The organism is Thermoanaerobaculia bacterium (assembly GCA_018057705.1).
GTDB lineage: Bacteria > Acidobacteriota > Thermoanaerobaculia > Multivoradales > JAGPDF01 > JAGPDF01.
Genome location: JAGPDF010000007.1, coordinates 1 through 56937, shown reverse-complemented (window position 1 = coordinate 56937; position 56937 = coordinate 1). Strand labels below are relative to the sequence as shown.

Annotated in this window: 52 protein-coding genes (1 of these 52 only partly in view); 23 read left to right on the top strand and 29 right to left on the bottom strand. The window is 69.2% G+C overall.

The window, feature by feature from the left end; all coding sequences use genetic code 11:
* On the top strand, nt 1–805 hold the 3' end of the coding sequence (locus tag KBI44_03745; GenBank protein MBP9143574.1) for an ABC transporter permease. 1790 nt of this gene lie to the left of the window's left edge; 805 of the gene's 2595 nt are visible here — the last part of the coding sequence; its start codon lies off the left edge, out of view; the stop codon is at nt 803–805.
* A 29-nt stretch (nt 806–834) separates the two neighbouring features.
* Here the strand turns inward: KBI44_03745 and KBI44_03740 are convergent, their stop codons facing one another.
* The 4 genes from KBI44_03740 to KBI44_03725 all read right to left on the bottom strand — a co-directional run bounded on the left by KBI44_03740 (nt 835) and on the right by KBI44_03725 (nt 6721).
* A complete protein-coding gene (locus tag KBI44_03740) occupies nt 835–1509 on the bottom strand; it encodes a divergent polysaccharide deacetylase family protein (protein ID MBP9143573.1) in 675 nt (224 codons plus the stop codon).
* A gap of 424 nt (nt 1510–1933) precedes the next feature.
* Nucleotides 1934–3169, bottom strand: a complete 1236-nt coding sequence (locus KBI44_03735) for a PDZ domain-containing protein (GenBank protein MBP9143572.1) — start codon at nt 3167–3169, stop codon at nt 1934–1936.
* Between the two features lie 67 nt (nt 3170–3236).
* Nucleotides 3237–4358, bottom strand: coding sequence for a peptidoglycan DD-metalloendopeptidase family protein (locus tag KBI44_03730; GenBank protein MBP9143571.1), 1122 nt, complete (start codon nt 4356–4358; stop codon nt 3237–3239).
* 41 nt (nt 4359–4399) lie between these two features.
* The gene (locus tag KBI44_03725) at nt 4400–6721 is read right to left on the bottom strand and encodes an alkaline phosphatase family protein (protein ID MBP9143570.1); all 2322 of its coding nucleotides are present in this window, start codon (nt 6719–6721) and stop codon (nt 4400–4402) included.
* Between KBI44_03725 and KBI44_03720 the strand changes: the two genes are divergently transcribed.
* From KBI44_03720 to KBI44_03700, 5 genes are all read left to right on the top strand, one after another.
* The gene (locus KBI44_03720) at nt 6678–7838 is read left to right on the top strand and encodes a phospholipase A (GenBank protein ID MBP9143569.1); all 1161 of its coding nucleotides are present in this window, start codon (nt 6678–6680) and stop codon (nt 7836–7838) included. The two genes, KBI44_03725 and KBI44_03720, sit on opposite strands and share 44 nt — an antisense overlap.
* Nucleotides 7829–9430: an ABC transporter substrate-binding protein gene (locus KBI44_03715; protein MBP9143568.1), complete on the top strand. Its 1602-nt coding sequence runs from the start codon at nt 7829–7831 to the stop codon at nt 9428–9430. The genes KBI44_03720 and KBI44_03715 overlap by 10 nt, the downstream gene beginning before the upstream one ends.
* A 104-nt stretch (nt 9431–9534) precedes the next feature.
* A complete protein-coding gene (locus KBI44_03710) occupies nt 9535–10692 on the top strand; it encodes an MFS transporter (protein MBP9143567.1) in 1158 nt (385 codons plus the stop codon).
* On the top strand, nt 10689–11807 hold the full coding sequence (locus tag KBI44_03705; GenBank protein ID MBP9143566.1) for a hypothetical protein: 1119 nt from the start codon (nt 10689–10691) through the stop codon (nt 11805–11807). The genes KBI44_03710 and KBI44_03705 overlap by 4 nt, the downstream gene beginning before the upstream one ends.
* Nucleotides 11808–11870: 63 nt before the next feature.
* The gene (locus KBI44_03700) at nt 11871–12428 is read left to right on the top strand and encodes a hypothetical protein (GenBank protein MBP9143565.1); all 558 of its coding nucleotides are present in this window, start codon (nt 11871–11873) and stop codon (nt 12426–12428) included.
* 98 nt (nt 12429–12526) lie between these two features.
* Here KBI44_03700 and KBI44_03695 read toward each other — a convergent pair whose 3' ends face one another.
* From KBI44_03695 to KBI44_03670, 6 genes are all read right to left on the bottom strand, one after another.
* Complete coding sequence (locus KBI44_03695) at nt 12527–14365, bottom strand: alkaline phosphatase family protein (GenBank protein ID MBP9143564.1); 1839 nt, start codon at nt 14363–14365, stop codon at nt 12527–12529.
* Nucleotides 14358–15197, bottom strand: coding sequence for a polyprenyl synthetase family protein (locus KBI44_03690; GenBank protein ID MBP9143563.1), 840 nt, complete (start codon nt 15195–15197; stop codon nt 14358–14360). The genes KBI44_03695 and KBI44_03690 overlap by 8 nt, the downstream gene beginning before the upstream one ends.
* 133 nt (nt 15198–15330) lie before the next feature.
* Nucleotides 15331–15666 carry an STAS domain-containing protein gene (locus KBI44_03685; protein MBP9143562.1) on the bottom strand — a complete coding sequence of 112 codons (336 nt, stop codon included), beginning with the start codon at nt 15664–15666 and terminating at the stop codon, nt 15331–15333.
* A gap of 17 nt (nt 15667–15683) precedes the next feature.
* Complete coding sequence (locus tag KBI44_03680) at nt 15684–16160, bottom strand: ATP-binding protein (GenBank protein MBP9143561.1); 477 nt, start codon at nt 16158–16160, stop codon at nt 15684–15686.
* Between the two features lie 80 nt (nt 16161–16240).
* The gene (locus tag KBI44_03675) at nt 16241–17134 is read right to left on the bottom strand and encodes a CPBP family intramembrane metalloprotease (protein MBP9143560.1); all 894 of its coding nucleotides are present in this window, start codon (nt 17132–17134) and stop codon (nt 16241–16243) included.
* An 8-nt stretch (nt 17135–17142) separates the two neighbouring features.
* Nucleotides 17143–17400: a hypothetical protein gene (locus KBI44_03670; protein ID MBP9143559.1), complete on the bottom strand. Its 258-nt coding sequence runs from the start codon at nt 17398–17400 to the stop codon at nt 17143–17145.
* Between the two features lie 160 nt (nt 17401–17560).
* Here KBI44_03670 and KBI44_03665 point away from each other — a divergent pair, with 160 nt between their 5' ends.
* The 5 genes from KBI44_03665 (at nt 17561) to KBI44_03645 (ending at nt 23095) form a co-directional block, all read left to right on the top strand.
* On the top strand, nt 17561–18760 hold the full coding sequence (locus KBI44_03665) for an acyl-CoA dehydrogenase family protein (GenBank protein ID MBP9143558.1): 1200 nt from the start codon (nt 17561–17563) through the stop codon (nt 18758–18760).
* Nucleotides 18757–19743, top strand: coding sequence for a class II fructose-bisphosphatase (gene glpX / locus KBI44_03660; GenBank protein ID MBP9143557.1), 987 nt, complete (start codon nt 18757–18759; stop codon nt 19741–19743). The genes KBI44_03665 and glpX overlap by 4 nt, the downstream gene beginning before the upstream one ends.
* Before the next feature lie 28 nt (nt 19744–19771).
* Nucleotides 19772–20260, top strand: coding sequence for a dCTP deaminase (dcd, locus tag KBI44_03655; GenBank protein MBP9143556.1), 489 nt, complete (start codon nt 19772–19774; stop codon nt 20258–20260).
* 112 nt (nt 20261–20372) lie between these two features.
* Nucleotides 20373–21521 carry a DUF4388 domain-containing protein gene (locus KBI44_03650; GenBank protein ID MBP9143555.1) on the top strand — a complete coding sequence of 383 codons (1149 nt, stop codon included), beginning with the start codon at nt 20373–20375 and terminating at the stop codon, nt 21519–21521.
* Between the two features lie 158 nt (nt 21522–21679).
* Complete coding sequence (locus KBI44_03645) at nt 21680–23095, top strand: clan AA aspartic protease (protein MBP9143554.1); 1416 nt, start codon at nt 21680–21682, stop codon at nt 23093–23095.
* Nucleotides 23096–23224: 129 nt separating this feature from the next.
* On the opposite strand, the gene KBI44_03640 is transcribed toward KBI44_03645, so the two are convergent.
* The gene (locus KBI44_03640) at nt 23225–23848 is read right to left on the bottom strand and encodes a DNA-3-methyladenine glycosylase (protein ID MBP9143553.1); all 624 of its coding nucleotides are present in this window, start codon (nt 23846–23848) and stop codon (nt 23225–23227) included.
* A gap of 525 nt (nt 23849–24373) precedes the next feature.
* On the opposite strand from KBI44_03640, the gene KBI44_03635 reads away from it, so the two are divergent.
* The 4 genes from KBI44_03635 to KBI44_03620 are packed head-to-tail and all read left to right on the top strand — an operon-like array spanning nt 24374 to nt 26675.
* Complete coding sequence (locus tag KBI44_03635; GenBank protein MBP9143552.1) at nt 24374–25318, top strand: NAD-dependent epimerase/dehydratase family protein; 945 nt, start codon at nt 24374–24376, stop codon at nt 25316–25318.
* The gene (locus KBI44_03630; GenBank protein MBP9143551.1) at nt 25315–26010 is read left to right on the top strand and encodes a hypothetical protein; all 696 of its coding nucleotides are present in this window, start codon (nt 25315–25317) and stop codon (nt 26008–26010) included. The genes KBI44_03635 and KBI44_03630 overlap by 4 nt, the downstream gene beginning before the upstream one ends.
* Nucleotides 26011–26038: 28 nt before the next feature.
* Nucleotides 26039–26269: an addiction module protein gene (locus KBI44_03625; protein ID MBP9143550.1), complete on the top strand. Its 231-nt coding sequence runs from the start codon at nt 26039–26041 to the stop codon at nt 26267–26269.
* 1 nt (nt 26270) lies between these two features.
* Nucleotides 26271–26675, top strand: coding sequence for a DUF4279 domain-containing protein (locus KBI44_03620; GenBank protein MBP9143549.1), 405 nt, complete (start codon nt 26271–26273; stop codon nt 26673–26675).
* 169 nt (nt 26676–26844) lie between these two features.
* Here the strand turns inward: KBI44_03620 and KBI44_03615 are convergent, their stop codons facing one another.
* Together KBI44_03615 and dacB are read right to left on the bottom strand one after the other, a co-directional pair.
* Nucleotides 26845–28077 carry a PP2C family protein-serine/threonine phosphatase gene (locus tag KBI44_03615; GenBank protein ID MBP9143548.1) on the bottom strand — a complete coding sequence of 411 codons (1233 nt, stop codon included), beginning with the start codon at nt 28075–28077 and terminating at the stop codon, nt 26845–26847.
* A gap of 47 nt (nt 28078–28124) precedes the next feature.
* Nucleotides 28125–29615 (bottom strand): D-alanyl-D-alanine carboxypeptidase/D-alanyl-D-alanine-endopeptidase, encoded by a 1491-nt coding sequence (gene dacB, locus KBI44_03610; GenBank protein ID MBP9143547.1) that lies wholly within the window; start codon nt 29613–29615, stop codon nt 28125–28127.
* 225 nt (nt 29616–29840) lie between these two features.
* Here dacB and KBI44_03605 point away from each other — a divergent pair, with 225 nt between their 5' ends.
* Nucleotides 29841–30791, top strand: a complete 951-nt coding sequence (locus KBI44_03605; GenBank protein MBP9143546.1) for an alpha/beta hydrolase — start codon at nt 29841–29843, stop codon at nt 30789–30791.
* Nucleotides 30792–30863: 72 nt separating this feature from the next.
* Here the strand turns inward: KBI44_03605 and KBI44_03600 are convergent, their stop codons facing one another.
* The gene (locus tag KBI44_03600; GenBank protein ID MBP9143545.1) at nt 30864–32072 is read right to left on the bottom strand and encodes a NupC/NupG family nucleoside CNT transporter; all 1209 of its coding nucleotides are present in this window, start codon (nt 32070–32072) and stop codon (nt 30864–30866) included.
* A gap of 133 nt (nt 32073–32205) precedes the next feature.
* Here KBI44_03600 and KBI44_03595 point away from each other — a divergent pair, with 133 nt between their 5' ends.
* The gene (locus KBI44_03595) at nt 32206–34719 is read left to right on the top strand and encodes a PD-(D/E)XK nuclease family protein (GenBank protein ID MBP9143544.1); all 2514 of its coding nucleotides are present in this window, start codon (nt 32206–32208) and stop codon (nt 34717–34719) included.
* 87 nt (nt 34720–34806) lie between these two features.
* On the opposite strand, the gene corA is transcribed toward KBI44_03595, so the two are convergent.
* The 9 genes from corA to KBI44_03550 all read right to left on the bottom strand — a co-directional run bounded on the left by corA (nt 34807) and on the right by KBI44_03550 (nt 44586).
* Nucleotides 34807–35772 carry a magnesium/cobalt transporter CorA gene (gene corA, locus KBI44_03590; GenBank protein ID MBP9143543.1) on the bottom strand — a complete coding sequence of 322 codons (966 nt, stop codon included), beginning with the start codon at nt 35770–35772 and terminating at the stop codon, nt 34807–34809.
* 60 nt (nt 35773–35832) lie between these two features.
* Entirely contained in the window at nt 35833–36486 is a 654-nt protein-coding gene (locus KBI44_03585; GenBank protein MBP9143542.1) for a periplasmic heavy metal sensor, read from the bottom strand.
* Nucleotides 36483–36992 (bottom strand): hypothetical protein, encoded by a 510-nt coding sequence (locus KBI44_03580; protein MBP9143541.1) that lies wholly within the window; start codon nt 36990–36992, stop codon nt 36483–36485. The genes KBI44_03585 and KBI44_03580 overlap by 4 nt, the downstream gene beginning before the upstream one ends.
* The gene (locus tag KBI44_03575; protein MBP9143540.1) at nt 36989–37642 is read right to left on the bottom strand and encodes an RNA polymerase sigma factor; all 654 of its coding nucleotides are present in this window, start codon (nt 37640–37642) and stop codon (nt 36989–36991) included. The genes KBI44_03580 and KBI44_03575 overlap by 4 nt, the downstream gene beginning before the upstream one ends.
* Before the next feature lie 92 nt (nt 37643–37734).
* The gene (locus KBI44_03570; GenBank protein ID MBP9143539.1) at nt 37735–40377 is read right to left on the bottom strand and encodes a protein kinase; all 2643 of its coding nucleotides are present in this window, start codon (nt 40375–40377) and stop codon (nt 37735–37737) included.
* A complete protein-coding gene (locus tag KBI44_03565) occupies nt 40370–41047 on the bottom strand; it encodes a hypothetical protein (protein MBP9143538.1) in 678 nt (225 codons plus the stop codon). Before KBI44_03565 ends, KBI44_03570 begins: the two co-directional genes overlap by 8 nt.
* Nucleotides 41048–41057: 10 nt before the next feature.
* Nucleotides 41058–42029, bottom strand: coding sequence for an aspartate kinase (locus tag KBI44_03560; protein MBP9143537.1), 972 nt, complete (start codon nt 42027–42029; stop codon nt 41058–41060).
* Entirely contained in the window at nt 42026–43180 is a 1155-nt protein-coding gene (gene metX, locus KBI44_03555; protein MBP9143536.1) for a homoserine O-acetyltransferase, read from the bottom strand. Before metX ends, KBI44_03560 begins: the two co-directional genes overlap by 4 nt.
* The gene (locus KBI44_03550; protein MBP9143535.1) at nt 43177–44586 is read right to left on the bottom strand and encodes an O-acetylhomoserine aminocarboxypropyltransferase/cysteine synthase; all 1410 of its coding nucleotides are present in this window, start codon (nt 44584–44586) and stop codon (nt 43177–43179) included. Before KBI44_03550 ends, metX begins: the two co-directional genes overlap by 4 nt.
* 478 nt (nt 44587–45064) lie before the next feature.
* Between KBI44_03550 and KBI44_03545 the strand changes: the two genes are divergently transcribed.
* Together KBI44_03545 and KBI44_03540 are read left to right on the top strand one after the other, a co-directional pair.
* A complete protein-coding gene (locus KBI44_03545; GenBank protein MBP9143534.1) occupies nt 45065–46366 on the top strand; it encodes a hypothetical protein in 1302 nt (433 codons plus the stop codon).
* 157 nt (nt 46367–46523) lie between these two features.
* Complete coding sequence (locus KBI44_03540; protein MBP9143533.1) at nt 46524–47597, top strand: hypothetical protein; 1074 nt, start codon at nt 46524–46526, stop codon at nt 47595–47597.
* A gap of 56 nt (nt 47598–47653) precedes the next feature.
* Here KBI44_03540 and KBI44_03535 read toward each other — a convergent pair whose 3' ends face one another.
* The gene (locus KBI44_03535; GenBank protein ID MBP9143532.1) at nt 47654–48025 is read right to left on the bottom strand and encodes a 5-carboxymethyl-2-hydroxymuconate Delta-isomerase; all 372 of its coding nucleotides are present in this window, start codon (nt 48023–48025) and stop codon (nt 47654–47656) included.
* 87 nt (nt 48026–48112) lie between these two features.
* On the opposite strand from KBI44_03535, the gene KBI44_03530 reads away from it, so the two are divergent.
* Complete coding sequence (locus KBI44_03530) at nt 48113–49111, top strand: hypothetical protein (GenBank protein ID MBP9143531.1); 999 nt, start codon at nt 48113–48115, stop codon at nt 49109–49111.
* Nucleotides 49112–49150: 39 nt separating this feature from the next.
* Here KBI44_03530 and KBI44_03525 read toward each other — a convergent pair whose 3' ends face one another.
* The 4 genes from KBI44_03525 to KBI44_03510 form a co-directional block, all read right to left on the bottom strand.
* On the bottom strand, nt 49151–49579 hold the full coding sequence (locus KBI44_03525; protein ID MBP9143530.1) for a YciI family protein: 429 nt from the start codon (nt 49577–49579) through the stop codon (nt 49151–49153).
* Nucleotides 49580–49748: 169 nt separating this feature from the next.
* Nucleotides 49749–51122, bottom strand: a complete 1374-nt coding sequence (locus KBI44_03520) for a hypothetical protein (GenBank protein ID MBP9143529.1) — start codon at nt 51120–51122, stop codon at nt 49749–49751.
* 10 nt (nt 51123–51132) lie between these two features.
* Nucleotides 51133–51525, bottom strand: a complete 393-nt coding sequence (locus tag KBI44_03515; protein ID MBP9143528.1) for a DUF2200 domain-containing protein — start codon at nt 51523–51525, stop codon at nt 51133–51135.
* 260 nt (nt 51526–51785) lie between these two features.
* Nucleotides 51786–52487 (bottom strand): DNA alkylation repair protein, encoded by a 702-nt coding sequence (locus KBI44_03510; GenBank protein MBP9143527.1) that lies wholly within the window; start codon nt 52485–52487, stop codon nt 51786–51788.
* A gap of 142 nt (nt 52488–52629) precedes the next feature.
* Here KBI44_03510 and KBI44_03505 point away from each other — a divergent pair, with 142 nt between their 5' ends.
* Entirely contained in the window at nt 52630–53721 is a 1092-nt protein-coding gene (locus tag KBI44_03505) for an RNA polymerase subunit sigma-70 (GenBank protein ID MBP9143526.1), read from the top strand.
* 89 nt (nt 53722–53810) lie between these two features.
* Nucleotides 53811–55340 carry a pectate lyase precursor gene (locus tag KBI44_03500; protein MBP9143525.1) on the top strand — a complete coding sequence of 510 codons (1530 nt, stop codon included), beginning with the start codon at nt 53811–53813 and terminating at the stop codon, nt 55338–55340.
* Here KBI44_03500 and KBI44_03495 read toward each other — a convergent pair.
* Nucleotides 55320–55493, bottom strand: coding sequence for a hypothetical protein (locus KBI44_03495; GenBank protein MBP9143524.1), 174 nt, complete (start codon nt 55491–55493; stop codon nt 55320–55322). The genes KBI44_03500 and KBI44_03495 overlap by 21 nt on opposite strands.
* Nucleotides 55494–55605: 112 nt before the next feature.
* On the opposite strand from KBI44_03495, the gene KBI44_03490 reads away from it, so the two are divergent.
* Nucleotides 55606–56937: hypothetical protein (locus tag KBI44_03490; GenBank protein MBP9143523.1), on the top strand; the 1332-nt coding region annotated here is incomplete at its 3' end.

Sequence of the window (56937 nt, the reverse complement as noted above, 5' to 3'; positions counted from 1 at the left end):
GGCTCTCACCCGCGAGCAGCGTCTCACCTTCCTCGAGCGGCTGCCGGCCGACAATACGCTGCTCGAAGGCACGCTCTGGGGGACGCCGGGCGTGGACGAGTTGAGCGTCGAGGAGGAGTACGCGCGCGACCTGGGACTCCGGATCGGTTCCAAAGTCGTCTTCGACGTCCAGGGAGTGCCCGTATCGCTGACCGTGACGAGCCTTCGCAAGGTGCACTGGGAGAGCTTCGGCATCAACTTCTTCTGGGTGGTCGAGCCCGGCGTGCTCGACCGGGCGCCGCAGATGCGCATCGCCTCGGTCCGGCTGCCGGCCGGAGGCGAGCAGCGCCTGCAGGACGCCCTCGCCGCGACGACGCCGAACGTCACCGTCTTCGCGATCCGCGAGGTGCTCGAGAAAGTCGGCGCGGTGCTCGAGCGCATCGCTCTGGGTGTGCGTTTTCTCGGCGGCTTCACGTTGCTCGCCGGCCTCGCGATCCTCGCCGGGGCGGTTGCGGCCGGTGCCGCGCAGCGCGGGCGCGAGGCCGCCCTCGGCAAGGCGCTGGGCATGACCCGGCTGCAGGTCGCGGCGCTCTTCGCTACCGAGTCGGCGATCGTCGGCCTCCTCGCCGGCACCATCGGCGCCGTCGCCGGAACGATCCTCGCCGCCGTCGTGCTCGAAAAAGGGATGGAGATTGCGTTCCACCTCGACGTCGTACCGCCGCTCGTGGCGATCGCCCTCGCCGGCCTCTTCGCCGCCGCCGCCGGCCTCGCCGCCAGCGCCCGCCCGCTTGCGCAGAGGCCCATAGAGGCGCTGCGCGCCTCTTGAGATCGGCTACCGCGCTGCGCGCGCCTTCGCTACTCCGGAAGCTCCTCGCTCCGTTCGAGCAGGTAGGAGACCGGCACGAACTCGATGCCCGCAGCGATGGCCTGCGGGATCTGCTCCGCCAGCACCTCGAGCGTCGACGGCCGCGGATGCGCGAGCGCGATCGCCGCGCCCTGCTCGCGAGCGCGGGCGAGAAGCAGCGCGAACTGCGCTGCGATAGCTCCCGGTTCGGGATCGTCGTCGAGGAAGAGGTCGCGGTTCGCAGCCGGCAGGCCGAGCTCGCGCGCGACTTCGAAGCCGACGCTCCCGGCCGCCGTCCGCGAGTCGAGGAAGTAGCGGTTCTCGCGCCGGAGCTCACCCAGGATGGCGGCCATCGCCGCGCGATCGGCGGTGAGCTTCGATCCCATGTGATTGTTGACGCCGACCGCTCCAGGCACGGCGGCGAGCGCCGCCGCGGTCGCCGCGGCGAGCTCGCGCTTCGACATCGCCGTGGAGAGCGCTCCGGGTCCGGGATCGGCTTCGCCCTCCGGGTCCATCGGCAGATGCAGCAGCACCTCGGCGCCGTGGCGGCGTAGCGCCTCGACGACCTCCGAAGTGCGCGATTCGAACGGCAGCACCGCGTACGAGAGCTCCGCGCCTGGCGCCATCGTCGCCAGCCTCTCGATCACCGCGACGTCGCGCCCGAGGTCGTCGATGACGATCGCCACCCGGGCTTTCGGCGGCGGCGGAGCGATCGGAGCGAGCGCAGCCGTCGGGTCCGTCGGAGTCGTTGACGCCGTTGGATCCCGCTGTCCGGTGACAGCGGGCAACCCGGCACCGTCGCCCGTGGCTCCAGAGGCAGTCGGGGCGGCCGCGGTCGGTCGGGGGTCCGCGCCGCGTGGCGCTTTGGCCTCGACACGCGACCGTGCGGCAGGGCTCGCCGGAGTCGGCTTGCGGGCGGCCGCTGCCGAATAGGGCTTTGGAGTCCTCCAGGCGGCGAACCTCTGTACCACCCGTTCGCCGAAGTAGACGCCCAGAGCGAACAGGACGACTCCCAGAACGAGCCACGAAAGGACCCGGAAGCCGCGACCGCCCTTGCGGCGCCGGGAACCCGGACTCTTTCTGGAGGAAGGTGCGGCGCTGCGGCCGCCCTTAGGCGGCTTTCTTCTCGACAAGCTCCGGCTCACCGTTCAGATAGCGGATCGCGCGCTCGAGGATCAGTTCCGAGAGCGGCCGCTCGCGCTCCTCGAATCGGCGGATGATGTCGTCGACCAGCAGGTCGGGCGTCAGACGCTCCGAGAGCGGCTTGCCATCCGGTCCGGCAAAGAAGGCGGTGGTCAGATACAGGCGCGCTCCGCCTTCGAGCTCGATCCGCGAGCGTTCGCCGGCCCAGCCGAAAGTCGGCACGCCGACCAGCTTGGCGCCCTTTTTCTGCTGCAGGACGGCGGCGAGAATCTCGGCAGCACCCGACGAGTAGCCGTCGACGAGCAGGATCACCTCGCCCGCCCAGCCCGCAGCGGCGGTTCCGGTGAAGCTCCGGCCGACCTTCTCCTTGACGCGCAGCGTTCCCAGCTCGCCCTCCGCGAGGAGTCCGGCGAGCGCGTAGGCGGCTTCCGGTTCGCCGCCCGAGATGCCGCGCAGGTCGAGCATGAGCTTCGTCGTGCCTTCGGCGCTGGCCCGCTGAAGCAGAGCCCGCACCGCATCGACAGCAGCGCCGTCGATGCGCGGAATCCGCAGCAGCGGATACCCCTGGACCGGAGCGAGCGAGGGCGCCGGCGGGACGGACTCCGCGAGCTTCAGCTGGAGCGTCTTGGTCTCGCCGCGCCGCACGACTTCGAGCTCGAGGTCGCGGCCGTCTTTGGGAACGAGCTCGCGGTTGATCTCCCAGACCGGCATCTGCCGCGTCGGCCGACCGCCGATGCGCGACAGGATGTCGCCGCCCTCGACTCCGGCAGCGACCGCGGGGCTGCCTTCCTCCACGCCGGCGACGTAGGCGACCCCACGGTCCTTCAGGACCACGAGGCCTGCATGACGGGCTCCGGGCAGGAGGTCGCCCTCCCCGGCGGCCGGCACAGCTGACGGCAGGTAGATCGAGAAGGGATCGAGCGCGTCGGTCGAACCCTCCATCGCGCCGGCCAGGAGGGTGGAGATGTCGGTCGGCTCGACGTAGGTCTGGCGCACCAGATTGAGCGTCTCGGAGAAGATCGCGAGATAACGATAGAGGGAGTCGGGATCCGGCTCCTTGTCGCCGGTATCGCCGGCGCTCCACAGCACACCGCCGACGAGCGGCAGCATCACGATGAGCGAAAGGGCGAGGAAGCGCCGCCGCGAACGGTTCGGATCGCGAGCCGGCGGGTCGGAGGGCGAGGGCGGAACGGAACGATTCATCGGGGACATCTTATCCGGCGGCGGGTTCGGATGCAGCGGCGGCGAACAGGGGGCTGCCGTGGCGCCACTAGCGCAGCCAGCCCCGCGGATTCTCCGGGTTCTTGTCGACGCGGATCTCGAAGTAGAGCGAGCTGCCGGCGCGGCCGACGATCGAATGCAGGGGCAGGACATCGTCCTTGCGCACCCGGAGCTCGGAGAGGCCGGCGTAGAGCGTGAAGACGCGGCCCGCGTGCTGCACGACGACCATCTGCCCGAGGCCCTCGAACGGCGCCGCGAAGAGGACCTTCCCGGGATAGACGGCACGGACTTCGCTGCCCGGGACGGTCTCGAGGTCGAGGCCGTTGTGCGGCACGCGGGTACCGTACCGGGGGTCGACCCGAGGCCCGAACTCCGCCGACACCCGGCCTTCGACCGGCCAGTCGAGCAGGCCGCGGAAATCCCGGATCGGCAGCCCTCCGAGCCCCGGGTCGCTGCGGCCGTAGAGGGCGTCGAGGAGGGCCGAGAGCTTGCGCGCGCGCTCGCCCAGCTCGAGCGCGGCGCTCGTGATCTGCTCGCTCTCCCGGCGCGTCCCGGCGAGCATCTGCTCCTTGCGGCGCTCGAGCGCGACCAACTGGTTGCGGCGGTCGTTCTCGCGCGCGAACCAGCCTCGGGCCACTTCTCGCTCGGCCTCGAGCTCGCGATTCTCGACCGCGAGCCGCGCCGCGATCTCCTCGAAGCTCGCTACCGTCGCCGCATCCCGGCGCGCTAGAAAGCGCAGCGCCCGGACCGCCGGCAGGAGTGCCTCGCCGGGAGCGAGGGAGAGCAGCATCCGGATATATCCATGGCGACCCATCCGGTAGAGACCGGTGAGCCGCTGGCGCAGCCGCTGGCGCTCCTCGGCCAGGCGGCGTTCGAGGTCGGCGATCGCCACCTCGGAAGCGGCGGCGCGCTCCTCGGCGATCGCCTTCGCCGACTCCGCCTCGGCCACTTTCTGCGACTGCAGCTCGAGCTCGAGCTCGAGCCGGTCGAGCTCACCGGCGATGCCCGCCGCCGATTGTTTCACCGACTCGAGCCGGGCGGTCAGCCGGGCGATCTCGCCGCGGATCGCCTCCAGCTCCTGCTCACGTGACGAAGGCGAGGTCTGGGCCGCCAGTTCCACCACACCGGCCGAGAGCAGCGCCAGGGCGAGAAGCGCGGTGAGCCTCCTCATCTACCTCGGGGGCTCCAGCGACCCTGGCCGGCCTGGCTCTCTCAGGGGACGAGACTCCTGCCGTCGAGCTCCACTGTTGGCGGCACGTCGTAGATCGCGAGCAGGGTCGGCATGATGTCGGCCATGTACGGCTTCTGCGACAGGTCGAGCTTGCGGTTCGCGAACAGGATGCCGTCCACCAGCGGCGGGTAGACCGAGCAGTGATCGGCGCTCCAGACGTCGAGATTCGGCTCGACGATCGACTTGGCGACGATGCCGAGGGAGTCCTGCCAGCCGACCCGGTAGCCCGAGGCGTTCGACGGGAAGAGGTCCGGAATGAGCGCCGGGTCGTAGGTGCCGTAGGCCTCGTCGCGGGTGAAGACGTAGGCCACCGGATGCTCGCCGTTCTGCGGGTCGACGTACTGTGGGAGCTTGGCGCGGATCTCGGCGGTGAGCGCCTCGTACTCGGCACCCGGATTGACGATGCCTTGGCCTTCCCGGCCCTTCAGGTTGATGTAGACGTTGCCGAGCCCCATGGCATAGGCGCGCGTCTTCGACCAGTCGACGTCCTGGAAGAACTGGCCCTGGTCGAACAGATCCTCGAGATTCGCCTGCTGGCCGGTCGAGCCCTTGAGCACGAGATAGCCCTCGGTGGCGAGCCAGGTGTTGTAGTTCATCGTCCGTCGCCAGGGGGCGAAACCGTGGTCCGAAGCGATGAGAAGCGTCGTCCCGGCCGGCATCGTCGCGACCTTCTCCATCACTTTGCCCACGATTCGGTCCATCTGCTGGTAGGACTTGAGGATCGAATCACCGTACCTCGCATTGCCCTCCGCCGTGTAGAGCGGATGCTGCGGATCGGTGTGGTGCCACATGACGTGCTGCACCCGGTCGGTGAACTCGAAGTAGTGGAAGTAGACGTCCCAATCGTCCTCGAGCAGCCCGGCGAGGATCTTCTCCTCCTCGACGACGGTGAAATCCGTATCCTCGTGGAAGACCTTGTCGTCGATGGTGCCGCCCTTGATCGACCAGGTGTCGATCATCCAGCCGATCGTCTTGAACAGCCCGAAGCGCGACGCGAGCTCGCCCGCGAAAGCGCGCGGCGCCGTGACGTCGAAGATCGCCGGCAGGTCGGAGGGGTCGAACTGGATCGGCGAGAGGTAGATCCGCACTTCGGGCTCGATCGCAAGCACCCGGAAGCGACCGATCCCGGAGACCTTGATCAGCGAGTTGAAGGGAAAGACGAAGCGCACCCACGGACTCCACTCTCCCGGCTTGAGCGCGAGCCGGGCGTTCGATACCGCGATGTCGACCTTCGACTTGTCGGCCGCGACATCGATCGTCATCGGAATCCGGATGTAGTCCGACTGCTTGGGGAAGAGCTTGTTCGGCGGGCCCTTGATCTCGGTCGCGAGCGTCCCCTTGTTGTCCTCGAGCTCGACGATCTCGATCGACACCTCGTTGCCGCCGCGCGGCTGAAAGAAAAGCTCGGAGGTGAAGTAAAAGGGCTTCCCGATCCGGCCCGAAAGGTCGGGCGTGCCGAGGCCGGAGAGCATCTCGCCGTGCGGGAACGGCTCCGGCGGAAAGGTCACCGGCATGCGCATCACGCGCACGTGCTTGCCGGCGTCGCCCAGGACCTTCCAGAACGGATCTCCCTGGCGCCGGTTGATGACCGACGGAACCTTCTCGGGCAGGAGCGTGCTGCCCACCCAGAATCCGCCGGCGCCAGCGGCGACCGCGAACAGCGCCGCGACGAGAGCTGCGGCTTTCAGGCGGACGCGAAACAGCTTGAGGAGCAGCAGCAGGACGAGGAAGATCGCGGCCGCCGCCAGAGCGCCGACCGCCGGGCCGTTGCTGGCGCCGAACAGGAACGGCTTCGACGACTCGTCGAACGCCGCGAAACTCGGGCGGTAGGTCGTGGTGTCGCGCTTCAGGAAATCGAAGATCGACGTCCGGCCGGGATTCAGACCCGTCGAAAAGGTGGACCAGGAGACCGGCGTCTGCGAGGGGATCGTCGAGCGCAGCGGCGAGAAGGTCCCCTGTTCACGCAGGCGCGCGAGGTTGGGGAGCTTCCCTTCGTTCATCCACTGTTCGGTGAGCTTGGCGTCGGCGCCGTCGAATCCGAGCACGACCGCCCGCGGGCCGCCGGCACTGTCGGCAGGGAGGGCCCGGAGCATCGAGACACCGAGTGTCAGGAGGAGCGGGAGGGCGGCAGCAGCCTGCAGCGCGCGGCGCGAGCGGAATCGAGTCACTTCGGAAGCTCCTTTGGAAATCGCCACCGTTCGAGGCCGGCGGCCGAACATCGCAGTGCTAGCATCAAGGCGCCCGGTGAGCGCGAATCCGATGATCTTACCAAAGGCCCTGCGGGGCCTGGCTCTCGTCCTCATCCACAGCCTCGCCCCGCTTGCCGCCACTTCCGCGCTCGCCCAGGTGGAGACGATCTCCCCCGAGGGCTGCGTCGGCATCGATTCGGACTTCGAGCGGCTGGCCTGCTATGACCGCGCCGTCGGCCGCCACAGGCGGCCCGGCGGCATCGAGGAGGCGCCGCAGGCGACCTCCCCGGACTCCGCTCCCGAGTCTTCGCCGACGACGCCGCAGCGCGAGCCCTTCGTCGGACCGCCGCCGCCGGCCGAGATGATGGCGCGGCCGGCCGTCGCCGGCGGACTCGCAGAGGCGGGCCCGCCGGTCGCGAGCTCACTCCTCGACAGCCGTTGGGAGCTCACCCGGAACGCCAAGCTCGGCACATTCGGGATGCGCGCCTTCAAGCCGGTCTATCTCCTGCCGGCCTTCTACACCGATTCTCCCAATCAGTTCCCCTCGAGCCCGGAGCCCGGTCACTCGGTGACCGAGTCCGAGAATCTGGACGAGGTGGAGGCGAAGTTCCAGATCAGCTTCAAGACCAAGATCGCCCAGGAGCTCTTCGGCCACCGGGGCGATCTCTGGTTCGGCTACACGCAGTCGTCCCGATGGCAGGTCTACAACAGTGAGTTGTCGCGCCCCTTCCGCGAGACCAACTACGAGCCGGAGTTGATGCTCGTCTTCCACACGAGCTACGAGCTTCTCGGACTCGACGGGCGCCTTCTCGGCGTTTCCCTCAACCACCAGTCGAACGGCACGGATCTGCCCTACTCCCGGAGCTGGAACCGCGTCATCGGCATGATCGGCTTCGAGCGCGACGCCTGGACGCTCGTCGCCCGGCCCTGGTGGCGGCTTCCCGAGGTCGCGGGCGGCGAAGACAACCCCGATCTCGAGGACTATGCCGGCCGGGGCGACCTCCTGCTCGTGCGCCGCCTGCGCGAGCACGAGATCAGCCTCATGGCCCGCCACTCGCTGCGCGGTGGCGCGAGCTCGCACGGCGCCGTCGAGCTCGGCTGGGTCTTTCCGATCCATCGCGACCTCAAGGGCTACCTGCAGATCTTCCACGGCTATGCCGAGAGCCTGATCGACTACAACCAGAGCTCGACCCGGATCGGACTCGGCATCTCGCTGCTCGAATGGTACTGAGGGCCGGCCTCCTCCCGCTGGCGCTTCTCGTCGCGGCCTGCGGCCCGGCACCGCCCCCCCGCCCGCCGGCAGACAACTCCCTCACCGTCGCGCTCGAAAGCGCACCGATCCATCTCGATCCACGGGTCGCGACCGACCAGGCCTCGAGCCGCGTCTTCGAGCTCATCCTCGACGGGCTGGTGACGAAGGACGAGAGCGGCGACTTCCTGCCCGATCTCGCGGAGTCGTGGGAAGTGCTCGATCTCGGAGCGCGCTGGCGCTTTCACCTGCGCCCCGGCATTCTCTTCCACGACGGTTCGACCTTCGGGGCCGAGGATGTCGCGTGGACCTTCGAGACCCTGCTCGACGGCACGGTCGCCAGCTCGAAGCGCGGCGCCTTCGCCTTCCTGCAGCGGGTCGTCGCGATCGACGCGACCACCGTCGACTTCGTGCTCTCGGAGCCGTTCGGAGCTCTGCTGCCGAACCTCACTTCGTATCTGGGTATCGTACCGTCGGGCTCGACGCCCGAAGCGATGAACCGGCAGCCGGTCGGCACCGGCCCGTTCCGCTTCGTCTCGCGCACCGCCGACACCATCGAGCTCGCGGCGTTCGACGCCCACTACCGCGGCCGGCCGCGGCTCGACCGCGTCGTGCTGCGCGAGATCCCGGAGGCCACGGTGCGCGTGCTCGAGCTGCGCAAAGGCAGCGTTCAGCTGGTGGTGAACGCCCTGCCGCCCGACGTCGTGCCGCTCTTTCGCGCCGACCCGCGCTTCAGCGTGCCGGCCGCGAGCGGCGCGAACTACGTCTACCTCGGCCTGAACCTGACCGATCCGCTGCTCGCCGATCGCCGCGTGCGGCGCGCCCTCGCCCTGGCGCTCGACCGGGAGAAGCTGGTGCGCACGCTCTGGCGAGGCCTCGGCGTCGTCACCGAGACCCTCCTCCCACCCGGGAACTGGGCGAGGAACGACGATCTCCCCGCGACGCCCTTCGACCCGGCGGCGGCCCGCGCCCAGCTCGACGAGGCCGGCTTCCCCGACCCGGACGGGAGCGGGCCGGAGCCGCGCCTGCGCCTCACCTACAAGACGTCGACCGACGAAACCGCCGTCCTGCAGGCACAGATCCTCCAGTCGATGTGGCGCGAGATCGGCGTCGATGTCGAAATCCGCTCCTACGAGTTCGCGACGTTCTACGCCGACATCAAGCGCGGCAACTTCCAGCTCTTCAGCCTGACGTGGACGGGGATCGCCGACCCCGACATCTACATGCTCATTCTGCACTCGCAGCGCGTACCGCCGGCCGGGTCCAACCGCGGGCGCTACTCCAATCCGCGCTTCGACGAGCTCGTCGAGCAGGGCGCGCGCCTCCCCGACCGCGCTGCGCGTCGGCCGCTCTACGTCGAAGCGCAGCAGATCGTGGCGCACGACTTGCCCTATCTCTCACTGTTCACGAAGGTCAACGTCGCCGTCCACCCGGCCGGCCTCGTGGGCTATCGCCACTATCCGAGCGGCGAACTCCACAGCCTGCGCACGATGTACTGGGCGGGGCGGGAAAATGCCGACCGCGAAAGAGGCGAGCGCGAAGGCACCGAGCGGGAGAGAATCGACCCGCCGTGAGCCCCTCCTCCCCGGCCCTCCTGCGCGCCTATCGCGGGCGAGACCTGCCGCCGACCGTGCGACGGCTCGGAGCCGGTTCGTTCTTCCAGGACGTCGCGAGCGAGATGGTGTACCCCCTGCTCCCGGGCTTCCTGGCGGCGCTGGGAGGCGGCGCGGCAGTGCTCGGCGCGATGGAGTCAGCCGCCGAGGGCGTCCTGGCGCTGGTCAAGGGTTGGGCCGGCCGGGCGAGCGATCGACTCGGGCGGCGCAAGCCCTTCGTCGTCGCCGGCTACGGCGCGTCGGCGCTGGCGCGACCCCTGCTCGCGCTCGCCACCACCGCCGCCCAGGTCATTTCGTTGCGGCTCTGGGACCGGCTCGCCAAGGGCCTGCGCACGGCGCCGCGCGACGCCCTGATCGCCGAGGCGGTCGCACCCGGCGAGCGCGCCTATGCCTTCTCCTATCACCGCGGCCTCGACCACCTGGGCGCCGCCTGCGGCCCCCTCCTCGCGGCGGTCCTCCTGCTCTTCTCGCCCGGCGCCTTGCGGACGGTTTTCCTGGTCGCGACGCTCCCGGCCCTCGCCGGCTTCCTGACTGTCGCTTTCGGCCTGCCGCGCGAGACCACCCGGCGCTCCCCGCCGGCGGTCGGCGGCCGGGGCGCCGCCCCTTCGCTCGGGGCGCGGTCCGAGCCTCTCCCCGGGCCACTGCGCGGGGCTCTGGCCGCTTTCTTCTGTTTCGCGCTGGGCAATGCGAGCGACGCCTTTCTCCTGCTGCGGGCCGCCGAAATCGGCATCGGAGCGGTCGGCCTCACTCTCCTCTGGTCGGCATTCCATGTCGTGAAGTGGCTCGCTTCGGCTCCCGGCGGCAAACTCGCCGACCGTATCGGCCGCCGGCCCGCCATCCTGCTCGGCTGGACCTTGTACGCCATCGCCTACACGGGCTTCGCGGTCACGGCACAGCCCGCGGCGCTCGCCGCCCTGCTCGCGCTCTATGCCGCCTTCTACGGTCTCACCGAAGGCGCCGAACGGGCGCTGGTGGTCGAGCTCGCCGGTGCGGGTGGCTCAGCTGGCCCCGGCGCCGCCGGAGCCAGCCCACCGGGCGCCGGCAGTGCACTCGGCGCGTTCCACCTCGCCGCAGGCGTCGGAACGTTCCTCGCCAGTCTCTGGTTTGGAGTCGTCTGGCAGCTCTTCGGGCCTTCAGCGGCCTTTCTCGCCGGCGCCGCCCTCGCCGCGTGCGCCGCGACGGTGTTGCTCTTCGCGGCCGGCGGGCCGGCAGTGCCAGGGTGAAGGCGCTCGCCATCGATCCCCTGCTCGCCACGCTGCGGTCGGCGGCCGAACGTGGGCCGGCAGCCGCCAGCGAGGCTCTGGGCCGGCTGCTGCTCGGCGAGGCCGCGCCGCTGCTCTGGCGAACGATCCGAAGCCAGCTGGGCGGCGTGCCGGCGGCCGATCAGGAGGAGGTCCATGCCGCCGCCCTTCTTCGGCTGACAGAGCGGCTCCAGCAGTGGTTGTCGGGAGATCCGGAAGTCGAGATCGAGAGCTTTCGCGCCTATGTCGCGGCGACGGGCGCCAACGGTTGCCGGGCCTGGCTGCGCGCCCGCCACCCGGAACGCACCCGGTTGCAGAACCAGCTGCGCTACCTCCTGCGCCACGACGAGGAGCTGGCGCTCTGGGAAGGCAGGGATGGAGCGCTCCTCTGCGGCTTCGCCGCCTGGCGAGACGGCTCGTCCGGCGGCGCTGCGGCCTCCGGAGCCACCTCCGAGGGGACGGCCCGAGCCGGCGCGAAGTCCGACGCTCCCCAGGCGCGCGACCTGGCGCTCTCGGGCCCGGCCCGCGCGCTGCCGCTGCCGGAGCTCGTGCGGCGCCTGCTGCTCTGGCGCGGAGGACCCTGGGGCTTCCGCGATCTGCAGAAAGCTGCCGCCGACCTGCTCGATGTGCAGGACCGCCCGCCGCTCTCCCTCTCTGGCGAGAGCGCGGCGAGCGCGGGCACCGAGGGCGCCGATCCGCAGCCTGGCCTCGATTTGCCCGAAACGCGCGCCGGGGCTCACCGGGAGCTCGAAGGGCGCCAGTTCCTGGCGGCCCTCTGGAGCGAGGTCCGCGAGCTGCCCCTGGGACAGCGGCGGGCCCTGCTGCTCAATCTGCGGGACGAGCAGGGGCGGGACCGGCTGACCCTCCTGACGCTCACGGGACTTGCCTCCCGCGCGGACCTCGCCCGACTCCTCGACCTGCCCGAGCCGGAGCTCCGGGAGCTCTGGGATGAGCTGCCGCTCGACGACCGGACCATCGCCCAGCGCTTCGACCTCACCGCCCGGCAGGTCATCAACCTGAGGAAGAGCGCCCGCGCGCGGCTCGCCCGGCGGCTGCGTCCGCGTCCTTCGGAAGGCGCCTCGGAATGGGAGGGCTGAGAGAGATTCCACCAGGCCGGTAACCGGGAGTCTTTTTCCGCATCTCCGTTCACGAGAGCCGATATGAACCGTCCGAACCTGCGACTCCTGCCCACTCCCGCCCTCCCGTCCAGCCCGGTGACCCCGGTGGACGAGACGCTTCGCGCCGAGGCCGACCTGGCCGTCGCGTTCGAGGGCCTGCTGGTGCGCGGCGAACGCGACGAGGAATCGCCGGAGTACGAGCAGCTCGAGGCGGCGGTGGACGGTACACTCGACCCTGTCGAAGCGGAGCTTTTCTCCAGCCGGCTCGCCGGCGATCCGCTGCTGCAGCGTGAATTCGACGAATTGGTGGCCTTGCGCGACCGGTTGAAGGTCGTGCCCGCCGAGCGCCGGGTCGCCCCGGCGGCGTCCGCCGCGCTCGCCGCGTTCTCCAGTCGCCGCTGGCTGGGTTTCGCCGCGGCAGCGATGCTGCTGATCGCCGCCAGTGTCGGCTTGCGACTGGATCTCGGCCGGACGGCGCCGCTTCCCGCCGGGTCTGCCGGTGTCGCAGCCGCCGACCGTATGAGCACCGTGCAACGCCCGGCCGAGCCGCTGTTCGCCGACAGTTTCGAAGGCGGCACGACCGACAGCTGGTCGAACTGAACACCCGCTTTCGACGCCCCCAAAACAGCCCCACCGGCCTCACGGACTGGAGGCGCTGCCCGGCAGACGGTCGCGTCGTGCCCGGGTCAGCGCCCGGGCTAGAGGTATCCCAGCGAGCGCAGGTTTTCGAGATAGTCCCGGCTGTCACCGGGTCGTTCCCCGCCCGGCGAGCGTTCGCCGAAGCCGGAGACCCGCGCCGGCGGCTCCGGCCAGGAGCAAAAGCCGGGCGGTTCGGGAAGCTCCGCACTCTGCGGCAGGCCCAGGGCGCGGATCAGGGCGGCAGCGACCGCCTCGGGAGCCACCTGCAGATCGGCTCCACCCCGGCAGATCGCGCGCGGATCCGGCGCCGGATGAGCGAAGAGAACCCGCCCCACCCTGCCCATCCTCCCCATGCCGCCTTTCCTGCGGCCGGGATCGAGCACGACCACAAGGGTGCCGACGCCCTCCATCAGCCCGCCGATCAGGCGGTCGGCCTCTTCGAGCTCGGCGCGCACCAGGTCGGCCAGGGCAACGTCCCCTCCGATCCAGCCCTCGGCGAGCAGATCGATGGCCGGAAGGTAGAGCGCCATGGCCTCGGGTCGGTCAGCGGCCTCGCGGCGCGCGACCTCGCGGTAGAAGCGATCGGGGAGAACCGCGCGCCGGAGCAGCTCTTCGGCGAGCTTGGCCGGCAGCGCTGCCTCCAGGGTCGAGCCCGAAGGCCCGGGCTCGGTCGCCCGGGCCAACCGGGCGAGATCCGGCGCGCGATCGGCCGGCGCCACGGCACTCAGGTGCCCATCCAGCAGAAGCTGGAAAGCGCCGTGCGCGACCACCAGCCCGGCGAGCGGCTCGGGCGGGAAGGTCGCCCACCAGTCGACCGCCGCGGCCGGCGCTCCGCCGCGCGCCGAGAGCTCCCAGAAGGTAAAAGCTGCCCGGCGGTTGGCGAGCAGCGGTCGATGCTCGGCAAGGCCCAGCGGCACGGCCACCCCGGACCACCAGAATCGCCAGGGCCCGCTCCGCGCGAGAGCCGTCTCTAGTCCGGTCGGCCGGAAACTGTCCAGCGATCGCACCCCATGGAGCTCGCCGCCGACGCCCGTCGCCACGGTCGTCCAGAACTCCGCCGGTTCGAGCTCCGCGGCGCGCGCGTAGCTCGCCACGACCGCCCCGTCGCGCATCAGTCCCGAGATGGCCGGCAGAGCGCCCCGCGCCACCAGATAGTCGAACTCCTCGGCGAGAATGCCGTCGAGCCCCACCAACAGGACACGCTCGCCGGCCGCCTTCGGCAGGGAGGCGGGCGCTGCGGCCGGAGCCCGCTGCGGCACGACGAAGGCGACCGTGGCGACGATTGCCAGGATCGAGCCGGTCACGGCGAGGATGGTGCGGCGCGAGACCAGGCGCTCTCTCGGCGTCATGCGGGTCATGCGGATGGCGATCGAGAGCAGCCCGTTCGCCAGGAGCTTCGCCACCGCCGCCGCGACCAGCGGCAGGGCGATGCCGGCGACGACGCGCTGCCAGCGCGGCAACCCGAGCAGGAGATCCCAGGCCCGCAGGACGGCCCAGCCGAAGAGCAGCGCGGTGGCGACGAACGTCACGCCGAGAATCAGCCATTCGAGACTGCGCCGCGGGAAGAGCTTGAGCGCGAAGAGGAAGCCGGCGACGACGGCGACGAATCCGGCGGCGGATGCGATGACCAGCGGCGGCAGGAGGTGAAGGAACAGCGGCAGGAGATCGGCTGGCGCAGCGGCGAAGAGCCCGTTGGCCGCCGCCAGGGCCAGGGTGTTGGCGAGCGCCAGAAGCATACCGGCGAGTAGTCCGACCTTCCACGCCAGGTGCGCCAGCGCGCGCGGATCGCCCACGGGAGCGAGGGCATCGCGCAAGAGGAAGCGCTCCACGCGGTGCGACAGGTAGCCGAGCCGCTGCAGCTCGCGCCGCGCGATCTCGAGCTCGCGCGGATCACTCATCGCCCGTCCGGCCCCCTCCGCCCGCACCCGTCAACGTCACCTGCCGACTCCCCAGGTTGCCGTAGCCGGCCACGAACTCGACCAGTCTGCACAGCACCTCGGCCTTGCGTCCGAACGGCGCTACCGACGCGAGGGCGAACGCGAGCAGCTCGTCGGCGAGAGAGCGCGCCCCAGCGACGCCGAGCAGCTTCACGAAGGTCACCTTCGAGGCATCCTGACCCTCGTCCTTGCCGGTCTCCGCGCTCGTCGCGAGGACGTCGAGGAGATCGTCCTCGATCTGGAAGGCGAGCCCGAGGTTCTTCGCGAAAGCACCGATCGCCGCCAGATCCCGCCGCCGCGCGTCGACCGCCATCGCGCCGAGCTCCGCCGCGGCGAGAAAGAGGGCGCCCGTCTTGTGGCTGTGGATGTACTCGAGGTCGGCGAGCGTCGGAGGGGCGCCGCCGTTCGCCAGGTCCATCGCCTGACCACCGATGAGCCCGTCGGTGCCGATCGCCTGGGCGAGGTGGTGCAGGAGCTCTTCCGGGCTGTAGCGCGACAGATGGAGCCGCTGCGAAGACTCGGCGACGAGCGCATAGCCGCGGTTGAGCAAGGCGAACGCGGCGAGCAGCGCGACGTCTTCGCCGTGCTCGCGATGCAGCGTCGGCCGACCGCGCCGGAGGTGGGCGTCGTCCATCGCGGGCAGGTCGTCGAGCACGAGGGAGCAGCAGTGCACGAGCTCCACCGCGCAGGCCAGGTCGAGTGCGTCGTCGGAGGCGCCGCCGAGCATCTCGGCGACCGCCAGGGTCAGCATGGGGCGGACACGCTTGCCTGGCGAGAGAACGGCAGCGCGCATGGCACGATGAACGTGCGCGGGGCGCGAGTCCTCCGCCGGCAGTAGGGCAGGAAGGCGAGCTTCCACTCGCGCCGCGAATGCAGCGAGGCGCGGATCGAGGCGCGAGGAAAGCTGGCTCGTGGTTTTCGTCAGGTCAGAAGGATCGGACGGCTTCGTCTTCGCTCTCGAACACCTCGAACACCGTGATCAGCTGGGTGATCTGCAGGATGTCGTTGACCTTCGGCGGCAGATTGACGAGCTTCAGCTTGCCGCCGCGATTCGTGACCGTCGTGAAGGCGCTCACCAGTTCGCCCACGCCCGATGAATCGATGGTGCTGACCTGGCCGAGGTTGATCAGCATCTTGACCGCCCGGTCGCCGATCGCCTCGTGCACCGTCTCGCGCAGGACGACGTCACCTTTGCCGATCGTGACCTTGCCCTCGACTTCGAGAATGATCACGCCATCCCGTTCCCGCTTGGTGATTTTCATGACTCCACTCCTCCTGTCTATTGTTCGTGATGTTGGATGTTGCTGGAGATGTTGCCGGCCTCGGGGGCGGGGGTCAGCCGCTTGCGCAGCCGGAGCCGTGTCCCTCCCGAGGGGCCGGATTCGAATTCGACCTCGTCCATGAACTTTCGCATATAGAAGATGCCCCGACCGCTGGCGCGAAAACGGTTCTCCGGCGCCAGGGGATCGACCACTTCGTCCGGATCGAAGCCGGCCCCCTGGTCGTCGACCCGGATCTCCACCTGCTCCGGGTCGAAACTGGCCTGGATCTCCACCTGCTTGTCGGGGTCCTGGCGGTTGCCGTGCTTGATGGCGTTGGCCACCGCCTCGCGCAGCGCCAGACCGATCCAGTGCCGGGCGTCCTCGGCCGCGCCACCTTCGCGCAGCGCATCGTCCACGACCGCCTGCACCAGCTCGATATTCTCGAACCGGCTGCCGATCGTCAGATGGAGCTCCCGTCCCGCGGTCGAAGTCATGGGTAGAAACCGGGCGAAGTGTAGCAGAACGGGGACCGACGAAAAGACCGGATTTCCTTCATTTCATTCGGGCGGGAACGTCACGGCGCCGAGGGCTGGAAGAGCTCGAGGACCGCCGGTATGACCACCAGGAGCTGAATGGCGTCGAAGAGAAAGTGCGCGACGATCGCCGGCCAGATGTTCTGACGCCAGCGGGTCAGCAGTCCGTAGAGCAGCGACAGCAGGGTCACGCCCACGAGCATGATCGGCTGGTCGTAGGAGAGGTGAGCGAGCGCGAAGAAGACCGTCGAGAGCGCGATACCGATGCGCGGCTGAAGGAAGCCGCGGAAGAACGCCTCCTCCACCAGTCCAGCCGACGCGGCGATCGCCAGGCGCAGGAGGATCGGGCGCCCGGCGAGCCACGGGATCACCGCCGGCGGCGCCTGGGGGAGGAGCTCCTCGCCCGAGAGCGCGGAGAGCACCAGGGCGAAAACGAAGACCGCGCACAACACGGCGAGCCAGGCGCCGACCCCGGCGACCATTCCCAGGGCGAGCTCGCGCCGCAGATTCGGCGTACGCATTCCCAGCTGCTCGGCGAAGCTCCTCCAGCCGGTCGAAGGCCCGGCGGCCGAGCTCGCGGCTGTCTCGCCGACCGGCTCCGCCGCGACTGCCGACATGTCCGGAACGGGTCGCGGCACCGCCAGGAATCCGGCCATCCACCAGCCGACGATCGTCAGCGCGAACAGTGCGTGCAGGGCGAAGAGCTGCCAGCTGCTCAACTGGGAGAGGTCGATCTCGCCCTGCCTGCCGATCGTGCCGACGGCGGCGAAGACGCCGACGTAGAAACTGAACGCGACCAGCGACGTCGCGGCGATCCGCCGCAGCGGCTCGCGGAATCCGGGCGGGTCGAGCCCGCGTCTCCGGGTCATGTGATCGAAGAGGAGCACGGCGCCTAGCGCCGCGACCACCGGCCCGATCGTTCGCAGAGCCTCCACTGCCGCGGTCAGTCCTTCTTCCGGACCAGCCGCGACTTGGTGCGCGCCTGGACTCCCCGCAGCATGGCGATCGCCTGGGTCAGCCGCTGGAGCTTGCGGTTGCGCTGCTGGACGGTCGCGATGTCGTCGGCAGCCGAGAGGACGCCGCGGATGTCGCGCTGAGCGCGCTCGAGCTCGAACGCCAGCTGGTCGAGCTGCGCCGACTCGAAGCGCTGATAGGTGCGCTCGGTGACCATCAGATAGCCATCGGCGATGTCCTTCGCCATGGCGTATGCGCTGCCTCCGGAGAAACTGGCCACGGCCCGATCATAGCGGAGCCGCGTGTTAGTATTCCGCCACCCGGCCGGTTCCAAATCCGGCCCCGTCTCACCCGCCCATTTGGAGGCTCAGGAGGCCGTCGTGAACCGCTTTCCCGGTGTGGATTACATGGACTTCGACGCTCTGCTCACCGAAGAGCAGCGCCTGGTGCGCGACTCCGTCCGCGCCTTCGTGGACGAGAAGGTCAAGCCGATCATCGAGGAGTGCCACCGCGACGGCCGCACGCCGCTCGAGCTGGTGCCCGAGATGGGCCGCATGAACCTCTTCGGCTCGACCATCGACGAATACGGCCTTCCCGGGCTGGACAACGTCGCCTACGGCCTGATCATGACCGAGCTCGAGCGCGGCGACTCAGGGTTGCGCAGCTTCGTGTCGGTGCAGTCGTCGCTCGTCATGTACCCGATCTACACCTTTGGGTCGCAGGCCCAGAAAGACCGCTGGATCCCGAAGATGGGCACCGGCGAGGCGATCGGCTGCTTCGGGCTGACCGAACCGGACTTCGGCTCGAACCCGGGCGGCATGCGAACGACGGCGAAGAAGACCTCCGACGGCTGGGTGCTGAACGGCGCCAAACAATGGATCACCAACGGCACGCTCGCCGACGTCGCGGTCGTCTGGGCGCAGACCGACGATTCCTCCTCCGGCATTCGCGGATTTCTGGTCGAAAAGGGTACGCCCGGCTACACCTCCTCGGACCAGCACGGCAAGTTCTCGCTGCGCGCCTCGACGACCTCCGAGCTCGGCCTTCACGACTGCCATGTCCCCGACGACGCCATCCTGCCCGGCGCCAAGGGCCTCCGCGGACCGCTCTCCTGTCTCACGCAGGCGCGCTACGGCATCGCCTGGGGAGGCCTGGGCGCCGCCATGGAGTGCTACCACACGGCGCTCGAGTACGCGAAGCAGCGCATCCAGTTCATGGGCCAGCCGATCGCCAGCCACCAGCTCGTGCAGGAGAAGCTCGCCTGGATGGTCACCGAGATCACCAAGGGCCAGCTTCTCGCGCTGCAGATGGGCAGACTCAAGGACGCCGGCAAGCTCAAGCCGCACCACGTCTCGATGGGCAAGCGCAACAACGTCTGGGTGGCGCGCGAATGCGCCCGCATGGCGCGCGAGATTCTGGGCGCCAACGGCATCGTGGACGACTATCCGGTCATCCGGCACATGCTGAACATCGAGTCGGTCTTCACCTACGAGGGCACGCACGACATCCACGGCCTGGTGATCGGCGAGGCGGTGACCGGAATTCCCGCCTACAACCCCCCGATGGTCACCGAACGCAAGCCCAAGGCGGGAGCGACAAGCCGATGACCCTCGATCGCATCCTCGAACAGGACTTCATCCGCGTCACCGAGCGGGCGGCGATCGCCGCGGCGCGTACCATGGGACTCGGCGACCGTCACAAGTCGGACAAGGTCGCCGTCGAGGCGATGCGCGAGGAGCTCGACAGTCTCGCGATCGCCGGCCGCATCGTCATCGGCGAGGGCGAGCGCGACGAGGCGCCGATGCTGTTCATCGGCGAGGAGGTCGGAGCGCTCAAGGGCAACCCGGACGGCGTCGGCGTGGACATCGCCGTCGACCCGCTCGAGGGCACCAACCTCTGCGCCACCGGCGCCTCCAACGCCACGGCGGTGCTCGCGGCCGCGGAGCGCGGCGGACTCCTCCACGCCCCGGACAGCTACATGCAGAAGCTCGTCGTCGGGCCGACCGCCAAGGGCCGGCTTCACATCGACGCCCCGGTCATCGAGAACCTGCGGGCTCTGGCGAAGGCGTTCGCGCGCGACATCGAGGACCTGACGATCGTCGTTCTCGACCGCCCGCGCCACGAGCAACTGATCGCCGACATCCGGACGGCCGGCGCCCGCATCCGCCTGATCGGCGACGGTGACCTCTCGGCCGGCATCGCCGCCGCGGTTCGCGGTACCGGCGTGCACGCGGTGCTCGGAACGGGCGGCGCCCCCGAGGGGGTGATCACCGCCGCCGCCATGCGCTGCCTGGGCGGCGAGATCCAGGCGCGGCTCGTGGCCACCGACGAGGGGCAGAAGTCCCGACTCGCGGCGCTCGGCTATCACGACCTCTCGAAGATCTACCAGACGGAGGACCTCGCGCCGGGCGAGCAGATCCTGTTCTCGTGCAGCGGCGTCACCGACGGCGAGCTGCTGCGCGGCGTCCGCTTCTTCGGCGGCGGCTCGCGCTCCCACACGCTCTTCATGTCGCTCACGCGCAAGATGATCCGCTTCGTGGACACGATCCACCGTGAGGATCTTTCGACGCCCGCCTACTTCGACGTCTGATCCTTTCCGTGAGATCCGCGAGCATCCGATGATCAAACCCGACCGCTGGATTCGCGCCTGGGCAGAAGAGGGCGGCGTCGATCCCTACGAGCCTTCGCAGATCAACTCGGCCTCGTTCGACCTGCGCCTCTCGGATCACTGGATCTGCCCGACGCGGGACCCGGAAGAGTTCCGGGCGCCGCACATCAAGCTCTTCCCGGGAGAGGTCGTCCTCGCTTCGACGCTCGAATACGTGCGCATTCCGCGCACCGTGGCCTGCGACCTCAAGCTCAAGTCGACCCTCGGCAGACTGTGGATCAACCACTCGCTCGCCGGCTGGTGCGACCCCGGCTTCCAGGGCAACATCACCCTCGAGCTCCAGAACCTGGGGCCCACGCCATTCGTGCTCGAAGCAAACCGGCGGATCGCGCAGCTGATCTTCATCGCGATGGAGTCGGAACCCGACGTGGCCTATGGCGAGCCCGGCTCGTCGTCGCACTACCAGGGCCAGCGCGGCACGACGATCGCCCGCAAGTAGCCCCGCCTCGCGCTCCCCCGCCGCCGGAGATGCGCGACCGTCCCGAGCTCGTCCAGGCACCGCACGGCGGCCTCATCCTTCGCGGCTATAATCGAGAGCTGCGACGATCGCGATGAGTATTACGGGAAATCTCAAAACCATGGAGCTCGCCGAGCTCCTTCAGTGGCTCTCCGGAGCCCAGAAGACCGGCACGCTCGTGGTCGAGAACGGCAAGGTCACGAAGCAGATCTTCTTCCGCGACGGCATGATCGTCTCGTCGGCCTCGACCGACCCCAAGGAGCATCTCGGGGCCTTCCTCGTCAGCCACGGCTTCATCACCGACGCCGAGCTCGGGCAGGCGATCCGGATGCAGGAGAGCAACAAGATGCTGCTCGGAAAGATCCTCTCGACGATCGGGGCGATTTCCGAGCAGGACGTGCATCGCATGCTCCGGCTCAAGGCCGAGGAGTCGATCTACGACGTCTTCAGCTGGCCGGAGGGAGACTTCCGCTTTCTCGATCAGAAGCTGCCGACGGCCAACATGGTGCCGATCTCGATCGACGTCACCGGTCTCGTCCTCGAAGGCATGCAGCGCTTCGATGAGTGGAAGCGGATCCGCGGGATCGTTCCCTCGCCGGATTCCATTCCGGTCGCGGTGGCCGAGTTCGACGAGAAGGTCCTCACCGAGGGAGCGCCGCAGATCCTCTCGCTCATCGACGACGACCGCACCGTCGCCGAGATCTGCAAACTCACCCACTCGAGCGAGTTCCACGTCTGCCGGATTCTCTTCCGCCAGGTGCAATCGAAGCGGCTGAAGATCGTCCGGCCGCGCGACACGCCGGCGGCGGAAACCGCGGCGACCGCCGCCGCGCTCGCGGCGCCGCAGGCCATCACGCCCGAAACACTCATGGTCATCGCCCAGCAGGCGCTGCAGAAGAACGAGTTCGAAACGACGCTTCGACACATGCGCGCCGCCAGAGCGCTCGACCCCGACAGCCGCAAGCTCGCCACGGAGGCGCAGAAGATCGAGGAGCTGATCCGCGCCGCGATCGAGAAGTCCGGCGTGCTCCCGACCTCGATTCCGGTCCTCGCGCGCACGATGGAAGAGCTCACCCAGCTCAAGATCACGTCGCAAGAGGGCTTCCTCCTCACCCGCCTGAACGGCTCCTACGATCTCAAGTCGATCGTCAACATCAGCTCGATGAACCCGCTCGACGTCCAACTCGCGGTCTGGAAGCTCCTCAAGGCCGGCCACGTCCGGCTGGAGAAGCCGGCCAACTAGCCGAGGGCCGCTGGCGCGTGCTCATTTCGGGAAACTCTTCCCGATATCGGCAGCTCGCACGCGTACCGGCCTCGGGCGGAGTGCGCTCCCGCCGGCGTAGAGCATCTGGCACTTCGTTTGCGTTCTCGCCGCCGGGAGCAGTTCTCGGAGGAGTGACAATGCAGCGTGCTTTCTGGGCCGGGCTGGGTTCGATCGGGTGTGCCGCGCTGCTCTCGGGAGTTCCAGGGTGTGCAGCGGAGGCGGCGGGCTGCCGCCTCTTTCTCGTGACGGGCGAGCGGGAGCCCTACGCACTGGAGCGGGTGGATCTCGCGCCGGGCGAAGAGCGGCGGTTCCTTGTCGGAGCGGGTGGAGAGGCAATGACGTTCGTGCTGCCACTCTCACCCGGCAAATCAGCCGACCTCGTGCAGATGGCTTCCGCTGGAGCGCGGCTCGTGGCGCGCTGCACCGGTTCCGGGCTCGAGGCGACCGTCGAGCGACCGGGGGCGCCGGCGCGCGCCCTTCCGGCCGTACCGCTCGCGGTCGTCGAGAGTTATGACCTGCGCGTTCATCTGCGCACGGCGAGTGGCCCCGGCCAGGTATTCGAGGTCCGCGCCGGCAGTGCGATCGCGCCGGGCCGCGGGCCGGTGCTCGATCTGTTCGGCGGCCGAATCCCGCTCAACCCGGGCGATCTCTCGCTGACGCTCGAGACGTCGTTGGCGCGCGCCGAGGCCGCGGTCGCCGGCGACGTCGCGCTCGAATTCGACGGCGAGCATCTGTTCGCGCGCGGCCGCGTGGAGGGCGGCGCTGAGGGCTGGTTCGTCGTCGATCTCGCGGCAGGGCGGAGCGTCGTCGCCCGCGACGCGCTACCGCGGGAGGTCGCGATTGCGCCGCTGGAGAGCACCGAGTACTCCGCCGCCGGGGAACGGACGGCGGGAGCGGCAGTCGTCGCCCTCTCGGGCGAGGTCGAAGCTCACCTTGGAATCGCCGAGCTTCCTGCGCTCGCGTTCGGCACGCTGCGCTTCGAGCAGTCGGCAGTGCAGGTGATGCGGTCGCTGCCACGGATCGGCGAACGGGAGATCTCCGGCATCCTCGGTTTCGATCTTCTCCGCCGGGCGCCGCGCGTGACCTTCGTCTACGGACCGGAGCCCGAGCTCCGCTTCGGCGGCGCCATTGCCGGGAAAGCGGCCGCGACGAACGCCGCGGAGATCCCGTTCACCCTCGCCGACCGGCATATCTTCCTCGCCGGAACGATCGCTGGTCGCGCGGTCGATTGGGTGCTCGACACGGGGGCAAAGGTCTCTCTGCTCGGGCCGGAGCTGGCGCGAGGTCTGGCGTTGGCACCGGATCCGGAGCGATCGATCGAGTTGCGCGGCCTCGACGGCAAGGCCGTACGCGCGCCGCGGGCGGAGATCGCCGAGCTCTATCTTGGCGGAGCGCGCTTCGCCGGTGTCGGCGTCCATGTAACCGATCTTCCCGTTCTCACCGCGTGGGGAATCGAGCAACGCGGTGGCATCCTCGGCAACGACTTCCTCGGCCGCTTCGCCGCCGTCGAACTCGACTTTGAGCGCGGCGTCGTCCGCTTCGTGCCGCAATAGGGGGCCCTTCGCCGCCGTTCTCCACCCGGCGGTCCCGATCCCGTGAGTGCGCGTTCGGAATCCAGGGCCCGGAGTTTCCTTCCGGAGAACGACACCATCGGAAAGGCCGTGGAAGGGTCGGGACGGCCGCTACCGGAAGCGCAGACGCGGCCTGGGCGACGAGACCGCACGACTGCCGTCCACGGCGAAGCGCAACGGCCAGGCGGCCGCCTCGCCGGCCGATTCGCAGCCGACTCGGGGTCCGGTGAGGATCGCAGACTCCGCGACCGGTTTCCCGGCGGCCAGACGCAGCGTGCCGCGATCGAGCGCCACGGTGTCGAGCGCCAGATCGATCGCCAGGCCCTTCGTGAGGTTGCCCGGGCCGGCGAGGAGCCGATGAGCGGCGATCACTTCGGGACGCCCGCGCCGGACCAGCTCCTCCCCCTCCACGATCTCGGCCGCCCGCAGCAGGACCGCGATGCCGGCGTCGCGCGGGCCGGTGACCACGTTCAGGCAGAAGTGCACGCCGTAGATGCGATACACGTAGGCGTGCCCCCCGGCGAGATACATCGACTCGTTGCGCGCCGTCCGCCGTCCGCCGAAAGCGTGGCTCGCGCGATCGTGCGGCCCCGCGTACGCCTCGGTCTCCACCAGCCGGACGACGATCCGCCCCTCCGGCAGCTCGCGCACCAGGAGACGCCCGAGTAGATCCCGGGCTACCTCCTCGGCGGGGCGAAAGTAGAAGGAGTCGGGTAGCGGAGCGAGCGAGCGCACCGGGGCACTATAGAGAAATTGGTGACAGTTTCCTGATTTCCCTGCAGAAGAGTCCGAGAGCCCGGCGTTCGCCGGGGAGGGAAATCAGGTAGCTGTCACCGATCTTTCGGACCCGCAGCCGGGGACATGTAGCTGCCCCAGGCGAACCGTTCGGAAACCCCTTGCCGCCTCAGGGCAGATACGTGTCCCCGGCGTACCGTCGGTGGTCGCGTGCTCGGGCACTCGGGATCCAAAGCGGGCTCCTATTTGAAGCGTGGTCGCCCACTTTGGATCCCGAGCGCCTCTCGCGTCGCGGTGAACCACTGTTGAAGGCAATTTCGTCACCACCCTGCCGACGAGGGGTGGCCGGACCCGCAGCTGGGGACGGGTAGCCGCCCCAAGCGAGCGCGCAGTAGGACCGGCAACGCCCCAGGGCGGATACGTGTCCCCGGCGTACGTTGACGGGCCGGACAGGACCCCGAGCACGAGGATGCCAGGCCAGGGCCTATCCATCGCGCCGCCGGCGATTCGCGGGATAATCCGCCCATGGCCCACACCCTTCTCATCACCGGCGGTGCCGGTTTCATCGGCAGTCACCTGGCGGAGGATGCCCTGGCGCACGGCGACCGCGTCGTCGTGCTCGACAACCTCTCGACCGGCAAGCGCGAGAACATTCCGGCCGGCGCGACCTTCTACCAGCGCGACATCTCCGACCCCGGCCTCGACGAGCTCGTGGCCGACGAGAAGATCGACGTCGTCAGCCACCACGCCGCGCAGGTCAACGTCCGCATCTCGATCGCCGACCCGACCGCCGACGCGCGCACCAACATCCTCGCCACTCTCGACCTCATCTCGGCCTGCAAGAAGTCCGGCGTCCGCCGCCTGCTCTTCGCCTCGAGCGGCGGCACGGTCTACGGCGAACAGAAGGTCTACCCGTGCGACGAGGAGCACTCCCGCCATCCGACCTCGCCCTACGGCTGCGCCAAGCTCGCGGTCGAGCTCTACCTCGATGCCTTCCGCGTCATGGGCGACCTCGACCCGATCGTCTTCCGCTACGCCAACATCTACGGCCCGCGCCAGGAGCCCAAGGGCGAGGCCGGCATCGTCGCGATCCTCGCCGAGAAGCTCCTCGCCGGCGAGCAGCCGCGCATCTTCGACGACGGCGCGCAGACCCGCGACTACGTCTTCGTCGGCGATCTGGTGAAGGCGCATCGCGCCGCGCTCGATCGCTGGACGCCGGGCATCTACAACATCGGCACGGGGATCGAGACCTCGGTCAACGCGCTCTATGAAATGGTCTCGAAGCAGCTCGCCTCGACGATCCGTCCGCGCCACGAGCCGCCGGTCTCGGCGGAGCTGCGTCGCAACAGCCTCGACGCCGGGCGGCTCGAGCGCGCCCTCGGTGCCGCGCCGAAGACCCGGATCGCCGAGGGCTTGGCGCTCACGCTCCCCTACTACGAGCGCCGGGCGGCCGCCTCGAAAGCGCGATGACCCGCCTCCCCGAGCTCTTCGCCCAGCTCCCGGCGGCCTTCGCAGGGAGCTACGATCCCCTGCGCCCCTGGGCGCTCCTCGACGCTCCGATGGATGAGCTGCTCGCGGCGCTGCCCTCGGCGGAGATCCTCGGCCGGGTGCATCCCGGCGCCCATCTCGTCGGCGACCGGATCGTCCTCGGCAAGGGCTCGCGCATCGCGCCGGGCGCCGTCGTCGAAGGCCCGGTCTGGATCGGCGAGGACGTCGAGATCCGCGTCGGCGCCTACCTGCGCGGCGGCTGCTGGGTGGGCGACGGCTGCGTCGTCGGCGCCAACGTCGAGATGAAACGCGCGATCCTCTTCCCCGGCGCCCACGCCGCGCACTTGAACTACGTCGGCGACTCGATCGTCGGCTGCAACGCGAACCTCGGCGCCGGCGTCATCCTCTCCAACTTCCGCCACGACGGCAGACTCATCGAGATCCCCACCGGAAACGGCGAGCGCCTGCCGACCGGCAAGCGCAAACTCGGCGCCATCCTCGGCGACCAGGTCGCCGTCGGCTGCAACTCGGTCCTCAATCCGGGAACGATCGTCGGCGCCCGCACCCAGATCTACACCGGCGTCCAACTGCGCAGCGGGCTCTATCCCGCAGACAGCCTGATCAAGCTCCGCCAGGAGATCTCGATCGTCGAGAACGTGACGCGCCGCCTCTAGCTGCGTCGGGGCGTATGCTTTCCCAGCCATGAGCCCGACGGCTTCTGAAGTCCTCAAGCAAGCGCTTTCGCTCGATGAGCAGGATCGCGCATCCGTCGCCGGCGCGCTGATCGAGAGCCTCGAAGTGCGCGCCGACGCCGATGTCGAAGTCGCCTGGTCGAACGAGATCGAACGCCGCGTGAGAGAGCTCGAAGCCCGATCGATCACCAGTGTCCCGTGGTCCAAAGTACGCGACCGCCTGTTCCGTGGCTTCGATTGAAGTGAACGTCACCTATTCCGCGTCACTTCGAATCTTCGACAAGAGCCTCGACCCGGACACCGTCTCCAAGAGATTGGGGCTTACTCCCGATGAGTCGCATCGCGCTGGCGATCCACTCCTCGGCCAATCTGGTCGCAGGTACGCTGACTTTTCGGTAGGCATGTGGTCGATCAGATCGTTGCTCCACCGGAGCGCGGCTCCTGACGATCACATCACCGGATTGCTGGCTCGCCTCCAGAACCGAGGAGAAGCGCTGAAGGAGCTGAGTGCGCAGGGGTACAAGATGGATCTGTTTCTTGGTGTCTTCGGTATTGAAGACGGCAACCACGGCTTTTCTATCGCCAGCGAAACCATGAAGGCATTGGGAGACCTCGGAATCAAGCTCGAGATCGATGCTTACGGGTGAACGCTGAGAACAGGACGCTGCATCACCGAAGCTGAGCCGTTCCCGACCAGGTCTCCGGACTCGCTGCTTCCAAGGTAGCAGAAGCTCAAGGCGAGAATCGCCGCCGCTCCCCTTCAAGCGAGTCCTCTCGCTGACGAACTGCCGTGCGGAAAGGCGTTTTGCTAGGGCGTCAGGCGCCCGGCGCTGGCTGCGGGTAGGTGACGACGACGACGGTGCGGTCGTCTTGGGCTTCGCCTTCGCCGCGGTAGGTTTCGACGGCTTTCATCATCGCCTCGCCGATCTCTTTCGAGCTCTTGCCGGTCGACTTGCGGGCGATCTCGACCAGGCGCTCGATACCGAACTCCTCGCCGTCGCCCTCGGGGGGCGTCGCCTCGATCATGCCGTCGGTGTAGAGCACGACCATGTCGCCGGGGGCGAGGCGCACGAAGCCGCGCTCGTAGGTGGCGTCGGCGAGCGGGCCCAGGACCGCGCCGCCTTCGTCGAGGTAGCGCACTTCGCCCGCGGCCGAGAGATGGAACGGCGGCGGATGGCCGGCGTTGACGTAGATGAAGACGCCGTTCGGTTCGAGCTCGCCGTAGAACATCGAGACGAAACGGCTGGTGAGCGTCGACTTGTGGATGATCTGGTTCAGGCGTTCGACCGTGCGCACGATCTTGAAGTCGCGCGCCATCCCCATGCGCAGGCCCATGTAGATGTCGCGCACCTGGAGGGCCGCCGGCAATCCGTGCCCCGAGACGTCGGCGATCGCGAGGCCCAGGATCTTGTCGGTGATCGGGATGTAGTCGTAGAAGTCGCCGCCGACCGACTCCATCGGCTGGATCCGTCCGTAGAGCTCGAAGCCGCCGTAGACCGGCACGCGGCGCGGGAGAATCGACGCCTGGATCTTCCTCGCCTGATCGAAGACCTCCTGCATGCGCTCCTGCCGGAGCTTCTGGTTGATGCCGTGGCGCAGGACGCCGAGCGAGAACAGCACCTCGTCGCGATGCACGCCGGGCGCGACGTCGAACGACAGGATGAACTCCTCGTCGCCGACCTCGATCGCCGCAAAGCGGTCGACCCCGAGCTGGTCCTCGAGCTTGTGGTCGAAGCGCGGATCGCCCGAGTCCATGTAGACCACGCCCTCGGCGAGCGCAATCTCGATCGGCGCATAAGTCGCGGGCACGCGGATCTCGCGCTCCGCCGGGCGGGCGTCGGGGAAGATCGCCTTGAGCTCGTAGGCCTCGCCGTCCCACTGGTAGAGCCGGCCGCCGTAGAAGCCCAACGCGTCGCGGAAGCGCGAGATGATCGCATCGGCGAGGTTGTAGATCGTGATGCCGACTTCGTCGGCCGACTGAATCTCGCGCACCAGCTGCTCGACGCGCTTCATCAGATTGCGGAGATCCGCCTGGCGTGTGTCCGTCATGGGTGGCTTTCTGGGGTGACTTCGCCCCCGGGTCGAAGCGCGCGGGGCTAGCCGCGATCGATCAGGGCGGCGACGATGCGGTCCTGCGCGGCGTGAGCGCCGGAGTTGCTGCGCACCTGATTGAAGAGTATGGAAAAGGCATAGACCCGCCCGGACACCGCCTTGGCGTAGCCCGACAGGGTCGAGACGCCGTTGATCGTCCCGGTCTTGGCGAAGACGTTTCCGGCGTAGGGGGCGCGGGCGAGCCGGCGCTGCCACTTGAGGCCCTGTTCGCCGGAGAACGGCAGCGAGCGCAGGAAGTCGCGTCCGAGGGCGTGAAAGTACATCTGCTCGAGCAGCCCGGTCATCGACCGCGGGCTCATGAGGTTGCCGCGCGAGAGCCCCGAGCCGTCGACGAGCGAGAACGAGGCGGGTGCGATCCCGAGCCCGGCGAGGAACTCCCCGACGACACCGACCCCGGCCGCCCAGCTGCCCTCGCCGCGGACCTTCCAGCCGAGAAGCTTCGCCAGCGACTCGGCGTAGAAGTTCTGGCTGCGCTTGTTGGTCACCTCGAGGGTACGCGCCAGGTCGCTCTGGTGAGTCGCCACCAGCTCCCAGGCGCCGCCCGGCGAGCCGTGAGCGGGAACGATCCCGCCTTCCACCTGGACGCCCTCTTCCGCGAGCGCCGCCTTGAGCGAGGCGCCGAAGTAGGCCGTCGGATTCTGCACCGCGACCCACGACTCGCCGGGGCCGGTGCGCAGACCGATCGTGCCCGAGACGACGATCGTGTCGCTGTCGCCGAGCCGGCCGACATGCAGCCGGTTCTTGTTGCGCGTGCCGGTGGTCGTGGCGCTGTTGCGGATCTCGAAATAGTCGAGCTTCGGCACCGTCTCGACGCGCGCCGGAAGGCCCGCCCGCGAGGCCGGCCAGACCCGCACGAGGACACAGTTGTCGTTGAAGGAGAGCGCTTCGACCGGCGCCTCGTACCAGCTGGTGAGCTGATCGCGCGGCCAGTCGGGGTGGACGTTCGGCGGATTGAAGAGCCCGTTGACCAGGTAGAGGCTGCCGGTGACCCGGGTGATTCCGCGCGCTTTGAGGGCGGCCGCCCACTCGCGGAAGATCGCGTACGAGTCGCCGTCGTGGAATCGCCCCGAGAGATTCGGGTCGCCGCTGCCAAAAACAGCGAGGTCGCCCGCCAGCACGCCCTCTTTCGCAGCGCCGCGCACCATGACGCGAGTCTCGAAAACGAAGTCGGCGCCGAGCGTCTCGAGCGCCGCGGCAGTGGTCAGGAGCTTGGTGTTGGAGGCGAGGATCCGCGGCTGGTCGGCATCCACGGCGAAAGCGCTCTGGCGCGACGAAAGGTCGACTATGTGCACGCCGAAGGCGCGTGAGCTCTTGCGCGCCGCTTCGATCTCGACAGCCAGGGCCTGCTGCAGCGTCGGCGCCGGCTTGGCCGCCGCGGTTCGTGCTTTCGGCGCCGGAGCGGAGGCAGCCGCGACCGACGGGGCCGGAAGCAGTGCCGCGAGAAGCGCCACCGTCCCGAAAAGAACGGAAGGCAAGGGACGGATTCGCCGCTTTCTCGCGGCTGCGAGGCAGGGCTGCTGCAATGTCGAACGCTGCCTCATTCCGGGTGCGGCCTCCATGTTCCAGGCGATCCCTGGATGCTGCCAAAATGGAATCATACCGGGTCGGCCGTCTGGCGGACAGGGAGCGCGCCACAGAGGGTCCGCGCAGGAGTGCACGGCAACCCGTGCAACGAGCGCGAAGAGACGTAAACTGAATGGATGTGCCTGCGCTCGCACGCCCGACGAATCCTGCTTCTCGCTCTGCTCCCCACGCTGTCGGCCTGCGTCACCATGCAGCCCTACTCCGCGGCCGTGCGTGATCTTCCTGCCGGACGGCTGATCGAGATCGGTGGCCAGCAGGTCTCGGTCGAGCGGGCCGGCGAGGGCGAGCCCCTCGTCCTGCTGCACGGTTTCGGCGAATCGACCCTCTCCTACGCCGCCGTCCTGCCGGAGCTCGCGCAGCGGTTCGCGGTGGTGGCGATCGACTTGAACGGCTTCGGCTACACCGAGCGCCCGCGCGATCGCGCGAGCTACACCCTGGCCGGGCAAGCGCGCCTCGTGCTGGGCGTTCTCGACCGGCTGGGGCTCGACCGCGTGCGCCTCGCCGGGCACTCGTACGGCGGGGGCATCGCCCTCTACCTCGCGGCAGAGCATCCGGAGCGGATCGACCGGCTGCTGCTCATCGACAACACTCTGCCGCTCTATGCCAGCCTGCGCCGCAACCCGCTCTTCGCCTGGCGTTGGGTCGCCCGGATGGCGGCGCACACCTTCGCGCTCTCCGACCGCGTCATCGAAGCCGGTCTCGAAAGAGCCTACTTCGACGATTCCAGAGTCACCCCGGAGCTGGTGCGGAGCTACGCCGAGCGCCTGCGCATCGAGGGCGTCACGGACGCCTTTCACGGCCTCGTCGGCCCCTCCTCCGAGGCGCCCTTCCGGATCGACCTCGCGGCGATCCAGACACCGGCGCTGGTGGTCTGGGGTGCGGAGGACGAGCTGATCGAGGCCGAAGCCGCCCGCAAGAGCTCGAGTGAGCTCCCCAATTCGACCTTCGTCAGCCTTCCCGCCTGCGGCCACACCCCGATGGAAGAGTGTCCGCAGGCCTTCCTCGCCGCGGCGCTGCCATTCCTGCTCGAGGAGCAGCCCGCCCTGGGAAGCGCGGGCGCGCCCTAGCCCGAGCTACGATTCTCTGACTTCGCAGGATGTGTTGAGCGAAGCGCACCGCATCCTACGGAGCTGCGCGCCCTAGATCAGGAAGCCGGCGATGGTCGCGGTCTGGAAGCAGGCGAGGGAGCCCGCGACCATGGCGCGCAGGCCGAGGCGGGCGAGATCGCTCTTGCGCTCGGGGGCGATCGAGCCGATGCCGCCGATCTGGATGGCGATCGAGGAGAAGTTCGAGAATCCGCACAGGGCATAAGTGGCGATGATCTGGGCGCGCTCCGAGAGCTGGCCGTCGCCGATCATCTTCTGCATCTCGATGTAGCCGACGAACTCGTTCACCGCCGTCTTGATGCCGATGAGCGTCCCCACCTGCGGCGCCTCGCTCCACGGAACTCCCATCACCCAGGCGAGAGGTTGGAAGACGATTCCGAGGAGGGCGCGCAGGCTCCAGGTGTCGTAGCCGAAGAGCTGACCCAGCTTGGTGATCGGAAAGTCGATCATGGCGATGAGCGCGACGAAGGCGATCAGCATCGCGCCGACGTTGAGCGCGAGCTTCAGGCCGTCGGCCGCGCCGGAGGCCGCAGCGTCGATCGAGTTCGCCCAGGGGCGTTCGACCTCGATCTCCACCTTGCCCGCGGTGACGCTCTTCTCGGTCTCGGGGAACATCAGCTTCGCCATCACCAGAGCGGCCGGCGCCGACATGACGCTCGCCGCGAGCAGATGCTTCGCGGAGACGCCCATCCCGACGTAGGCCGCCATGACGCCGCCCGCGACGGTCGCGAAGCCGCCGGTCATCACCGCCATGAGCTCCGACTTCGTCATGAGCGCGACATAGGGCTTGATGAGCAGCGGCGCTTCCGTCTGGCCGACGAAGATGTTGGCCGAGGCCGAGAGCGACTCGGCGCCGGACGTACCCATCGTCTTCATCATCACCTTGGCGAAGACGCTGACGATCTTCTGCAGGATGCCGAAGTAGTAGAGGACGGTGATGAAGCTCGAGAAGAAGATGATCGTCGGCAGCACCTTGAAGGCGAAGTAGAACTCCTTGAATCTCTCGCCGAAGACGAAGGTCGCGCCGGCGTCGGTGAAGTCGAGAAAGCGGGTGATCCCGGCGCCGACGAAATCGAAAACGCTCCTGCCGACTTCGGTCTTGAGGATGATCAGCGCGAAGAGGATCTGCAGCGCCGTACCCATTGCCACCGGCCGCCAGCGGATCGCCGAGCGGTTCGACGACAGCGCCCAGGCGATGCCCAGCATCACGAACAGACCGAGAACCGGTATCAACTGCTGCATGAAGCCTCCTCGTGCCGGGCGAAAGCGGGTGAGATCGCCGCGCAGCGTATCCGACGCCCTCCGCACCGGCAAGCAGGGACGCCGTCGCGGCCGCGGCCGCGGCTGCCGCTGCCTGGCGTCGTAGACTCCCGGCATGGCGCCGCGCTTCGACGAAACCGCTCTGCGGATCGAGCTCGCGGTCGCCGACCTCCTCGAGCCTCACCTTCTGCGCTCGATCGGCTTCGCCAACCGCGGCGGGTTCGAGCGCATGTGGCTGGGGCAGGCGATCCACGGCCGCTATCAGGAGGAGGCGCTGGCCGGCGACGGCACCTATCGCCGTGAAGTCGCCCTGCGCCACGAGTTCGTCCACCGCGGCTGGACGGTGACCCTCTCGGGCCGGGCCGACGGCATCCGCAAGGAGGAGGGCGGCGCGCTGGTCGTCGAGGAGATCAAGTCGGTCCGGCGCGAGGGCCAGCTCGCGCCGATGACGCGTCAGATCTACGAGCGCCAGGCCCTCCTCTACGCCTGGATGCTGTCGCAGATCGAAGGGCGTCCGGTCCGCGCCGAGCTGATCCTGATCGCGATCGGCAGCGACGCCGTCGAGCGCGAGCCGTTGAAGGCCGATTTCGAAGCGCTCGAGCTCGCGATCCGCCAGCGTCTGAACGCGCTGCTGCGCGACTTCCGGCACGAGCGCGAGGCGGCGGGCGACCGCCACCGCGCGGCTCTGGGCATCCGCTTTCCTCACGCGGACCTCCGCCCGGGGCAGGAGGAGATCGTCGCAGCCGTCGAGCACGCCCTCGACCATCGCGAGCACCTCCTCCTCGAGGCCCCGACCGGCCTCGGCAAGACCGCTGCCGCGCTCTTTCCGGCGATCCGCTACGCCCTCGCCCACGACAAGCGCCTCTTCGTCCTCACCGCCAAGAACCTGCAGCAGGAGATGGCGCTCAAGGTCCTCCGCCAGGTCGACGCCGGTCCGGCGCTCCACGCGCTGCGGCTGCGCGCCAAGGCGCGCATGTGCGCCAACGGCGAGGTCATCTGTCACGAGGACTACTGTCCGTTCGCGCGCGACTACTACGCGAAGCTGGCGTCGTCCGGAGTGGTGCCGCGGCTTCTGCGGGAACAGGCGGTGCTCGATCCCGACCTCGTCTTCTCGGCCGCGACCCAGGCCGAGGTCTGCCCTTTCGAGGTCAGTCTGGACCTCGCCGGCAAGGCCCAGGTGGTGGTCTGCGACTACAACTACGCCTTCGACCCGTACGTCGCGCTGGCCGACTTCTCCGTCGAGCACGACCTCTCGAACGTCGTGCTGGTGATCGACGAGATTCACAACCTGGTCGAACGCGGGCGCGGCTATCTCTCGCCCGAGCTCTCCTCCGCGAGCGCCCGCCGCTCGGCCGAAGCCGCCGCCCACGGAGGCTCGCCGGTGCATCGCGAGCTCGAGCGACTCTCGGTCGCCCTGGCGACGCTCATCGAGGACACCTCGGACGCCGCGCTCGCGGAGATCGGCGAGCGCGAAGGCGCCGTCGAGGCGGCGCTGCCCGAGGAACGCCTCTGGCGACTGCGGCCCGACTTCGACGCCGCCTTCGTCGACTATCTCGAACACCGCCGCGAGACCAAGAGCTTCCAGGCCGACGACGCCTTCGTGGCGCTCTACTTCGAGCTCCTGCGCTTTCTGAACGGCATCGCGATCGAAGGCGGCATCTCCAGTCACCTCTGCGAGCGCCGCGGCGACGAGCGCAAGCTGCGGATCTTCTGCAAGGACCCGGGGGCCTTCCTCGGCCAGGTGTTCGGCCGCGTGCATTCGGCCATCGGCCTGTCGGCGACCTTGAGTCCGCCGGAGTTCTACCGCGACCTCCTGGGCTTCGATCCCGGCCGGACGGTCGCGCTCGCCCTGCCGAGCCCGTTTCCCGCCGCCCATCGCCGGGTCGTCGTCGACCGCTCGGTGACCACGCTGTGGAAAGAGCGGGCGGGAAACTGCCAGCCGATCGCCGACCGCCTGAGCGCCTTCGGCGACGTCGTTCCGGGCAACTGCCTGGTGCTCTTTCCGAGCTTCCAGTTCCTGTCCGACGTCGCTTCGCGGATGAACGCCCGAAAGAAGCGGATCTACGTGCAGCAACGCTCCGACAGCGAGCGCGACCGTGAGGCGCTGCTCGAAACGCTGCGCAACGCGCTCCTCGGCGACGTCATGCTGCTCGCGGTGGCCGGCGGGGTTTTCGCCGAGGGTGTCGACTACCCCGGCGACATGCTCAAGGCGGTCGCGATCGTCGGCCCCTGCCTGCCGGTGCCGACGATCGAGACGCGGCTCCTGCAGAGCTACTACGAGGAGCGCTTCGAACGCGGCTTCGAGTTCGCCTTCGTCGTCCCGGGAATGACCCGGGTCGTACAGGCGGCCGGACGGCTCATCCGCTCGGCCGAGGACGTCGGGGTCATCGCCCTCCTCGACCGCCGGTTCCTCGACCGCCCCTACGTCGATCGGCTACCCGCCGACTGGCTCTCCGGGGGGGAGGCAGCCGCCCTGGGGGGCGATCTGGTCGGCGCGGCGCGGGAGTTCTTCGCCGGGCCGGAAGCGGCGGCCGCAGCTCTGGCCGCGCCCGGTGCAACCCCTCCGGCCGGCGCCGGCCAGCCGGTCGCGCCTAGACGGCGCCGCCCGGCCGCCCGTAAGAGTGAATGAGAGCAGGGAGCACGGCACAGCCTCCTACCTCTTCAACCCTCCTTCGGGCCCCGCGCGTCGCGGGGCCTTCTTTTTATCTAATTGATTCTAAAACCACTTGCGGCGTCGAAACCAGACCACCATGGCGGCGGCGACGGCTCCCATGGCGCCCAGGACCACGAAGTAGCCGTGCCGGGAGGAGAGCTCGGGCATGTGCTCGAAGTTCATCCCGTAGACCCCGGCGATGAAGGTGAGCGGCAGCATGATCGCCGAGAAGAGAGTGAGCACCTTCATGATCTCGTTGGTGCGCTGCGAGATCACCGAGAGATAGGTGTCCTTCACGTTCAGGAGCTGGTCGCGCTGCTGGTCGATGGCATCGGTCAGTCGCAGGACATTCTCCAGGGTGTCGCGGAAGTTGAGCGACGCGGTGGCGTCGAAGAGTGCATCGCGCGAGTTCGCGAGGTGATTGAAGACCGCGCGGTGCGGCAGCATGGTGCGCCGGAGGACGCCGAGCTTCCTCCGCAGGTCGAGAATGGACTGGAGATGCTCGCGCTCGGCGTTGTTCAGCACCTCCTGTTCGAGGCTCTCGATCCGCGCCCCGATGTCGTCGACGATCGGAAAGTAGAGGTCGATCATCTCGTCGCAAATGCTCCAGAGGAGCTGGACGACCCCTCCGGGCAGCGCCCTCGCACTCTCTTCGACGCGGCTGCGCACCAGCTTCACGCTCTTCAGCTCCGCGCGGTGGACCGTGATGAGGAGATTCGAGCGCAGGAAGGCGGCGAGCTTCAAGGTCTGTAGCTGGTCGACCGCCTTGTCGGAGTTGAAGTCGATGCCGCGCACGATCACGAAGAGGTGGTCGGCATACTCCTCGACCCTCGGCTGATGGTGCAGGGTGAAGGTGTCTTCGATCGCCAGCGGGTGGAACCCCTGATCCTGGAGGAGCTTCTCGGCGACCTCGGTTTCGGCCACGAGGTCGATCCATCCAGCGACCCCGGGGTCCAGGGCCTCCTTCAACAGCTCGGCGCCACCGCTGCGCACCGAGCCTTCGGCACCAAAGAGCAGGATCCGGATCATCGCCGGGAAATTATCACGCGCCGGCGGCCGCGACTTCTCGCCAGTCGGCTTACGGACGCCTTACGGGGGACCGTCGGGAGCACCCCGGCGATCGCCATCGTCTGAATTCTCCTGTCCGGGTGGACCACCCTGCCGGCGCATCCGGCGGTCGCCGAAGCGGGGCCGCGGTCCGCCGGCAGGAGCCTCGAAACCAGGGGGCCCCGGGGGGCGCCCGCCGGCGAAGGCGCCGCCGAAGCGCTCGACGAAGTGCAGATATTCGCGCTCGGCGTCACCGTCGAGGAGCTCGCGGGCCGCGAGGACGTTCTCGACCAGAGCCCGGTCAAGGGCGTTCTGCTCGCTGCCGATTCCGGCCAGCAGCTCTTCGACCCGGCCGCGATCGAGGTCGGTTGAAGTCAGCTCGCGGCGCAGCTCGCGGCGCCCGTCGTCGATGCGGCGCCGGCCCGCGTGCACCCGCTCGGCGAGCTGGCGCTGCAGCCCGAGGAAGCGCTCGCGCTCCTCCCCAAGGAGTCCGAGGCGATCGGCGAGGCGGGCGCCCTGGCGGCCGGGGGGACGTTCGCCGGGATCGCCGGGAGCGCGGTGATCTCCGGGAGCGCCGCCGGAGGGCATTCCAGAGGGAACGGAGAGCATGCGATGCCGCATGATGCCCATGCCGAGGAGGCCGCAGTTGACGCCCACCGAGAGCAAGAGCGCGAGAAAGAGCCAGTTGCGCCTCACTCGGAAGCCTCACCCGGGCCCGCGGCGGAAGTCTGCGAAGTCGCTTCGTCCGCCGCGAGCGCCACCAGATACTCCTCGGAGAGCGTCGCCGCCCACGACTCGTCGTCGAGCCCACTCTCCTCGGCGGCGATCGCGTCGACCGACGGGAGCTCGTCGAGCCCGCCACCCAGGCCGCTCGAGAGCGCGAGCGTGCTGCCCAGCGCGATGCCGGCGAGCAGCGCCGCCGCCGCCGCCGCGCGCATCCAGGCAGCGCCGAGGATCGAGGCGGAAGCAAGCTCGCGCTCCGCCGCCGCGGCGCGGGCGACCCGGCGGGCGAAACCCGCTGGAGCCGCCGGCGCGGCGGGCAACTCGAGACCGTCCCAGGTCTCCCGCCACGTCTCGTCGGCAGAACCCGGCCGGCCCGAAACCGGCAGCTGCGAAGCCGGCGCGTGCGCACCCCGGCCGAGCACGGTACGCGCCCAGCGAGCCCCTTCGTCGTCCGATTGCCCCGACCGCCGCCGATTCATCCGACTCCCCCTTCCTTCACTGGAACCCGCCTTGCCGGCTCTTCCTGCGGCGTGAGCCGCCGCATCGCCCGCACCAGACGGCTCTCGACCGCCCCCTCCGTGATGCCGAGCGTCTCGGCGATCTCGCGCCCAGAAAGCCCTTCGAACCGGGCCAGCATGACGACGACTCGCTGGTTCTCCGGCAGCTGCTCGAGGCGTCGCCGCGTTTCGCGCCAGCGCTCGCGCGCCAGCAGCTCGGCCTCGGCGTCCGGCCCGACGCCGGGCGGATCGTATGCGACCTCGCTCCCCCCGGCGTCCCCGGTCGCCCGGGCGCCCCGGCCGGCGCTCATCCCCTGCAACGAGAAGAAGCGGGCGATCTTGCGCCGGCGGAGCTGGTTCAGGCAATGGTTGATGGCGATGCGGTAGAGCCAGGTGAAGAACTGGCCGCGCGGCAGAGCCTTCGCGGCGTGGCGGTAGACCTTGAGAAAGACCTCCTGCGCCGCATCGCGGGCCTCTTCGCGGTCTCCGAGCCAACGCGTACACAGGCCCACGAGACGATCCTGATGGTGTTCGACGAGCGTCGTGAAGGCATCAGAGTCCCCGCCGGCGACGAGCGCCAGGAGGTTCCAGTCCGCGTCTCCTGCTCCCGCCGGGGGAATCTTCGCCGCCACTCCACCTCTTGAACCCGGAGAACGCCGCTTCCCTGCGCTGCCGGCCGGGTTGCCCGAACTGCGCGCGGCAAGTGCCGGGCGCAAGTGCCCGATCAGGCAGTCAGCTTGTCGAGCTCGACCACGAGCGCGGCGGCGTCGGCGTAGCGCGCCGCCGGATCCTTCTCCAGGCACCGCAGCAGGAGCCGTTCGAGCGCCGGCGGGATCTCCGGCCAGAACTCGTGCGGCGCGGCCGGCGCCTCGCGCATGTGCTTGGAGATGATCTCCATGAGGTTGTCGCCGCCGAACGGCAGGCGGCCGGTGAAGACTTCGAACAGCACCACGCCGCAGGCGTAGACGTCGGCGCGCTGGTCGGGCTCCTTGCCCTCGAGCTGCTCCGGGGCGAGATAGTGCGGCGTCCCGACGATGAAGCCGGCCTGGGTCTGCCCGGGGGTGAGGCGGGTCACCGGGCGCGCCAGGCCGAAGTCCATCAGCTTGGCATTGCCCTGCGAGTCGAGAATGATGTTCTCGGGCTTGATGTCGCGGTGGAGGATCGCCTGCGCGTGCGCCGCCGCGAGACCCGACGTGAGCTGCCGGGCGAGCCGCAGCCCCGCCGAATAGGGCAGCCGGCCCGAGCGCTCCAGCATGGCGCGCAGCGTCAGGCCGCGCACGTACTCCATCGAGATGAACGGGTTGCCGTCGATCTCGCCGAAATCGAAGGTGCGCAGGATGTTCGGATGGGTGATCTTGCGCGCCAGCTTGAGCTCGCTCTTCAGTCGCTCGACCAGGGCGCCGTCGCCGGCCACCTCGCGCTTCAGCATCTTGAGCGCCACCAGATCGTCGAGCTCGCGATCGCGGGCCTTGAAGACGACACCCATGCCGCCGGCGCCGAGCGTCGAGAGAATCTCGAAGCGCGATCCGAGGAGCGTGCCCGGGCCGACCCCGGAGAGGGTGTCGAACGAAGCTCCGCCGGGTCCGGCCGCATCGGCGGCATGGGTGACCGCGGTCACCGCCGCGGCGACCGACCGGCCCGCAATCCGCGTCGCCTCTTCGCCGCCGAGAATGAAGATCGCCTGGGTCGAGAGCAGCCCACGCTGCGGACTGAGCTCGATGCCGGTGCGTGCCAGGCCTTCCGCGACCTCCGCATGAACCGCCGGCGCCATGAGGATGTCGCCCGGATTCGCTTCGCGCAGCAGCCCCTCGACCTGCTGCAACGGCAGGCCGATCACGGTGCGCTCGGCATTGTCGGTGAAGTTCACGGCGCCGGTCACCGCCTCGCCCGCTGTGATGGCGATCGCCGCCGGTTGTGGCTCTTCGAACGCATTCTCGGGGACCGAAACCGCGCCGAGGATCTCGGCGCCCGCGGCCAACGCGCGGTCCGACTGCATGGCGCCGGAGAAGCTCGCGATCGCCCGATGCCCGAAGACCGCCTCGAGGTGGCCACCGTGCGCCTCCACGGCGTTGAGAACCCGCTTGAGATCGCGCGACAGCCGTTGCATGAGCGCCTCGGGGTCGGCGCTTTGCCGCGGGCTGGCGAAACGGCGCAGGTCGACGCCGAGGAGCGTCAGGCGGGAGCGCTCCGCCTTCGACGGTGCCTCGCCGCGCGCCACCGGCTCGGGAAGGCTGCGCGACAGCGCCGAGACGTAGGCCGCCATGTCACGGCGCTCCCGGAGGTCGACGAGCAGGGTGTTGAAGGCGGTCGCGAGGTCCGCGACCTCACCCGGGCCGCCGGTCGGCATCGGCACCTCGTAGTTGCCCGACCGCGCGGCGGTCGCGGCCTCGACCAGCTGGCGCACCGGCCGGAAGACACGGCGCGAGAGCAGATACGAGATGAGCAACGCGGCGGCAATCGTCGCGAACCCGAGCCCCACGAGGATGTTGCGGATCCGGATGTAGCCGACCAGCTCCTTGTCGAGCGAGGCGAGCGCCACCGAGGCGCCCGCCGAGGCGCCGGTCGCGTCCTTGAGCGGCGCGAGGAGCGCCAGCCAACGCCCGCCTTCGAGCGCGATCTCCACCTGGTCCACGGCCTGGCCGCGCTCGGTCACCCGCGACAGCAGGTCGCCGCGGGTGCGCAGCGCCGCGAGCAGCCGGTCCTGCTGCGCCGGCGCCAAAGTCGATGCGACGACGGCGACTCCGGTCGAGGTACCGGTCAGGTAGGCGACTTCGGTGCCGGTGATCCGCTTGACCTCGAGCGCCCGCACGTCGTTGATGGCGAAACCGACCACCAGATAGGCGAAGACGTTCTGACTGAGCGCGAGCGGCACGGCGACCGCCTCGTAGATCTTGTTGCCCTCCTGCCAGACGCCGCTCGCCTCGAAGTCGGCCAGCACCTTGCGGACCAGCGGCCGGGCCGAGAGGTCGACCGGCGGCGCGTCCGGCTGGTCGGTGCGCACCAGGAGCTGCCCCTGGGGATCGACCATGAGGGCGAAGTCGTAGCCGAGGTCCGCCTGGCGCTCGTCGAGCTGGTCGAGCAGCGAGAGCTGGTCGCGCTCGTCGATCGCCCGCAGGAGATAGGCCTTGAGCTCGGGATCCGCGGTCAGGATCTGCGTCAGGAGCGAGAGCTGCTGGTAGCGCTGCTGCTGCGAAACGGACTGCACCGAGTTCCCTGCCAGGATGCGCTCCGTCGCGGTGGCGAGGCCGATGCGGTTGCCGAGGTAGGAGGTGACGATGATCGCCACTCCGAGCGCCAGCACCAGCAAGAGTCCGGTCACCAGAAAGATGCGCGTCCCGAGCGACAGCCCGCGGCGTCGCTCAGCCATAGCCCCCTCCTGAATACGGTTTTCCGAGTTTGTTCTTGTGCGGCGGAATGCGCGGCATGGTGATCTCGATGCCGATCCTGTAGGGCGGCGCAACCGGCAGCGTGAGCTCCCTGGTGGTCGGCGAGCTGCGCTCGTTCCACACCGTCAGCTGGCCGGGCCCGGCCGGAACGTCGGGAATGCGGAAGGTCCCGTCGGCGCCGACGCGCGCCCAGTAGGGCGAGGAGACGACGAAGACGTAACCGAACATCCCATGGTGCACGTTGCAGAAGACGCGCACGATCCCGGTCTCGCGAAAGAGCGCGCTCTTGCCCGCGCCCTTGCCCAGCAACCCCAGGTCGAACGAGTTCCGTCCGGAGATCGAGAAGACGTTGTGAAGAATCGGGTCCTGGTTCGGAAAACGCACCGTCGAACCGACCGGTACGACGAGAATCCGCGGCAGGAAGGCCTTGCGCACCGTCACCATCTCGACCGTCACCGGCTTCGGGGCCGGCACCGCCCGGGCGGGAGTGAAGACCACGACCGTGGCATCGACGGCGAGCGTCTTGTCGGTCGACGGCTTGCCCTTCTCGAGCAGCTCGACGCGGCCCGAGAAATCGGCGGCGGCGCCCGGCCAGACGCCCAGCAAGGCAGCGGCGACGATCGCCGTGAAGGGTCGAGCCTGCGCGCGCATGGGGCTCCGGTCAGCATAGCAGAGCGGATTCACCCCCCGTTCTCCCGAGCCCTCCGATCGTTGTGCCGGACGAGGTGCCAGCCGCATCGGGGCCGATCCAGGTGCCAGCCGCTTCGGGACGGAAGGTGTTGCGGACGACGATCGGGACTTCGGCGGCGCGGGCCGGCGCCACCGCCTTCCAGTGCAGCACCTTGGCTCCATCTCGGGCGAGGCGAAAGGCTTCGTCGTAGGAGAGCCGCGGCAGGAGCTCGGCCGCCGGATCGCGCCGCGGATCGGCGGTCGCGACGCCGTCGACGTCGGTCCAGATCTCGACTCTGGCCGCGCCGATCGCCGCCCCGATCGCCGTCGCCGAGGTGTCGGAGCCACCGCGCCCGAAGAGCCGCACGTCGCCCGCCGCGTCGGCGCCGAAAAACCCGGTCACGACCGGCAGGACATCTCCCAAAGTCGCCAGGCGCGCCGCCAGCTTCGGCCGGCTGGCGCCGACGTCAGGGAAGGCCTCGTCGTACGGACCCCTCGCGACCAGCGCCTCGGTTCCGTCGAGCGGCGCCGCGGCCTCGCCATCCGCCGCCAGCGCCGCCGCGAAGATCGGCGCCGAGAGTCGCTCCCCTGCCGCCATCACCCGGGCGCGGGTGCGCGGGGTCGCCTCGCCCAGGAGCTCCACCGCCCGCAGCAGATCGCGCAGGCGCTCGAGTCCGCGATCGAGCGCATCGGCCGCCGCCACCGCCGGCCGGCCGCGTGCCACCGCCTGAAGCTGCTCGCGATGGCGCGCGCGCAGGGCGCGAAACGGGTCGCGCCAGGAGGGGTCACGCGCCAGCGCCGTCTCGAGCTGACGCGCGATTCCCGAAGTGACGCCGGCGAGCGCCGAGACCACGACGAGCACGCGCGTCTCCGCCGCCGCGCGGCGCACGATCCCGCACGCCGCCTGCAGGGCCTCGGGCGAGCCGACCGAGGTGCCACCGAACTTGAGCACCCGCCAGCTCACCCGGCACCTCCCGCCGCGGCGATCGGCGCCTGGGCGCGCGCCGTCGGCTGCTGCCCCTGACGAGCCGGCGGCAGGCCCCGGGCGGCGTGCTGGCAGCGGCGCCACTCCAACACGATCCGGTTCACCGCCTCCTGCTCGATCAGGAAGGCGTCGTGCCCGTGCGCGCTCGCGAGCTCGACGTATTCGGCCGCCGGCAGGAGCGTCGCGAGCTCCAGCTGCTCCTCCACCGGATAGAGCACGTCGGTCGAGCTCCCCAGCACGAGGACCGGCAGGTCGAGCCCGCGCAGCACGGTATCGGAACTCCCCCGGTCGCGCGCCAGGTCGTGGCTGTCCATCGCTCCGAGAAGAGCGAGATAGCTGTTGGCGTCGAAGCGTTCGACGAGCCTGCGTCCCTGGTGCTCGAGATAACGCGCCACTTCGAAACTGCCGTCGCGGCGGTCGCGACCGAAGCGCTGCTCGAAGCCGGGGCGGCTGCGATAACTCGTCATCGCGATGGCCCGGGCGAGAGCCAGGCCGGAAGTCGGCGGATCGTCTTCCGGATAGTGCCCGCCACGGAACTTCGGATCGAGCGTGAGCGCCCGCCGCGCGAGCTCGGAGAGAGCGATTCCCCAGGGACCGTGTCGTGCCGGCGCCGAGAGCACCGCGAGCGACTCGACCCGTCCCCGATCGAGAACTCCCCACTCGAGCGCCTGCATGCCGCCGAGCGAGCCGCCGACGACGAGCCGCACGCGCGCGACGGCGAGAGCGTCGAGGAGTCTCTGCTGCAGACGCACCTGATCGCGCACCGTGATCGCCGGAAAGTCGCCCGCCCAGCGGGAACCGTCCGGGGATCGCGGACCGGCGCCGGCCCGCGGCGAGAGCGGTCCGGTCGTGCCGTAGCAGCTGCCGAGAAGATTGGCCGCGATGACGAAGTCGACCTCGGGATCGAGCGCCCGGCCGCCGCCGAGGAGCCCCGCCCACCAGCGGTCGACGTCGGCCGAGCCGGTGAGCGCGTGGCAGACGACGACCGCGTTGTCGCGCGCGGCCGAGAGCGTGCCCCAGGTGCGATAGGCGATCTCGACGCCGCGCAGGCGCTCGCCGGAGTCGAGGACGAAGCTCCCCGGGAGACGCAGGAAGCGCGTCTCCGGAGAGATGTGCAGGTGGAAGCTCATGCGGAGACCTCCACCGATTCTGGCGGGGTGGAAGGGGTCGCAGGGACCGGCGCGAGCGCCCGCGCGAACGCCTGCTCGAAGTCGTTCTGAATGTCGCCCAGATGCTCGATGCCGACCGAGACCCGGACGAGCTCCGGCGAGACGCCGGCGCTCGCCTGCTCGGCGGCCGAGAGCTGCTGATGGGTCGTCGAGGCCGGGTGGATGACCAGGGTCTTGGCGTCGCCGACGTTCGCGAGGTGGCTCGCGAGCTTCACCGAGTCGATGAACCTCCTCCCCGCCTCGAGTCCCCCGCGGATGCCGAAAGCGAGCACGCCGCCGAAGCCGTGCGTGAGATAGCGCCGAGCACGTTCGTGGTAGGGGTGCGACGGGAGGCCGGGATAGCTCACCCACTCGACCGCCGGATGGGCCTCGAGCCACTGCGCGAGGCCGAGGGCGTTGTCGACGTGACGCTGCACACGCAGCGAGAGCGTCTCCAGGCCCTGCAGGAAGAGGAACGAGTTGAACGGCGAGAGCGCCGGCCCGAGGTCGCGCAGACCTTCGACGCGGGCGCGGATCGCGAAGGCGATGTTGCCGAACGGACCGCCGGCGCCGAAGACCTCCCAGAAGTTGAGCCCATGGTAGCCGGGTGCCGGCTCCGTGAAGGCCGGAAACCTGCCGTTTCCCCAGTCGAACGTGCCGGCGTCGACGATCACACCGCCGATCGACGTACCGTGGCCGCCGATCCATTTGGTCGCCGACGCGACGACGATGTCGGCGCCGTGGTCGATCGGCCGGAAGAGGTAGCCCGCGGCGCCGAAGGTGTTGTCCACGACGAGCGGGATGCCGGCCTCGCGCGCCACCGCCGCCAGGGCCTCGAAGTCGGGGATGTTGAAGCGCGGGTTGCCGATGGTCTCGACGTAGAGCGCCTTCGTGCGGCCGTCGATGGCGCGCCGGAACGCCTCCGGATCGTCGCCGTCGATGAACTTCGTCTCGATGCCGAGCCGCGGGAGGGCGACCTTCAGCTGGTTGTAGGTGCCGCCGTAGAGAAAGCTCGTGGCGACGATGTTGTCGCCGGCGCCGGCGATCGTCGTGAGCGCCAGGAACTGCGCCGCCTGACCGGAGGCGACGGCCACCGCAGCGGCGCCGCCTTCGAGTGCGGCGATGCGCTTCTCGAAGACGTCGGTGGTCGGATTCATGATCCGGGTGTAGATGTTGCCGAACTCCTGCAGCGCGAAGAGCCGCGCGCCGTGCGCCGAATCGGCGAAGGTGTAGGAGGTCGTCTGGTAGATCGGCACGGCGCGGGCGTTGGTGCCCGGCGCCGGCTCCTGTCCGGCGTGCACCTGCAGGGTGTCGAAATGGTGCGCGGGGTGGGACGGGCCTTTCGGCGAGGTGCTCGTCTTCGGGCTGTTCGTGGTCGCTGCGCTCATCGTGCTCTCCTCGTGCGGTTGGGGTCCCGAACCCTGGAGAGCTGCGACGGTCGACGAAAGTGGCCCAGATACAGAAAGACCCGCTTCGGCTGTGCCGTCGCGGGTCTCGAGGTCGTCGAACCGATGGAACTGCGATGTTACTCGGTGAACGCTCCTTGCCCGCGCGCATGCAGACAACACATGCACATGGGGCAGGCCTTGGTGCCCGTCGGGCGCAGGAAAGCGTTTCGGCCGGGACTCATGGAGCGCGATTTATAGGACAGGCCGGTTCGTCTTGTCAAGAGCTGCCGGTAGAGATCTTCCGGCCGCGCGCCGGATCGGGGATTGAATTTCTCCCGAGGTGTACTAGACTCCCGCGTCAATCAGGGTATCGATTGTCAATCCGAGGGCGAAGATCCCGCAAGGGCTACGTCACTCGTCATCTTCTTCCCGGTCCCGAGTCCTCTCTCCACCCCTTCGCCGACGTACGGAGACTCCGATGCACAATCGAATCGTTCGCAACCTGCCTGTTCGTACCACTCTTGCGCTCTTCGCGGTTTGCACGTTGGCCCTCCTCGGGGTCGAAGCCGCAGCGGCCGGCTCCACCGGGGCGGACGTCACCGTCTACGAACTGCCTGGAACGACCAACTGGGGCGCGTCCGGAGGCATCCGCGGCTATTCGGTAGGCACGACCTCCTGCAACATCGGCGACACGCCGCTCAACTGGTGCGACGTCAATGGCGGTTGCGGCAGCGGGACCACCAGCTCCGATCACCCGGTGATCGGTCAGAACATCTACCGGCTGAAGAACGGACGCTTCGACCAGATCGGCGCCAGCTGGCTGAAGCACGGCTTCATTTCGCTCAACCAGAGCGCCGGCGGCTGCGGCGACGGCAGTTGCGCCGCTCCACCGCTGGGCGGCAATCAGCTGGGCGTCGGTTGCACCGACCCCTACTCGTCGAGCCTCAACGGCGGCCGCCCGATGGGACGGAAGTCCGAAGTCAACCCGACGACCGGAGTCTTCCCCTTCCCAGAGGGCGGCGGCGGCAGCACGGCTACGATCTGGAACCAGCGCGCCGCCGTCGCCGAGGCCGACCTCGACGCTGCGCTCAACCCGGGGGCGCGCTATTTCATCGAGGGTCAGTACATCGCCCCCGACGACGCCCAGTCCGGCAACGGCCTCAACAACGCCTCGTACCGTGAGGTCTCCGTCGAGGCCGTCAGCTTCAACCTGCAGAATGTCGGCAGCACGGTGCGTCAGAAGTCGGCGATCGAAGTCTGGCCGGTGATCGATGCGACGGTGGAACTGCTCAACGTCGACGTCCCGTCGGTGCCGGTCGAGCGCTTCCATGTCGCCCGCAAGGTCACCAACCCTTCGGCCGGTGTCTGGCACTACGAGTATGCCGTCCACAACATGAACTCCGCCCGCGCGGCGGATCGGCTGGCAATCCGCTTCTTCGGGGCCACGACCTTCGAGAACATCGGCTTCCACGATGTCAACGCGCACTCGAACGAGCCCTACGACACGGCTGACTGGGGGAACACCGTCACCGTCGACGAAGTGAGCTGGGATTCGCCCGCGTTCTCTCCGGCGGAGAACGCCAATGCGATCCGCTGGGCCAACATGTACAACTTCTGGTTCGACGCCGACCGGCCGCCGGCCGAGATCGAAACCCATGTCCTGGGGCTCTTCGAGGCCGGCACGCCCGGCGAGGTCGAGTTCCTCACCAACACGAACCTGATCTTCGTGGACGGCTTCGGCACGGGCGACAGCACCGCCTGGAGTCAGACCTTCCCCTGAGACGGGGCGGGGCCGGGAGCCCGGCTCTCCAGTTCGGCGGCGTCGGCATCGCGCCGGCGCCGCCGGCTTTCCCGCTCTCGCCGTGTGGCTCCCCACGGCTCGCATCGGCGCGCTCTGCAGGAAGCTCCGGGCCGGGGCGCCGTGAGAGAATCCTCCGGTGATCGTCGAACGGATCTCCAGTCTTCTTCGCCTGCCCCCGCACGCTTCGTCCGCGGCCGACTTCGAAGGCCTGGCGCTGGACGGCTTCGCCTACCAGTTCGACCGCCTTCCCGCCTATCGCGCGATGTGCGAACGCGCCGGCCGGACGCCGGCGACGGTGGCCTCGTGGCGCGACGTGCCGATGATTCCCGCGACGGCGTTCGCGACCGTCGAGCTCGCCACCGATCCGCCGCAGGAGACGTTTCGCTCGAGCGGCACGCTGGGCGAGACGCGGAGCGTGCACACCCACCCCTTCCCCGAGCTCTACCGCGCCGCGATCGATGCGTCCTTCCCGCGCTTCTGCCTGCCGCGCGGCGATCGGCCCCAGGACCTTCCGGCGATGCTCGCACTCGTGCCGCCGCGCGCTGTCGCGCCCGACTCGAGCTTGGGCTTCATGGTCGACCACCTGCTGCAGCGCTTCGGCGGACCCGGGAGCGATTCGGCCTTCGGTGAGCGCGGCGTCGAGGGGGCGAAGACGCGCTCCTGGTTCGGCGCCCGCCAGCGCGAGGGGCGGCCGGTGCTGATTCTCACGACGTCGTTCGCGCTCGCCGACCTCCTCGACTTCCTCGGCCGTATCGGTCTCAGGTTTCGCCTGCCTTCGGGCTCGGCGGTCTTCGAGACCGGCGGCTTCAAGGGCCGGGCGCGCGAGCTCGCACGCGAAGAGCTCCACCGCCAGCTCGAAGAGCAGCTGTTCATCGCGCCGGAGTCGATCGTCGGCGAGTACGGCATGACCGAGCTCACCAGCCAGTGCTACACCGCCACGCTCACCGGCGGCGACCCGGGAATCTTCGTTCCGCCGCACTGGATGAAGGTCCGCGTCCTCGATCCAGTCACCCTCCGCGAGCTCCCGCCCGGTGCGACCGGTCTCCTCGCCTTCTTCGACCTCGCCAACGTCGGCTCGGCGCTGCACCTGCTCACCGAAGACCTCGGCTCCCTCGCCGGCCCCGGCTTCCGTCTCGCCGGCCGCGCCCCGGAAGCCGACCTGCGGGGCTGCTCGCTCCTCGCCGAGGAGCTCGGCAGCACGACCCGCTGATCCAGCGCGTTCTTCAGGCGGCGGGCGGGCTGGCCGGTGGCGGTCGAGTGGCGCAGTCAGCCCCGGGAGCGGATCTCGCGGCGATAGCTCGGTCGATGGATGTCGCTGATCTGCACCGTGACGCTGGTGGTCAGGCGCTCCACCGTTCGGGGAAAGGCGCGGACGAGCACCTGCAGCGCGGCATCGCAGATCCCCCCCTTCACCTCGTCCGGCCGGCCGGAGAGAATCTGGATCTCCAGCGCCACGAAAGCGCGATCGCCTCGACCCTCCCCCACCCGGAAGTCGTCGTGTCTTACGACCCGGCTCTTGATGTCGTCGAGGACGAAAAGGCCCGTCGCCGCCAGCACCTCGTGAAGGGCCGTCAGAGTCGCTGCCCAATCGGGCTCGTCGAGCGCGTTGCCGGAGTATTCGAGGATGCAATGAGGCATGAAGTCCGTCCTCCCGGGGAGAGTTCCGAGGCCGATTGGGCAGACCAGCAGGTGGCTGCCAGCCGCATGTTACGCTGATCTCTCCGCGTGCAAGCACTCCGGCGACTGACGCAGCGCCTCCTCGACGAGTCGACCCCGGCGGACGGTCTCGTGCAGACCTGTGCCGACCTCTACAACTGGTTTGCAACCACAGTGCGACTGGATGCGACCCGGGGCGAGGCCATTCAACTGCCGACCGGCCTCGCGCTCCCACCGGAGGCCGCAGCGCGGTGCATTCTCGACACGCATCGCACGGTGGCGTTCGTTCGCGGCGTGGCTCTGGCGCTGGACGCTGCGAGGCGACGCTTCCCGCAAGGCGTGCTCGAGGTGCTCTACGCCGGCACGGGGCCGTTCGCCCCCCTCGCGCTGCCGCTGATGACGACGCGACCGCTTGGCGATGTTCTCTTTACCTTCCTCGACGTGCACCAGGTAGCGGTCGACTCCGTGGTCTCACTGACAGAACGCCTCGACCTCGGACCGCGAACCCGGCGAGTCGCGTGCAGCGACGCCTCGAGCTACAGCCATCCGGCGCCGATTCACCTGGTGGTGACGGAGACGCTGCAGCGTTCCCTCGCTGTCGAGCCCTTCGTCGGGATTGTTCGGAACCTCCGACGTCAACTGGCGCCCGGCGGTCTCCTGGTGCCCGAACGCGTGACCGTGGAGGTCGTGCTGATCGACGCGCCCGTCGAGCGGGCGCGCTGGAGTGGCCGGGTATCAGCGCAAGAGCACTGGAGTCTCGGGAAGCTGTTCGAGGTCACCGCACACGGCGAGCTCCCGCCTCTCGACCTGGACGGCTGTTCCGAACCTCTTGCGGTGACCCTTCCCGAGCAGGCGGGGGAGCGCCCACGCTGGGTCGCCCTGACCACGCGAATCGACGTATTTGGCCAGTTGGCGCTGCGCGAATATGACTCCGGACTGACGGTCCCCGAAATCCTCTGGCCACTCTCGCCCGCGCGGAGCGGCGAGGTGATCGAGTTTCACTACGCTCTCGACCGGGCCCCCGGCATTCGTTGGCGGCGGCTCTCGACTCGCTTATACGCACGGTGAGCATGCCTAGCGTATAACTCACTCGTGCCGAGCGACTGGTCAGCTCCGCTTGCCGAGCTTCTCGCGCTGGGCGTTGACCTCTGCGGCGATCTCGGGCCCGAAGTCCTCGGCCTCCCAGAAGGGCCGGATCTCCAGGTCGCTCGGCCCCGGCATCGGGTTCGGGCAGCGCTTCGCCCACTCGACTGCCTCATCCATCGAGCGCACCTGCCAGATCCAGAACCCGGCCACGAGCTCCCGGGTCTCGGCGAAGGGGCCGTCGGTCACCGACCGCTTCGTGCCGCTGAAGTGGATCCGCCTCCCGAACTTGCTCGGTCGAAGCCCGTCTCCGGTGAGCAGGATCCCCGCCTGGATCAACTCCTCGTTGTACTTCCCCATCGCCTCGAACATCGCCGCGGCGCCTTCCGCATCGACAGGGCTGTTCGCTTCCTCGGACTCCTTCGTCGCCTTCACGATCACCATCACTCGCATGGTGCCTCCTGGGTTGGATTCCGGCGGAGCCGCCCACCCAAGGGGGGTGGGGAGCCGCTCGGGCTTCCTACCTTCGACGAACGGGCGGACGAGAATTCGACATCGGGGACGGAAGTCGGGCACCTCGCGTTAGCACCTCGCGTCGCGCCTCGCCGGACCGCGCGGGCTCCTAGGGGGCGCTGGCAGACCAGCGGAGGGTGCCGCCGGTTTCGAAGTCATCGCGGAATAGCCCGTCGTAGCGCTGCGCCTGGATGCTGGATCCGGCCGTGTCGGTGCCGCTCGAGCCGGTGCTGTCCCAGGCGACGACCCAGTTGCCGCGCGGGTCGCTCGAGACGGCGGGCGTCCATTGGCGCTGGGTCGTGTAGGTGTTGACCTGGAACTGATCGTCGAGCGCGGTGCCGTTCGCCGCGTAGCGCCGGGCCTGGATGCTCTGGAGATTCGTGTCGCCGCCCTCGGAGCTGTCGCTCGCCCAGACGATGACGAGGTTTCCGCCGGCGTCGCTCGCGATGGCGGGCGTGAGCTGCTTGTTCGGAGTGTGGCTGTTGACCTGAAACTCTTCGCCGAGCGGGTCGCCGACGGCGTCAAAACGCTGCGCCTGAACACTGAACTCCGACGTATCGGTGCCGCCGGAGCCGGAGCTCGTCCAGACGACCACGAAGTTTCCCAGGCCATCGCTGCTGACGGCGGCCTGGCCCTGCACGCCGGTGGTGTAGGAGTTGACCTGGAAATCCTCAGCGAGTGGCGTGCCGTCCGGGGCGAAGCGCCGCGCCTGGATGCTGTCCCCGCTCGTGTCGTCACCGCCCGATCCATAGCTCGCCCAGGCGATGACGAAGTTCCCGAGCCCGTCGATCGCGACGTCGGGAGCGAGCTGGTCTCCCGCCGTGTAGGAGTTGACCTGGAACGGGTCGCCGAGCGGCGTTCCCGCGGTGGAATAGCGCTGCGCCTGAATGCTGTAACCGGTGGTATCCGTGCCGAACGAACTGGCGCTCTCCCAGACGATGACGAAGCTGCCCTGGGAGTGTCGCGCGACGGCGGCGCTCGCTTGCGTGCCCGAGGTGACGAGGTTGACCTGGAACTGCGGGCCGAGCGTCGCGCCATTCGCGCCGAAGCGCTGCCCGTGCACGCTCCGTCCGTCGGTATCGGTCCCGGTCGAGCTGTTGCTGTCCCAGACGACCACGAAGTTGCCGTCGCTGTCGCTCGCGACGCTCGGATGCTCCTGCGCGAGGGTGGTGTGGAAGTTGATCTGGAACTGTCCGCCCAGGGGACTGCCGTCCGCAGCGAATCGCCGAGCCTGGATGCTGAAGGAGCTCGAATCCCCTCCAGTCGAGCCGTAGCTGTCCCAGACGACGACGAACCTTCCCGAGCCGTCGCTGGCGACTTCGGGAACCGCCTGGTAGCTGGTAGTGAAGAGGTTGACCTGGAACTGCTCGTCAGCGGGCGAGACCTGGGCGGTCGCTGGAGAGAGGCCGCTCAGCAGCCCCAGGGCCCACCGTACGAGGCGAGTCGTAGCGGATCGCCGCCCCCGAGTCGAACCACCTCTCATCTCCTTCCTCTCATGGGGTCGTGACCTCCTTCGTCGCGCTCTCTCCCACGCCGGTCGTCCGCAGGATCTTCTCCATCGCCTTTCCCTTGGCGAGCTCGTCGACCAGCTTGTCCATGTAGCGGATCTTCCGCATCAGGGGATCCTCGATATCCTCCACGCGGATGCCGCAGACGACGCCGCGGATGAGCGAGCTGTTCGGGTGCAAGGCCGGAGCCTCGGCGAAGAAGATCTCGAGGCTTGCGCCGCGCTCGATCTGCTCTTCGAGCTGCTTCTGGCTGTAGCCGGTCAGCCACCGGAGGACCTGATCGAGCTCCTCCTTCGTCCGGTCCTTCTTCTCCGCCTTCTGAACGTAGTGCGGGTAGACGCTGCCGAACCTGATTGCGAAGACCCGGTCCAGCTTCATCGCCTCACCTCGCTCAGTTGTGGGCGGCCCTTCGGTCGCAGACGCCACTTGCAGCGCGACGGGCCCCCGATCTGGCGACGCGATTCTATGCCTGGAGAAAATTCCTCGCAGCTGGAGGAGCCGGACCACCGGCTCGCCGCCCTCGAGGCCCGGGACGTCGCCAGGTGCATGACGCCCCCGGCGGTCATGGCGGCTCGCCTGCTCGCGGCGTTCGTCCAGCCGCGGAGCTCGTCGCTCGCAGTGAGGTTGGCGAACAGACCCTACACCCCCAGCTTCTCTTTGAGCCGGTCGCTGGTCAGATGCTTGACAACGTCGAACGGCTCGCAGTCGCCGCTCGCGGAGCTGAACTCGATCGGGCCCACGGCGCGCGCGACCGCAAGCGCCGCCGCGTTCAACACGGCACTCCGCTTGCCGATCCCCATCAGCGCCGCTCCCATAGCCAGGCGGACACTCTCCGGTTCGGTCGCGATCCGCATCGAGATGCGCTCGACATGGGCGAGGAAGAACGCCTCGGTCGGCGCCTTCTTGCCGGTGAGCTTGGACGCCTCGTAGAGCAGCCCATAGCCGCAATCGCGACGCACGGGGTCTTCGCTCCGAACCCACTGGTCGGCCAGTTCGACGGCGAACGGCGACTTCGCGAGCGTCGCGTCGCACGAAGCGAACACGTGCGCCAGCATGCCGCCGGCCAGCTCTTCGACCTGTTCCTCGGCCTGCTCCCGTGTGATGCGCGCGGGATCGTCGACCAGAAGCGCGATCACCCTGGCGTCGTAGGCGTCGGATCTCCAGAGCGCCTTCGCGAGCTCGCGATCGCGTCCGATCTTCTTGGCCAGCTTGCGCAGCCGGGAGAGCCCGATGCCGTAGCTCTTCATCCCCGCGGTTCTCGAGCCCAGCTTCTCCCAGTGCGTCATGCCCCGTTCGTCTCGTTCGGCGTGGAGCAGCGCGAGGACTTCGGTAACGGTCATCGGAGAGATCTCCTTCCTGTCTGCGACGGAGCCTACCGGGAGTTTCGGCTCCCCGGTGCGGGCGATGAGTTTCGAGGGTTTTCGCGGTATCAGCTCTCGTAGGTAGATCACCGGGCCGTGGGAGGACAGAATGGGAAGCGCAATGAACGAAAAGACGACCCCGAACGAGACGGACGAAACCGCGGCGCTGGGGGGCGCCGTCCGCAGCGGCGACGCCACGGCCTTCACGGCGCTCGTCGAGCGCCGCCGCCGCGAGCTGCTCGTCCATTGCTATCGGATGCTCGGCTCTCTCTCTGACGCCGAGGACGCGGTGCAGGAGACGTTCCTGCGCGCCTGGCGTTATCGGGAGAGCGTCAAGGAGGGCCTGCCGCTCCGCCCCTGGCTCTACCGGATCGCCACGAACGCCTGCCTCGACGCGATCGCACGCGATCCCCGGAGAACCGCGCTGGCGGCCTCCTCCGAAGTCGGAGCTTCTGGCGCCGGCCCGCTTGCCGATATCGCCTGGCTCCAGCCGTTCCCGGACGCACTTCTCGAACCGCTCGATCCGATAGCGCCGCGCGACTCGGAGCCCGAAGCCCTCGCACTCACCCGCGAGACGATCGAGATCGCCTTCCTCACCGTGATCCAACGGCTCCCTCCGTTGCAACGGGCGACGCTGATCCTGCGCGACGTCCTCGGCTGGTCCGCGAAGGAGTCGGCCGATCTGCTCGAGCTCTCCGTCGCCGCCGCGAACAGCGCGCTGCAGCGGGCGCGCGCGACGCTGCGGAAGGAGCTCCCACCGCGCCGGCCGGCGTGGCCGGCCGGTGTCGACGCCGGGGACGGCGAGCGCGAGCTGGTGCGACGCTACGTCGAGGCCGCCGAGCGGCCCGACGTTTCGATGCTCGTCTCGCTGATCCGCGAGGACGCGCTGTTCCGGATGCCGCCGGATCCGGACGTGGGGGTCGTCGCCGGCCGCGACGCGATCCTCCGCATGTTCGTCGACGCCGGATTCGGCACGGAGGCGTTCGGGCGTCTGCGCTGCGTGACGACGCGCGCCAACGGACTGCCGGCGGTGGCGGCCTTCGTCCGGCGCGCCGGCGACCCCGCCTGGAACGCGCTGGCGATGGACGTGCTGCGGATCGAGGAGGGGGCGATCGCAGAGATCCTCACCTTCGGACCCGACCTCTTCGCCGCCTTCGGACTGCCGCCGACGCTCGAGGCCGAAGACGAGTCGGAACAGGTCGCTGCCACCTGACCGGCCCCGCGTGCTCGATTCGCCTGCGGCTTTCGTCTGTGGAGCACTGAATATCGCCTGCGCGAGCGCGTGCTAGCCTCGCGCCGCACATGAAAAAGATCACCTCATCACTCGGAGCCGTCATCGCATCGCTGGCGTTGGGCGTGGCTCCGGTGGCTCCGGTGGCTCCGGCGGCCCCGGCGCACGCGGGCGACCTTCAGGCCTTCCCCGGCGCCCAGGGATTCGGCGCCAAAGCGACCGGCGGTCGCGGTGGCCAGGTGTTGCGGGTCACGAACCTCAACACCTCGGGTTCCGGCAGCCTGCAGTGGGCGCTCGACCAGGCGGGGCCGCGAATCATCGTCTTCCGGGTCTCCGGCCTGATCCAGGGCGACGTCCGCATTCCCCACGGCGACGTCACGATCGCCGGTCAGACGGCGACCGGCGCCGGGATCACGATCCTCGGGCACCTCTACACCGACTTTGGCGACCCGACGAACAACATGATCCTCCGGCACCTGCGCGTCCGACCGCCGGACCCGGGCGGCGACTGGCCTGCGTCGCAGCACGACTCGATCCAGTTCTCGACCGCCCATACCTTCATCCTCGACCACGTCGACGCCTCGCACGGCGCCGACGAGACGATCGACGCCTGGGGCGGCGCCTACGACGTCACGCTGCAGTGGTCGGCGATCACCTATCCGATCTACGACCCGGGCAACGGCTGGACCCACAACTGCGGGATCATCAACCACCGCGCCTGCATCGACGACGCGAGCTGCGGAGCCTCCGACCCTCTCGGCGGCCGGATTTCGATCCACCACAATCTCTTCGCCCACGCCCGCAACCGCACGCCGGCGCTCTCGACCGGTCCGGCGGACGTCGTCAACAACGTGGTCTACAACGGGCGAGAGGGCTTCGTGCACCACAACCTCGTGGGCGCGGCCAGCACCAGCGCGACCGCGATCGGCGATTTCAACCTGATCGGGAACTGGTACATCGACGGGCCCTCGGCGGCGCTCGTCCCGCTCTGGATCGACCCCGAAAACCCGTCGCCGCCGATCCCCACGCGCTACTACTCGTGGGACAACTGGGTGGAGGATCCGGGCGACTTCAACGGCCGCTTCGACAATCCGTTCACCACGCCGGGCTTCGAAGCCGCCTACGGCTTCTACTGCTGCGGCGTCGCCGCCAGCCAGTTCACCTCGCCGGGCCCCTTCGACTTCTCTTCGTTCGCCGGCTACGTGCCGATCGGCGTCGGCTCCGGGAGCCCTTTGGTGAGCGGCCTGCTGGAAAAGGTGGGCAGTTTCCCGCGCGACATCGTCAACCGGTGGGCGGTGGAGGACGTCGCCACCCGCACCGGCGCGTGGGGTAATCGCCGCCCCGCGAACTGGCTCGACGGCCTGACCCCCGGCACGCCGCCGGTCGACAACGACGCCGATGGCATGGCCGACGCCTGGGAGCTCACCCACGGTCTGAACCCGGCGAACGGAGCCGACCACTCGACGGTGATGCCGTCCGGCTGGACGGCGATCGAGGAGTACATCAACGGAGTGGCCGACGCCCTCGTGCCCGACGGCCTGTGGAGCGACGGCTTCGCGTCGGGAACGACCTCCGCCTGGTCATCCGTGCAGAGTCCCTAGTCCTCCTGGTCGGCGCCGGTCCAGCCGCGCGAGGAGCCACCGATCGACCGATCCGCTCCCGCCGCCGCGCCAGGCGATCGCGAGCACCATGCCGAGCACCAGGACGTGGAGCTCGAACCCTTCGCCGCGCCCTGCCTCGGCGTACCAGTTCATGAAGTATCCCGACTTTCCGGTGACCAGAGCGATGGCGCCTTCCCGGCCGGCGTCGCCTCCCGCGTGTCCCCCCGTTCCGGATTCTGACGGTTGTCAGGGGAGAGGAGTCTTCATGCGCCGCTTTTCGCCCCTTCTGCTGACTTTCTCGCTCGTTGCAGCGATGTTCCTGCCGCCCCTGCCGGCGGCCGCCGCCGAGGGCGATCTCGATGCCGGCTTCGGCGACGGGGGCTCGACCTTCTGGGAGATCTTCCACGACTTCTTCGTGTGGGACGTGGTTACCTCCGCCGTCGTGCCGGCCGATCGCGAGCTCTTTCTCGTTGCGACGAGGACATTGCTTCAGGATGACCTGGCCGTGCGCGCCTTCGACACCGAGGGCCAGGTCATCGACGAGCTGAGTTGCGAGCTGACGACCGCTTCGATCTTCCCGTTCGGCGTCACCTCGCGCGGCCTCGCGGCGGGACTCTCCGACGACGGTCAGCTCCTCGTCGCGGGCGCCGTCACCCTTCAGGGTTCGGAAGACGTCGAGCGGGCCTTCATCGCGCGCTTCGACCGCGAGGCGGGGGGGTGCGCGCTGGACAGCGATTTCGCCTCGTCCGGCTTCGCCTTCTTCGACGACTTCTCCTTCTGCGACACCGAGTCCTGTTCGGTTCTCGGCCTGGCGCAGATCCGCCGGCCGACCCTCGCCGTGACGGCCACCCGGATCATCCTGCTCGTGCGCTCCGAAGTGAGCGGCCCCAAGGGGCGCCTCTTTCTCGTCGGCCTCACGGCGACGGGCGCCGTCGACAACGGCTTCGACGGCAACGGCGTGCTCGAAATCCTCGCCACCGGCACCGACGGCTTCTACGGCGAAGCCCATCTCGAGCTCGACGCCCGCGGCCGGATCTATGTGCTGGCGACGCCGTTCAAGGAGGGTGGCGTCACCGACACCGACCTCTTCCTCTTCCGCTATCTGCCTGGCGGCGGCTTTGACGACGACTTCTCCGGCGACGGCGTGCTGCCGCTCGTCGAGGCGAATTCGACCGATTCGACCGCCGACGACTTAAGGCTGGCGAGCGACGGCACCGTGCTGGTCTCCGGCGGGACGATTGGCGGCACCGTCTCTTTCGTGCGCGCCGTCTCGACCACCGGCGCGGCCGGCGCGACGCTCGTCGAATCGCTCCGGCCGGCGCAAGTCGCGCCGCAGGGCAACGGGCTGATGGTCACGAACGCGGACCTCCTGAACGAGGCCGGAGACGGCATGCGCTCGCGCCGGCGCGAGTTCGGGACGACGGGGACCTTTCCCCTCGATCCCACCTGGGGGAGCGCCGGCACCGCCGTCCACGACTTCGACTACGAACCGGGCGAGACCGAAGCGGACCGGCCCCGGCATCTGGAGCTCTGGGGCGGCCGGCCGGTGATCGTCGGCGACGCAAGCGGCGCGCCGAACACGGTCACCTTCGCCATG

Bases quoted from the DNA above. Each gene is read 5' to 3' on its own strand.
- KBI44_03735 (MBP9143572.1), bottom strand. From the start codon at position 3,169: ATGAATCGTTCCGTTCCGCCCTCGCCCTCCGACCCGCCGGCTCGCGAT.
- KBI44_03730 (MBP9143571.1), bottom strand. From the start codon at position 4,358: ATGAGGAGGCTCACCGCGCTTCTCGCCCTGGCGCTGCTCTCGGCCGGT.
- KBI44_03720 (MBP9143569.1), top strand. From the start codon at position 6,678: ATGATCTTACCAAAGGCCCTGCGGGGCCTGGCTCTCGTCCTCATCCAC.
- KBI44_03725 (MBP9143570.1), bottom strand. From the start codon at position 6,721: ATGAGGACGAGAGCCAGGCCCCGCAGGGCCTTTGGTAAGATCATCGGA.
- KBI44_03715 (MBP9143568.1), top strand. From the start codon at position 7,829: ATGGTACTGAGGGCCGGCCTCCTCCCGCTGGCGCTTCTCGTCGCGGCC.
- KBI44_03710 (MBP9143567.1), top strand. From the start codon at position 9,535: ATGGTGTACCCCCTGCTCCCGGGCTTCCTGGCGGCGCTGGGAGGCGGC.
- KBI44_03700 (MBP9143565.1), top strand. From the start codon at position 11,871: ATGAACCGTCCGAACCTGCGACTCCTGCCCACTCCCGCCCTCCCGTCC.
- KBI44_03695 (MBP9143564.1), bottom strand. From the start codon at position 14,365: ATGAGTGATCCGCGCGAGCTCGAGATCGCGCGGCGCGAGCTGCAGCGG.
- KBI44_03690 (MBP9143563.1), bottom strand. From the start codon at position 15,197: ATGCGCGCTGCCGTTCTCTCGCCAGGCAAGCGTGTCCGCCCCATGCTG.
- KBI44_03685 (MBP9143562.1), bottom strand. From the start codon at position 15,666: ATGAAAATCACCAAGCGGGAACGGGATGGCGTGATCATTCTCGAAGTC.
- KBI44_03680 (MBP9143561.1), bottom strand. From the start codon at position 16,160: ATGACTTCGACCGCGGGACGGGAGCTCCATCTGACGATCGGCAGCCGG.
- KBI44_03670 (MBP9143559.1), bottom strand. From the start codon at position 17,400: ATGGCGAAGGACATCGCCGATGGCTATCTGATGGTCACCGAGCGCACC.
- KBI44_03665 (MBP9143558.1), top strand. From the start codon at position 17,561: ATGGACTTCGACGCTCTGCTCACCGAAGAGCAGCGCCTGGTGCGCGAC.
- glpX (MBP9143557.1), top strand. From the start codon at position 18,757: ATGACCCTCGATCGCATCCTCGAACAGGACTTCATCCGCGTCACCGAG.
- dcd (MBP9143556.1), top strand. From the start codon at position 19,772: ATGATCAAACCCGACCGCTGGATTCGCGCCTGGGCAGAAGAGGGCGGC.
- KBI44_03650 (MBP9143555.1), top strand. From the start codon at position 20,373: ATGAGTATTACGGGAAATCTCAAAACCATGGAGCTCGCCGAGCTCCTT.
- KBI44_03645 (MBP9143554.1), top strand. From the start codon at position 21,680: ATGCAGCGTGCTTTCTGGGCCGGGCTGGGTTCGATCGGGTGTGCCGCG.
- KBI44_03635 (MBP9143552.1), top strand. From the start codon at position 24,374: ATGGCCCACACCCTTCTCATCACCGGCGGTGCCGGTTTCATCGGCAGT.
- KBI44_03630 (MBP9143551.1), top strand. From the start codon at position 25,315: ATGACCCGCCTCCCCGAGCTCTTCGCCCAGCTCCCGGCGGCCTTCGCA.
- KBI44_03625 (MBP9143550.1), top strand. From the start codon at position 26,039: ATGAGCCCGACGGCTTCTGAAGTCCTCAAGCAAGCGCTTTCGCTCGAT.
- KBI44_03615 (MBP9143548.1), bottom strand. From the start codon at position 28,077: ATGACGGACACACGCCAGGCGGATCTCCGCAATCTGATGAAGCGCGTC.
- KBI44_03605 (MBP9143546.1), top strand. From the start codon at position 29,841: ATGTGCCTGCGCTCGCACGCCCGACGAATCCTGCTTCTCGCTCTGCTC.
- KBI44_03600 (MBP9143545.1), bottom strand. From the start codon at position 32,072: ATGCAGCAGTTGATACCGGTTCTCGGTCTGTTCGTGATGCTGGGCATC.
- KBI44_03595 (MBP9143544.1), top strand. From the start codon at position 32,206: ATGGCGCCGCGCTTCGACGAAACCGCTCTGCGGATCGAGCTCGCGGTC.
- corA (MBP9143543.1), bottom strand. From the start codon at position 35,772: ATGATCCGGATCCTGCTCTTTGGTGCCGAAGGCTCGGTGCGCAGCGGT.
- KBI44_03580 (MBP9143541.1), bottom strand. From the start codon at position 36,992: ATGAATCGGCGGCGGTCGGGGCAATCGGACGACGAAGGGGCTCGCTGG.
- KBI44_03570 (MBP9143539.1), bottom strand. From the start codon at position 40,377: ATGGCTGAGCGACGCCGCGGGCTGTCGCTCGGGACGCGCATCTTTCTG.
- KBI44_03565 (MBP9143538.1), bottom strand. From the start codon at position 41,047: ATGCGCGCGCAGGCTCGACCCTTCACGGCGATCGTCGCCGCTGCCTTG.
- metX (MBP9143536.1), bottom strand. From the start codon at position 43,180: ATGAGCTTCCACCTGCACATCTCTCCGGAGACGCGCTTCCTGCGTCTC.
- KBI44_03550 (MBP9143535.1), bottom strand. From the start codon at position 44,586: ATGAGCGCAGCGACCACGAACAGCCCGAAGACGAGCACCTCGCCGAAA.
- KBI44_03545 (MBP9143534.1), top strand. From the start codon at position 45,065: ATGCACAATCGAATCGTTCGCAACCTGCCTGTTCGTACCACTCTTGCG.
- KBI44_03535 (MBP9143532.1), bottom strand. From the start codon at position 48,025: ATGCCTCATTGCATCCTCGAATACTCCGGCAACGCGCTCGACGAGCCC.
- KBI44_03525 (MBP9143530.1), bottom strand. From the start codon at position 49,579: ATGCGAGTGATGGTGATCGTGAAGGCGACGAAGGAGTCCGAGGAAGCG.
- KBI44_03520 (MBP9143529.1), bottom strand. From the start codon at position 51,122: ATGAGAGGTGGTTCGACTCGGGGGCGGCGATCCGCTACGACTCGCCTC.
- KBI44_03515 (MBP9143528.1), bottom strand. From the start codon at position 51,525: ATGAAGCTGGACCGGGTCTTCGCAATCAGGTTCGGCAGCGTCTACCCG.
- KBI44_03510 (MBP9143527.1), bottom strand. From the start codon at position 52,487: ATGACCGTTACCGAAGTCCTCGCGCTGCTCCACGCCGAACGAGACGAA.
- KBI44_03505 (MBP9143526.1), top strand. From the start codon at position 52,630: ATGAACGAAAAGACGACCCCGAACGAGACGGACGAAACCGCGGCGCTG.
- KBI44_03500 (MBP9143525.1), top strand. From the start codon at position 53,811: ATGAAAAAGATCACCTCATCACTCGGAGCCGTCATCGCATCGCTGGCG.
- KBI44_03495 (MBP9143524.1), bottom strand. From the start codon at position 55,493: ATGAACTGGTACGCCGAGGCAGGGCGCGGCGAAGGGTTCGAGCTCCAC.